Here is a 55,311-nt window from a genome sequence, read left to right on the forward strand (position 1 = left end):
GAAGGACGATGACGCCATGAACCCCCATGAGGTCGTCGTGCCCGGCGATCGCCATCACGAGCCCGCAGAAGGCGACAAGCGCTGATATCGTGATGGCACTCTGGCGTTCTGCGACAGTCAGCCCGGCAACCATTCGCTCTCCCCCCGGTCATCACACAGCGCGGCTCGCGGTGCTCGAGAGAGGGACCGGAAGGTCGAAATCCGGACCGCGTCAGCCAGTGAATACTTGTCGAGAGCCGCCAGATTGGTGGCCGGCATTGTCAAGAAGATACCCATTAATATGCAGGTCGGCGAGATAGGCAATGACCGCCCCGCCGCCGAACGCACTCGCTCCGCGCATGCGGGCCGGTTGAGTGACGGCCGGGCGTCTGCGCGGCATCAGAATACCACTTGGCGTACTAGGGCCTAACCCGCGCCCATGGCTCAGCACCAGTCACCTGCAGTCCGCCATCAGGCCGGTCGAATCGGCGTCGTCCATTGACGAAACTCAGCCGGAAAATGGTCTGGGCGCCCGCCGTTTGCCGTCGCGAACATCCGCCGGGTTCATGTCAGAAAGGCCAATCGACGCAGCGCTGATGCCGCGAGGGCCGCCATTGGCCAATATCCCCCGCCGATTGACCCGTCTTGCGCCTTCCTCACATTCTTGCCCAACCGGCGTGATCCGGTCTGGCGCGTTCAATGGAGGAACCAGATGCGATCGATGATGCTCGCCCTTGTCGCTCTTTCACTGCTGGGCTGCAGCGGCTCCCCGCAACCCCGGGGCGTCGCCCGCGACCTGACACAGGGGACGGCGCAGTGTTCCAAGCACAAATGGGGCACTTCGGAGATGGCCGAGTGCCTCGATCGCGCGACCGGCAACCAGTCCGCAACGGCCCCCGAGGCCAAGGCGGGCCGCAGCGGCTGAGATCGGGGCGTCGCAGGCTCAAGCCCGCGTTTCGCCCGCTGCCTTACGACGCCGGTCGTGGCGGCGGGCCGCCAGCGACGACAGGCTCTGCACCTGGAAAGCGCACGACGTTGGAGTGCGTGCTGCTGCGTTGAGCGCGGGCAACCGCTTCGAGGAGCAACTCGACGGCGCGCCGAAGTCGGTCATCCTCGGGGTTGTCCCCGTCCAGCGTCAGGAAGGCGTTGATCAGATAGGCCCGGGCCAGTGGGTAATTGGTGCTCATGGCCGCCTCCCTTGCAGCGAGAGGGTCGCGCCAAAGGACGAGCGTTTTGTAAATGGGACCGCTCGCATTTGAGCGATTGCCCGGCAAGGAACGCTCTCGATGCCGGGCCGCGCCGAACGGAGAATGCATGGCGCGACGGTCGGGACCTGACCCGGCGCGCCTCTCGCGGCGCGGGAGCGCTCAATCGACCTTGGTGACCGGTGCCGGCTGCCACGCGCCGCGCTTCACCACGTCCTTCGGGACATAGGTTCGGAAGGTCAGCGAGAACGGCTTGCTGTCGGGGGCCGGAAGCCAGTTCGAGTCCGGAACACCGGCGACGGGCTTGGGGCCGATCCCGATCTTCAGCGAACCGTCTGGCTCCTTCGCTAGGCTTGAATTGGTGTTGAAGTTGAAGCGATTGAGCGGGTTTGCCACCACGCGGTAATCCGGCACGCCGACCAGGATCACCGACCAATAGGCATCGACCACGGATTGCGGAAGCTTGTCGGCGGGGAAGTGCATGACATAACTGTTGCTGCCGTTGAGCGGCTTCTCGTCGGCATCGCGGGTGGCGATCAGGTAGACCGCTTCATCTGGTGTGTTGGCCCAGATGCCGGCAAAATTGACCGAGGTACGCAGCCAGAAATCCTTGCCGTAATTGCCCGCCTGGCCGGCGCCGATCCAGTGATTGCTATAGGGCGCGCTCCTGGTCAGGGCGTATTCCTGGAAGGCGGGAATGACCTTGCGCAGCTGCGTGTCGATGGCGGCGCGCGCCTCCTTGCCGGATGCGGCATAGGCTGCGACGACCCGGACCTTCTGCTGCATCTCGGCGGCGTTCGGCGCGACATCGAGCGCGCTTGCGAGCCTGGCATCGACATTGTCGAAGATCTCGACGCCGATCAGGTCCTTGTTCTCGAACAGGGGCATGGCCGGCGGCGGCTGGATCACCGGCTTGCCGAGGGACCTGACCTTGAACTGGCGCTGAAGCTTCACGGCCCCTTCGGGATCGCCCTTGAGCTCGACCCGCGCCAGCATCTTGGCCTTGCCGGAATGCAGCTCGATGCGCCCCGCACCGGCCGGAATCTTCGCCGTCGAGCCGGGTTTGACCAGCGCAAACGTGCCGAAGGGTTTTGAGGGGAAGGAGCGCTCGTTGATGTTGACGATCACCTCGCCCCATTCATCGAGAATCTCGGCGGTGTAGTAGCGTCCCTTGACCTCGGGCACCTCGAGCAGGACGGGCGTCTTGTCGTCGACGGCGAACCAGGCCTCGAGATAGGCGACGTCGAAATTGGGATTGACGAAATCGGCGGAGCCCAGCGGGTTATACTTGATCGCGTTATAGGCGAAGCCCGGCCCCTTCCGGTCGAGATGTTCCTGCCGGATCACGAAGGCCCGGCCGAGCAGATAGACATAGGCGTCCGCGATCGTCTTCTCGTCCGGCTCCGCCGTGCGCGCCGGGGCTTGCGCGAGGCCCGGCCCGTTCAGCAGGGGGCTGAACGCCAGGAAGGCGAGCAGCGTCGCCACATGTCTGCGGTGCAGGGTCATTGGCGCGCCCTTCGAGGCTTCGTGATCACTCAGGCCGTCCATCGCGCCAAACGATCGGCACGGGGCCGGCAGCGACGGTGACAGGACGGAGGATCGAGGGGATCGCGGACGGAGCCGGAAAGGTAAGGGCGCCACAAACGTGCGGCAAAAGTGCAGGTCTCAAAAATGCAACTCCGCCGGCCCGATCACCATCGGTCGATCCGACCGTCCTGCAATCGCGAGTTGCGGTCAAGCCGGCAACACGCAGGGCAATCGCATCGGCAGTGCAGGGCAGGGTCAGTGCTCCTGGGACTCAGGGAAGGAGGCTCTCGACGCCAACCTGGTCATCGGCTGACGCACAGCGGAAAGCGCGATGCCCAGAGCTCTTGGCGCCGGGTTCCGCTTATGGCAGCACTGCTTCATGCGCGAGACGACCAAGAGTAAGGCAAGGGCCCGCTTTGGATGGGCTTTGGCTATCCCGATCCTCGTCTCGTTTGTGTTCACGAGCGTCTTTGGAATCAAGGCGCGGCGAGCATTTGAGCAGCAGCGCTGCGGCCTCGGTTTGCCATGGGATCGTGCGACGAGCGAAAGCTGGTTGGAGGCTTATTTCCCCGCAGCGTGGCGCGATGTGCAGACCTTGCGACGGTTGTCTTCGGAGTGTTTCGCAGCCTTGCACACCGACCTCACGACGGCCGGCCTTGTTGCGTTCGCCGCCACGGCCGTGCTCGCAGTCCTTCTGGTCGCGCAATCCGGGATCTTGTCCGGAGATGTGCTGCGCCCAGGCAACAGCAACCGTCTGGAGATAGCGATCGGAAGTGCGGCTTGTGCTGTATTTACGATCTGGTGGATCGTATGGTCATTGAGCAACGATCAGTTCATCAACTTTGGTGAGAGGGCCATAAGATGGACTGTTATTTTCAATGGGGAGTATATAGCGCCGTTCAATTTTGCGTTCCTGCTGAATTCCGTCTCTCTCAGGATTGTGGTCGTTGTCCTGCTCGTCTTCGTGAGCTTGAGCTGGCGCGGCTCAGTTGGCGCGACCGGGCCGCGCCAAACCCGGAATGAAGCTCCGTTTGCGATGATGGACCGTCGCGCCAGATCTCGGCGGCGGACGCCAATGCCAATCTAGGAAGCGGCGCGGCGAACGTCCGCAGCGATATCGGATCGGTGCCGGTCGAGCCATGCGGTCGCCTCGGCGCCATCGACGCGGCACTCGAAGGTCGGCCAGGACGGGTCCTCTCGCGACTCGATCTCCAGCCGGTCTCGGGCATAGCGGATCAGCTCGCGGAGCGTTTCATATCCGGGCCGGCCCTCGAGGGCGTCGGCGATCCAGGGCGTCGACCAGCCCCGTTTGGCGAGAAGCGCAATGCTGGCCGGATCGGCCTCCTCGAACCAGGGGGTGGCGTCGAACTCCGCCCGCATCGCCTCATCGGCTGTGTGGCACGTCGCGTGGATCATGCTCCGCTCCTGCTGGTCGGACCCATCATCTGCATCATAGCCCAGCAGGAGGCGCTATGCGCGCGTTTGAACACCACTTAAGCGGCTGCGCGGCGCCTGAACTCCGGCCAACCAGCACAGGATGCTGGCCGGCCCCGCGATGATCCGGTATCATCCACGGGCATGCCGCTCTCTGGGGCGGGTCTTCGCCAAAGCCCTCTCCCAGACCATGCTTTCGGCGCGCGAAGCAGTATTCCCGCAAGCGTATTCGGCTGGTCGCAGCGCATTCCGGCGCGACAGGGAGACCACCAGGCAATCCCACGGCGAGTGACATGCCTCGGATCTGAAACCGCGCAGAGCAGGAGGTAGCCATGCTCGTTCGTGACGCTATGACCGCGCATGCGGAATGGATCTCTCCGGACATCTCGCTGACCGAGGTCGCGCGCAAGATGCGCGACGCGGATATCGGATGCCTCCCCGTGGGAGAAAATGATCGTCTCATCGGAATGATCACGGATAGAGACCTTGCCTGCCGTGGCTGCGCCGAAGGGGCCGATCCCAACACGACAAAAGCGAGAAAGGTCATGACGGCGGGTATCACCTGGTGCTTCGAGGACGATGACATCAGGGATGCGACGCGCCGCATGACGGACAAGGAGATCCATCACATGCCGGTGATGAACACGCAGAAGCGGATGACTGGCATTCTCTCTCTGTCCGATTTGGCGCTGAGAGCGCCGAAGGATTTGTTCGGCGAGGTCACACGGCTTGTTGCCCGCGACGCATCGCGGCACGCTTCCGAACCCATGGCCCACTAGCTGTCCAAGCCCGGACGGCTTTTCATCCGGGACTGGGCCGAGAGGCTGGGGTTGCAAAGCTCCGCTTCCTGGCCCGGAGACGCCGGGATGGCAGGGCCAGCATCCTGGCGTTGCCGGTTCGACGCCCATGCCAACCTAAGAACCGGACTCCATCAGCAGGTCGGCAAGCCGGCTTTGCCCAGTCCACAGAGCCGCGCTCCAGCCCCGCGCGATTGCGGCCTCAACATTCGCCGGGGCGTCGTCGATCAGGAACAGCTCGTGCGGCTCAAAACCTGTTCGCGCCTCGATGGCGGCGAAGAAGCCCTGAGCGGGCTTCGCCCAGCCCAGCGCCGCCGCATAGTGGATGGCGTCGAAATGGCGCTCGAAGCCGAGCGTGTGCCAGAGATATCGTGCGCGCTCATGCTCCTGGACTGTCGCGAGATGCAATTCCAGGCCGTGCGCTCGCAGCTCCGCCAATTGTCCCAGCAGGTCCCGATCGACGTGGGAATCCTGTTCGAACCAATATCGGACGAGGGTGCCCGCATTCACTGTCGCGCCCATTTTCGCCAATGCGGGCTCAAGTCGCGCATGGAGATCAGCACGGCCATGGATGATGTCGGGCCAATGCGGGGCGAAGAACTCCGCCTGCAAGGTCTCCCTGGAGAGACCGAGATCACGTTCGAGATGAGCCGCCCATCCCCTTGGATCGGGATGTACGATCAGCACGCCGTCGACATCGACCATCACCGCCTTGAAGCGCATCGCGTCAGGATAGGCGGGCATCCTGCTCGTGAGAAGAGCCGGAATCGCCCCTGGCGGGAGCAGCGTGCGGCGTCGCCACCACTCTAATACGCCGTCCAGCCGCCATCGGTCGCGTAGGTGCCGCCGGTGAGGTTTGAGGCTTCGTCCGAGAGCAGGAAGAGCATGATCGCGACCTGTTCCGCCGGCGTCGCGTCGCGCTTATGGGAATCGGCCGCCTGCAGCAGGCTGTCGGCCTTCAGCATGCTCATGCTCGGGCCGCCGCCTGTGTCCTGCAGCTTCCTGGTCACGAGCTCCAGCGCGCGCTCGACCATCGGGGTTGCGGTCTGGGCCATGTTCACCGAGTTGATGCGGATCCCATAGGCGGCATAGTCGATCGCGGCCGAGCGGGTGAGGCCGGTCACCGCGTGCTTGCTGGCGACATAGGCCGGATTTCCGCCGAACCCGGTTAGCCCGGTGACCGAGCCGACATTGACGATGGCGCCGCCGAGATTCTGTTTCACCATCTGCTTGAGCTCGGCGCGCATCGACTTGAACACGCCGGTCGCATTGGTGCGCAAGACATTGTCCCAGTAGGCGTCCGTGGCCTCATGGATCGGCGCGAAGAGCAGGTGTTTTTGCCGCTCGTATTCGATCGGCGCGCCGGAATAGACGCCGTCCATGACGCCGGCATTGTTGATGGCGTAATCGAGCCGGCCGAAGCGAGCGACCGCGACCTTCACCATCTGCTCGCAGGTCTCGGTGTCGGAGATATCGCCGAAGACGAACTCCGCCTTTCCGCCTGCCTTCGCGATGGCGTTCATGTGTTCGGAGCCCTGTTCCTGCAACCAGTCGGCACCGACGACATTGGCGCCCTCGCGGGCGGCACGCTGGGCCGCGAGCGCGCCCATGCCGCGCGCGCAGCCGGTGACGATGAGCGTCTTGCCCTTGAAGCGCTCGGGGATGAAGTAATCCGGGCTGAGCGGCGCGACGTCCCTGGTACCGATGCCGCGCTTGCCCGTCTGGGCCTGGGCTTCCGCGGCAAGCGAGAGCCCGCCGGCTGCGCCGGCGGAGGAGGCGAGCGCGATGGCCTTCAGCAGATCTCGGCGTTCCATCGATCGGTCCCTTCCGGTTCTGGGCGGCACGGCGGACAGTGGCAATGCGTCGGGACGAACGGCGGCCGCCTCGGGACTGCCGGGGGCGGCGACATGACCATGGGCAGCGACCTCCCGCAGCGGGAACAGGCTTTTGCTCAGATCGACGATTGTATCCGACGCAGCGCGACCTGGGAAAGGCGAGGCTGTACCGGCATGGACGCAACTTCTACTAGAGGCTTTGTCTCAGCAGCGCGACGACGGCGACCCCGGCGAGCGCTGCCGCAAGGTCGCTGCCGCTCGCTTTCATGACCAGGATGGCCGCGGCGAGACCTGCGCATTCCGGGACGCGTCCCTGGAGTACGACCGGCGCCATGATGCCCGTCATGACGCCGATGGGGAGGGCTCGCAGCGCCGCTTCGCGCCTGGGCGTCAAAGCAACGAAGCGCATGAAGAAGAACCCGCCGGCGCGGCAGAGATAGGAGGCCGTCGCCATCACCACGAGCGCGATCGCGAAGCGCTGGTCGAGGCTCACGGCAGGGCCTCGCTCGGGGCCGGATTGCGGAAGAGCAGGGCGCCGGCTGCGGCTGCGGCAAGTCCGCCGGCGACGATGATCCAGCCGCTGGAGACGAAGGGAGCGAGCATCACAGCCGCAAGGCCGGCAGCGAGCACCGGTCCGAGATCGGCCTTGCCCTTCCACATCCCGATGAGGAGCGCTGCTGAAAAGGCGATCAGCATGAAGTCCAGGCCGTAGCGCGCCGGGTCGCCGATCAGGCCGCCGCTGAGGCGGCCGATCAAGGTGCCGAAAATCCAGGGCGCGAACATCGCGATCCCCGAACCCAGCACGAAGGCCGCATCGTCCTGACCGTGTTCCCGCTCGGCCATCGCCAGCGCCCAGTTGCCATCGCCGAGGAAGAACAGGGTTCCGTAGCTTGCGAGCGGCGGCGCTCCCGCGAGCCAGGGGCGCAGTGCCGCGCCATAGAGCACGTAGCGCGCGTTCATCAGCACGATAGCGGCGAATAATGGCAGCAGCTGCGCCCCGTCCCGCCAGACCTGAAGAGCCGCCATCTGCGCCGAACCGGAATAGATGAAGATGCTGGTCAGGACGGATTCGAGCGCGGAAAGCCGTGCCTCCGTTGCCAGGATGCCGAACACGACGCCGTAGAGGAGCACGCCGGGAGCCAATGCCTGGGCGCGGACGAAGCCGTGCTTGAAGCCGGAGAGGGTGAAAGGCGATCGCGCACCCGATGCCATGTCAACTCTTTCTAACCTTTTACAAGGTTAGTATTGTCGAGCAGCCATCGCAGCTGTCAAGTACGTCCGGCAAGAAGGGAAATCTGGTTTGATCCAGCCGGCCACCGACCCGCGCTCCTATGCGACCCATCCCCCGCTAGCGTTGGGGGGAGCGCTTTGTCTCGACTTCATCAACACGACGGCCTGGCGGGGCGACCCGGCGCGAAGCGCAGAGCGGCTGCACGACTATGCCGAACTGGTGCATTGGGCCACCGGGCTGGAACTCATCGACACGCGCTCCGCCGCGCTGCTTTTGGATGAGGCCGAGGCGAAAGTCCGGGCAGCAGAGCAGGTCCACGGTTTGGCGCTGCGATTGCGGGGAGAGATCGAACAGGCCCTCGATCCGGCGCATGCCGGCCTGGCGCGACTTGTCGAGGTCGAAGCGTTGCTGCGCGACATCGAACGCGTGGGGCAGCTCGTCGACACTGGTGCCGCCCGCATCCATCACTGGCACCCCAGCGGATCACCGCCGGATCTGCGGCTGCCGCTGCTGCCGGTCGCGGTCTCGGTGCTGGAACTGGCGGCGTCGCGCAGGCGATATCATCTGCGCCGCTGCGCCGATCCGAGCTGCGGCTGGGTCTTCCTGGACGAAACGCGCAACCAGTCACGCCAATGGTGCTCGATGGAGGGCTGCGGCAACCGCGCGAAGGCGCGCGCCCACTACGCGCGCCGCAAGGCGCGCGGGTGAGGCTCGACGGACGATGGGCTTGTCAGTCCGATCCTTCCGGCGCGTCGTTCAAGCCATCGGGCCTGGAATTCCGACAGGATCGTCGGACTGAGGCCGGCGCTCGGGCGATAGCGCGGCAGTGGTCTGACCATTCGGCGCGCCATTCAAAGGCGAAGGCGCGCTGCCATTCCCGCTCTCGTCGACCGCGGTCGCCCTGTCGGGCGCCGCCGCATCCGGCGTCAGTGGCCGAGGAGGGATCGGTACAAGCTCAAGTACCGGTCGGCCATCCGCTCAACCGTGAAGCGCGCGGCGACTGACGCCCGGCAGGCTGCGCGATCGATCTCTCCGATACGGTCGACAGCCGCGACGGCTTCATCGACGCTGTCGACCAGGAAGCCCGTAACGCCATGCTCGATCAACTCCGGCATCGAGCCGCGGTTGAAGGCGATGACCGGCGTGCCGCAGGCAAGCGCTTCGACGACGGATAATCCGAAAGGCTCCTCGAAACTGATGAGGTGAAGCAGCGCGCGCGCCGAGCCCAGGGTTTTCGTGCGTAGCGCCCCGCCAACCGGGCCGAGATAGACGACCGAACGATCGTCGAGTGCGGGAACCACCTGCGCCGCGTGGTAGCCCTCATCCTGGACGATGCCGGCCATGACCAGCCGCCGACCCGCCCGCCGCGCCGTCGCGATCGCTTCCGCCGCGCCCTTATCGGGGTGGATGCGACCAAAGAAGAGCAGGTCCTGGCTGCCATCAGGGTCGAAGGGAAAGTCCTCGAGCCGGATGCCATGATGAATCACGGCAGCATAGCGCAGGTCCCGATGGCGATCGGCCTCGCTGATCGCGACATAATGGACGCGATCCTCATAGGTCTTGAAGACGGGCAGGATGCGGTCCGACGAGAAGCCGTGGATCGTCGTCACGACCGGCGTCTCGACCAGTCTGGAGAATGCGAGCGGCACGAAATCCGCCTGATTGTGGAGGAGGTCGAACTCGCCTGCGCGCTCGAAGACATGGGCAACATGCAGCATCTCCCAGACCTTGGCGTCGATGGCAGGGTTCTCGGAATAGGGCGCCGGGCAAAGACCCGCGAGCGTGCCGGAGGTCAGGCTGTCCCTGGTGGCAAAAAGCGTGACATCGACGCCGCGCTCCACCAGGGCCTCAGTCAGGAGGCTGGTCACCAGTTCCCATGGACCGTAATGGCGGGGCGGCGTCCGCCAGGATATCGGCGCCAGCATTGCGATGCGCAAGCGATCGGCCTTTCCTCGTTCAGGATCAAGCGGCAAGGATGACGCCTTCGTCTGGCCGGAGCAGCAGCACATCGTTCTCGATGAGGGGCGCCGCGGCGAGCGTCGAAAGCAGCAAACGGCAACCGGTTGTGTCCCTGGGTAACGCCAGGCGCTGCGGCTGTCCGCCGAGATTGAGCGCGATGATCAGCCGCTGAGCGCCCTCGCGCCGCTCATAGGCAAGGACGTCGCCGTCGGATTCCAGCAGCGCGAAGGCGCCGACCGCCAAGGCCGGATGGTCGCGCCTGAGTGCCAGCAGCTGGTGATAGAGCCGGAGGATCGAGGCAGGCTCCGGCATCATCCGCGCGACATTCCGCGTCGGCCAGTCCGCATTGAGTGGCAACCAGGACTGGGCCGTGCTGAAGCCCGCATGGGCGCTTCCATCCCACGGCATCGGCGTACGCACCGGATCGCGGCCCAGGCCGAGCCCGGGTTCACGCAGGCCGCGCGGGTCGTGCAGCTGTTCGGGCGGGATTGGGACATCGCTCAGACCGAGTTCGTCCCCGTAGTAAAGCGTCGGAGCGCCCCGCAGCGTCAGAAGCAGCATCGCCGCGACGCGGGCTTGAGCCTGTCCAAGCCTGGTGGCGACGCGGGGCCTGTCATGATTGCCAAGCACCCAGTTCGGCCAACCGCCCGGCGGAAGTGCCGCCTCGTAAGTGGCGATGAGCGCAGCCATCGCGCGCGCCTCCCAGACGGCCTCGATCAGTTGGAAGTTGAAAGGCAGATGCATTTCCGGCCGTTCACGTCCGTAATAGTGCATCAGGCGATCGACCGGCAGATAGATCTCGCCGATCAGCACGCGCTCACCGCGCCCGGCCGCGCCGTACCCGTCGGCAATCGCGCGCATCTCGGCAGCGATCACATGGACTTCCGCCTGGTCGGTCGAATGGAGCTGGAGCACGCGGTGCATCTCGGCGAGCGCGGGGTGATAGGCCGGGTTCGGCGGATTGTCCGGGAAGCTCCCTGCCTTGATCAGGTGCCAGAGTACGTCGATACGGAAACCGTCCACGCCACGGTCGAACCAGAAACGCATCACGTCGTACATCGCAGCCTGGACGGCGGGGCTGCGCCAGTTGAGGTCCGGCTGCTGCTTCAGGAAGGCGTGGTAGTAATATTGGCCGGTGGCTTCGTCCCATTCCCAGGCCGAACCGCCGAAATCGCTCACCCAGTTATTGGGCGGCCCGCCATCGGGAGCGGCATCGCGCCAGAGATACCAGTCGCGTTTCGGATTATCGTGCGAGGAGCGGCTCTCGACGAACCAGGGATGCCGGTCGGAGGTGTGGTTCGGGACGAAATCGAGCAGGATCTTGATCCCGCGCGCATGGGCCTGGGCGAGCAGATCGTCGAAATCGGCGAGCGCGCCGAAACGCGGATCGATGTCGCAGTAATCGGCAACGTCATACCCGAAATCGACCATCGGCGAGGGATAGATCGGGGAAATCCAGATCGCGTCGATCCCGAGGCCGGCGAGATAGTCGAGCCGTTGCCCGATACCCCTGAGATCGCCCATGCCATCGCCATTCCCATCCTGAAAGGAGCGGGGATAGATCTGGTAGATCACGCCGCTCTGCCACCAAGGCGCGGTCATGGGAGCGGGATGCCAGGAGCGGCCGCAGCGGCGGCGCGGTCGAGCGCTTCCTTGTTCAGCCGCTGATCCTTGAACCTGGCGGAGTTGGCGTCGCGGGCTTGAATGATGGCCTCAGTCTCTGAGCTGATCCGGTTGCGTGACAGGGATCGGGTTTGCGTCTTGAGGGATGCGGCTTCCGCCTGGGTGCGGGCTCTGGTTTTTTCGGACAGCGGCTTCTCCCGATCGGCGCTAAGCCAATACCACCGGCGGATATGAAAAAGGCCAGGCGTTGAACCTGGCCCTTCCTTCCAACCTCATGACCGACACCAGTACATCCGTGGCTATCGGTGAAGCTGAATAGCGATTACGCGGCTTGCAGCTGCTCGGCGGCCATCTTGCCGGATTTGGCGTCGCGGACCGCTTCATAGCCAAGCTTCTGGCCTTCGACGATCTCGCGCATACCAGCGCGTTCGATGGCGGAGATATGGACGAAGACGTCCTGGCTTCCGTCATCTGGCTGAATGAAGCCGAAGCCCTTGGTGGAATTGAACCATTTTACTGTGCCGGTGCTCATCACGAACTCTCCTTCTGGCAATACTTGTCGGCCACCGAGCGAATGCCCGATGGGTTCACCACGATTTTCGAAGGGGGTTCGTCAGGCGCGCATAAACACGCGGAGAAAACAGCCAAAAAATTATCGACAATCAGACAGTAAACGAATTATCGAAAAAGTAAACAACAAGTTTCATTACGGAAGAAATCAAAGAACAAGGTGCTTGGCTCGAGAAAGAATTGACCCTGTTCAGCGATGCCCGTTCGTCATGACGTGAAATATCGGTGCCGATGATGCCGAAATTGCCGAGGAAGCCCGGAAAGCTGAGAGTCCGCCTGAGGATGATCTGGGTTGGCGGAGCGCCCGCTTGAGCCGCTGCGCTCGCTGACGGGGAGCACGGGCTGACCCGTGAGTTGACGAGGCCTCAATGTAAATTTCAAAAAACAGCAGAGAATGGCACTGCGGTGAAAAGAAAATCTGTGATCGAAAAAGATGATACTGTTGGTCATCGGACAATTTTATTCCGATGAGGAAAGATAAAATCATGAAAATCCCAGCAGAACTGAAGCCGGCCGCCTGGGGCGCCGTCGGTGGAGCTGTCGCGCTTGCAATTATCGGCTTCAGCTGGGGCGGCTGGGTCACGCAGGGTAGGGCGGAGCGCGACGCCGCGGCGCGTTCCAGCACGGCGGTGATCTCCGCCCTCTCGCCGATCTGCGTGGTCAGGTTCCAGCAGCAGGCCAACGCGACCGAACAACTTGTCGAGCTGAAGAAGATCGGCTCATGGCAGCAGGGCGAGTTCATCGCGAAGGGGGGATGGGCGACAATGCCGGGTAGCTCGTCACCCGATTCCGATGTCGCCAAAGCCTGCGCCATCGCTCTCGGGCTGACCAAGACCTGAGGTCACTCCGGCGTCGGGTGGCCGCTTGCGCGTGGCCCCTTGTCTTCGTCCGCGGATGGGCGGCTTTCGATGCCCAGCCGCGCGCGATAGGGGATTGTCCCTTCAGGCCTTCGGAAACCAGATCAGCCCGGCCGGCTTCGGGATAAGGCCGATTGGCTTGCCGGGCTCCAATCCCCTGGCATCCTCAGGCGGAACGCTGGCGACGATCGCGCTGCCGTCGCCGAGCCGGGCATGGAGATTGGCGATCGCGCCCTGATAGGAGATCTGCTCGACGGTGGCCTTGAGGCTGCCCGGGGAGGCGTGATCGGCAAGCGCGATCGCCTCCGGCCGCAGAAGGGCTTCGCCCTGGGCACCGGGTACCGCGGCGGCGCCGGGATCGTGCAGGCGCATCTCCAGCCCGGCCGCAAGCTCCGCGACGGCGTCCTGTCCCTCACGGCGCAGGATCCGGCCGGCGAGGAAGTTCGCCCTGCCGATGAAATCCGCGACGAAGCGATTGGCCGGCCGTTCGTAGATCTCGCTGGCCGAGCCGATCTGCTGCAGCTGGCCGTCCTTCATCACCGCGATCGTGTCGGCGATGCTCATGGCTTCGGTCTGGTCATGCGTCACGAAGATCGAGGTCAGCCCGAACTCGCGCTGCAGACGCGACATTTCGAGGCCTGTGCTCTCGCGCAGCTTGGCATCGAGATTGGAGAAGGGCTCGTCGAGAAGCAGGATCGACGGGTTGATGACGAGCGCGCGGGCGACCGCCACACGCTGCTGCTGGCCGCCCGAAAGCTGGCGTGGAAGCCTGTCTGCGAGGCCCGACAGCTTCAGCTTGCCCAGCATCGCGGTGACGCGCTGTTCGCGCTCGGCGCGCGCCACGCCGCGTCGGCGCAATCCGAAGGCGATGTTCTCGGCGGCGCTCAGATGCGGGAACAGGGCGTAGTTCTGAAACACGAGGCCGGTGTCGCGCTTATGCGCCGGAAGGGTCGTGATGTCGCTGTCGCCGACGCGGATCGAGCCGGATGTCGGCGCGATGAAGCCCGCCACCATCCGCAGCGTCGTCGTCTTGCCGCAGCCGGAAGGGCCGAGCAGCGCGAGCATGCGGCCTTGCGGGATTTTTGCGCTCATGTCGGCGACGGCGACCGCCGAGCCATAGGTCTTGCGCAGGTTTTGAAGCTGGRTGTCCATGGTCAGTTCCGGCGGCCTCCGAAGGTGCCCAGCAGGTGATAGAGGATCATCAGGCCGAGCGTCGCCAGGACGAGCAGGCCAGAGACCGCTGCAACGGATGGCTCGAAGCCGAGCTGGACCGCCGAGTAGATCATAACCGGCAGCGTCGGAGCCCCGGGCTCCGCCAGGAACAGCGCCAGCACCACCTCGTCGAAGGAGGTGATGAAGGCGAGAACCGTGCCGGCGACGATGCCGGGTCGGACCACCGGCAGAACGACCAGGAAGAAGGCGGCGACCGGCGAGGCACCGAGATTGCGCGCGGCCTCCTCGAGGCTGCGGTCGAAGCGGCGCAGCACCGGCAGCGAGACGCGCAGCACATAGGGTGTGCAGACGATCACATGCGCGGCAACGAGCTTCCAGGAACCGGCAAGAAGCCCGGTGCGCGTGAAGAACAGCGTGAGCCCGACGGCGAGCACCAGGGTCGGCAGGATGAGCGGCGAGAGGAAGATGGCTTCGAGCAGCCGCCGGCCGGGAAAGCTGAAGCGGGTCAGCGCATAGGCCGCCGCGACGCCAATGGTGCAGGCGATCAGCGCGCTGACGAGCGCAATGCGCAGGCTGACGGCGAGCGCCGAGAGATAGCGCGTGTCATGCAGCGCGGCGGCGTACCATTTGAACGTCAGTCCCCGGGGCGGGAAGGCGAGGTAGCCGGTATCGCCGAGCGGTGCGGCGACGACGACGAGGATCGGCAGCAGCAGGTAGACGAAGGCGAGTACGGCCAGCAGCAGCAGCACGAAGCCGAGCGGTGAACGGAAGGAGATCGTCATCGCGCCGCCTCGCGTTCGCCACGGCCTTCGAGCAGGGCGCCATAGGCCAGGGACAGCGCGAGCACGGTGACCAGCAGGATGGTCGCCAGCGCCGCGGCAAAGGGCCAGTCGAGCAGCTCGATCGCCTGTTCGTAGATCGCCGTCGCCATCACATTGGCCCGCGCGCCGCCGACCAGGCTCGGGGTCGCAAACGCGCTGATCGCCAGCGAGAAGACCAGGAGCGAGCCGGCGACGATGCCGCCGCTCGCAAGCCGCAGCGTGACGAGGCCGAGCGCGACGCTTGGCCGGGCGCCGAGGCTCATCGCGGCATATTCCAGATCGCGGTCGATCGACTTGAAGACGCCGTGCAGCGTCAGGATCATCAGGGGCAGCAGCACCTGCGCCAGCGCGATGATGACGCCGGACATCGTATACATCGTCTGCACCGGCCGGTCGGCGAGCCCAAGCGCCATCAGGCCGTGGCTGAGGAGCCCGTCGCGGAAGAAGAGCACCATCCAGCCGAAGGAGCGCACCACGGCGCTGACCAGCAGGGGGAAGGTCGTGAGCAGCAGGAGAAAGCCCGCCCAGCGCGACTGTGCGCGGGCGAGCAGATAGGCGGTGGGCACGCCGAGCACCAGCGTGATCGCGGTCACGGCCGCACCGAGCCCGAGGGTGCGCCCCAGGATTTCCCAGTAATAGGAATCCCCGGCAAAGCGCTGATAATGCGCGAGCGTGATGCCGGTTGCGTCGCTCGCGCTGATCGCCAGCAGCGACGCCTGCGGCCAGATGAAGAAGACCGCGTAGACGAAGGCGCAGGGAGCAAACAGGAGGACGGGCGCGAAGAGCGCCCACCGCGGCCCGCTGCTGCGCGTCGCTGCCTTGGTCACCGTGCGATTTCCCGGTTCCAGCGCTCGATCCAGGAGGCGCGCTTGGCGTTGATCTTGTCGCGGTCGAGCTGCGCGAGCTTGTCCACCGAGGGAACCTCGCCGGTCAGATCGGCCGGGAGCTTGGTCTCGGGGTTCGAGGCGGTCCAGCGCATCGTGCGGGCGATTTCGATTTGTGCCTCAGGCTTCAGCATCGCGTCGATCGCGGCATTGGCGATGTCGGCATTCTTGGCGCCCTTGGCGACGCAGGCTGTGATGAAGACCGCCGGGCTGCCTTCCTTCGGCGTCGCAAAGGCGACCGGCAGGCCGGCCTGCTGCAGCTTGAACGTATTGCCGGTGTCGTAGGGCATGATCCAGATATCGCCCTGGCCGAACAGCGTCGGCAGGTCGGAAGCCGCCTTGAAGATCGTCTCACCCTTGATCTGCTTCATCGCCTCGAAGCCGGGCTCGATATTGTCCTCGCTGCCGCCAAAGGCCTTGGCGAGCATGACGAGGAAATCGACACCATAACCGTTGGTGATCGCCGGAAAGGCGATGTGACCCTTGTATTCCGGCTTCAGGAAGTCCTTGTAACTCGTTGGCGGAGTGGGAATCTTGTCCTTGCGGTAGACGATTCCTTCGGCGATCACTGCCCAGGTCACCCAATGGCCGTCCGGATCCTTCAGCCCCGCCGGGATCTGTCCAAGCCGGGAGACGCCCGAGAGCGGCTGGCTCAAGCCCTCGCTCTTGGCGAAGGCTTCCTGGCCGCCCGAGAACTGGAACAGGTCGATCTGCGGGTTGCCGGCCTCGGCCTTCATGCGGGCGAGCGCAGCCGCCGACTGCATCGGCACTTGCGTCGACGAGGCGCCGGTCGCCTTGTCGAAGGGGGTGAAGACGGCCGACTGGATGATGTCCATGGTCGAGCCGCCGAAGCCGGAGCTCACCAGCTTGCGGCCGGCGAAGGCTTGAGCCTGGGCCTGGCCCGAGGCAAACGGCAATGCCGTCGAGGCGGCGAGCGCTGCAAGAAGCTGGCGCCGGTCAAGAGAGCTGGTACCCATCACGATCCCCTGTTTGTTGGACCGGGCATCCGAACCCGGTCTGGAATTACCGAGTTCAAGTGCAAGGCTCAGGCCGCGTCATATCCCTTGGTCCCGACCAGCTCGAAAACCTGGTCGCCATTGTAGATCGGCATATGCGGGCGGCGGATCGAGCCGACCCAGGCCTTCTCAACCGGGCAGCGCACCTCCTCGACGACATCTCCGAAGAGATCGACGATATCGGCGAGATGCTGGTCCTTCACCACGTCGTCGCCAGGCCCGACCTTTGGAATGAACAGGCCGCCCTTGATCGCCTTGTGATGGATCGCGTCGCCGCCGAGGCGGAACTGCGCCGGCAGGACCGGCGCGCCCGGCAGCATGCCGCGCGCCTTGCAGACATTGAAGATCGCCAGGGTGAGGCGATCGAGATCCTCGGCGGTCACGCGGGCGCCGCCGCCGCTCTCGACGATGAGCGAGGGCTTGCCGCTCCTAGTGTAATGCGTGAAATGGCAGCCCGACAGGCCTTCTTCCAGCGAGTTCCAGACATTCGGCGCGCCGCAGGCGCGTCCCAGCCGCTCGGACTCGATGCCCTCGGGCGTGCCGTTATTGTGGAACAGCGTGTAATGGCAGGTGATCGTGAGATCGCCGCCCGAATGCAGGTCCAGCATCGCGTCGGAATGGGCCAGCGACAGATCGAGCAGCCGGTGGGCGAGCTGATAGGTGTGGTGGCCGCGCGGATCGCCGGGGAAGACGCGGTTGAGGTTGTAGCCGTCCTGTGGGGTGAGCCGGTTGTAGCCGCGGAAGCCGAGCGGATTGGCCAGCATCAGGCAGACCACCCGGCCGGAGAGCTCGTTCAGGTCCACCGTCTTCAGGAAGCGCTGGATCGCGAGCGGGCCAACCACTTCCGGGCCATGGATGCAGGCCTGGAGCCAGAGCGTCGGGCCGTCCTTGCGCCCTTCGGCGATCAGGACCGGCGAGTAGATCGCGCCATCCGGATAAGAGCCAAGCTCGACATGGCCGCGGGTGATCTCCCCCTTGGCCGGTTTGGCTGTCCCGATCATCATTGGCTCCGCTCTCTCGTTCGCGGCTGTGCAGTACGTGCTCGCTGTTGTTATGTATCCTGAGTCGTCCCATATATGTCAACACTGTTATCTCTAATGGAACAGCAATGAGCTCGCTCGAAAATGGACTGCGCATTCTCTCCCTCGTCAGAGAGGAGCGACCCGTGTTGCGTGTGGGCGAGGTCTGTCGCGAACTCGACATGCCGAAGGCCTCGGTCTCGCGGCTGCTCAAGACGCTCTCCGAGGCCGGCCTGCTGGAGCGCGAGGAGCGTGACCAGGGCTATGTGGTCGGTGGAAAGGCGCTGGATCTGGCCGCGCTCTATCTCGCGCGGCACAACCTGCTCGATCTCGTGCGGGTCGCTATCGACGATCTGGTTCGCGAATTCGGCTTCACCGGCCATGCCGGCATCGTCGCGGGTCACGAGCGCGTGCTGCTCGTCGCGCAGCAGGGCACCTATGCGCTGCAGCACACCGGCTCGGTCGCCGAGCGCAAGCCAGCCTTCGATTCGATCATCGGACGGGCGATCCTGGCTCGCCTCGATGACGCGCAGGCGATGGCGCAGCTCGATGCCCAGGGCAAGCTCGGCATCCGCGCCAGCATGAGCGACGACGATGTCAGGGCCGAGTTCGCCGCCATCCGCAAGGACCGGATCGCCCGCTCATCGAGCCTGATCACGCCGGGCATCTCCTCGATCGGCGCAGCCATTGCCGATCCCGGCCGCAACGAGATCATGGGCCTGTGCCTGTCGTTTCCGACGATTGCGGCCGATGCGGCGATCCAGGACCGCATCGCTTTGAGCGTCGCAAGGCATGCGCAGGCGATCGGCCTGCGCATGCGCGATCCGGTCTGGTTGCAGGGGGACTGACCGGAGCGGCCGGCGGGGCGTTTCAGCGAGCCCCGCCCTGGGCGCGAGGGGGCATGGTCCGGGCCGGATTGGGCGCGGCTGGTCTGCGCTTCGAGGCACCGCGACCGCGATGGCGGGGCGGATTGGGGGCGTCAGGCCCGCCAGGAAGCGGCCATGCCGCTCCACGCCGCGCGTGAGATGAGCGTCGAAGCGTTTGGCGAGGGAATGGAGCAGGGCCAGGAGTTTGAGGGTACGCTGCAACATTCATGACGGCACGCATTCTGTCGGTGCGCATCTCTTCACGGGATGTACCTGACAGATATTGCGCGTCATTCTGCTTGCGATGTGCTTCTGCAGAGCGCGCCATAAACGCTCCATAAGCCACCCGCCGGGCCGTTCTGCGCCCGGCATGTCAGCAGGGTTTGGGCTTGTCGATGCGAGCCCGGCCGGGCGTTCCCGGGCACGCGGCGCCCTTACGTGAGGCCCATGCCGATCCGCATCGAATCCTTATGCGGAACCAGCCGAGACTGTGACGGTGGTCGCGCCTGACCGTCCTCCCGAGCGGGACAGCCTGTCGGGACGATGGCCCGCAGCGACGTGCCACGATCGATGGTCTGACAGGGTGAGGTTTCCGATGGATCACTGGCTTCGCGGGATGTTCACCCCGTTGGTGACGCCCTTCAGCGGCAATAGCCTGGACGAACCAGCCTTCCTGCGACTGGTGGATTGGCAGATCCAGGAGGGCGCGGACGGCATCGTTCTCGGCTCTGCCAGCGGCGAAGGCTCGACGCTGACGGATGAGGAGCGCATGCGCTTGCTCAGGCTGGCGCGGGCCGCTGCGGGGCCGGTCTATCCCATCATCGCGGCGGCCGGGTCGAACGCGACGGCGCAGAGCATCGCCGATGTCCGCAACGCCACCGCGGCGGGAGCCAATGCGATCCTGCTGCGTCTGCCCTATTACAACAGGCCGACCCAGGCCGGTCTCGTCCAGCACATCCTGTCGGTTGCCGCCGCGACCCCCTTGCCGTTGATCATCGACAATGATCCCGAGCGCTGCGCGGTCGAGCTCGCGCCCGAAACCCTGGCCGAACTGGCGGCGACGCCGACCATCATGGGCGTGCTCGAGCGTCGCGGCGACGTCGCGCGCTGCGACCGGATCATGCGCAGCTGCAGCCGGCATTTCATGCGCCTGACCGGTGCCGGCGACACCATCCCCGCCTATCTTGCCTCCGGCGGCTGCGGTGCGATCACCAGCATCGGCAATCTTGCGCCGCGGCTGCTGGGCCGGATCAGGGAGGCCTGCCGCATCGGCTCCTTCGAGCAGGCGCAGATCCTGCAGCGCCGCCTGGTTCCGCTCCTCGGCCTCACCGCCCGGGAGCCGGACCCCGTCGCCATCAAACTGGCATTGTCGCTCCAGCATCCCGGCATCAGCCCCGCCTGTCGGCTGCCCCTTGTCACGGCGGCCGCGTCGCTCGTCGAGGACCTGACCTATGCGCTCGATGATCTGCCCCGGCCGATCAACGGCCGCGCGGTCCATCGGCTTTCCGCCGCCTAGATCATCGGACCGGAAATCGCTTCCGGACCGATGATCTAACCCTTTGTGTTTGCATCGGCTTTCCCGAAAACCGCAATCCACTTTTCGGGCCGATGCTTTAGGCGCGGAACCCAGCCCTGCCTCTGAAGGAACCACCGTGCCGGTGATGCCCCTTACGCCTGCCTTATGCCGCTGGATGAGAGCTCGCATAGCGAGCTTACGGGGAGAAGGCCGATCATCCGCTTTTCGCATGATGGAGGCGAACATGGTCACCTATGAGGCATCCCTGAGGCGGCGACGCGAAGCAGTCTATCGTGCCTCGCGCCGCCATCGGCCGTTCGGCGGGATCGCGCGCGACCTGTTGCAGTCCCTTGTCCTGCTGCTGCTCTTGGCCTGCATCCTGGCGGTCCGGATCAATTTTACGGCACCGCACTAGGCGCAGGCCGGAAGCGCGGCTGCCGATGCAGGATTGGCGCACCATATGGTGGGCATGCCCACCGGCATCAGGGAGATTGCCATGAGCACCCTCCGGTCTCCGGGTGAGTTCGAGCTTCTGCCGGACCCCGATACGCTGACGGCCTTGCAGCTCTTCAAGGCTCCGATGGTGGTTCGCTATGTCCTGGCGGTCGCGATGACCGTCATCGCAACCGTGGTGGCGGTCGGGCTCGACAACGCGGTGACGATCCCGAACCTGTCGCTCGTCTTTGTCGTCCCGGTGGTGATCGCGGCGGTTTTCTTCGGGCTGGGACCCTCGCTCTGCGCGGCTGTCCTCGGGGCGCTGTCCTATAATTTCTTCCTGACCGAGCCGCGTTTCACGCTGCGCGTCGACGAGCCCGCCAGCATCTGGGCGATCGGGCTGCTCTTTGTCGTCGGTCTGATCACAAGCGCCGTGGCCTCGACCGCCCGCCGCAGGGCAGACGATGCGGTGCTGGCGCGGCGGCAGGCCGGGATCGTGCGGTCCTACAGCCGGGACATCGTCGCGGCCGGCGAACCCAGGGCGGTCTTCTCCCGCACCGCCAATGCGCTCGAAACCCTGTTTCAGGTCCCGGTCATCGTGATGCTGATGTCCGAGCCCCTGGGCGATTTCGTCGAGAGACGCGGCGCCATCGAGCCTCGCGAGGTCGACATCGACGCGGCGCGCTCGTCGCTGACCACCGGCGCGGTTTCGGTGGCCGACGTCTACCCCTTCAATGGCTCGCGCTTCGATTTCTGGCCGGTGATGACGTCAGTGGGAAACCGCGCCGTCATCGGGCTGGCGTTCGATCCCGAAGAGCGCCCGCCGCAGCCCGGCACCCTTGTCGAAATCATCGCAAGCCTTCTCGCCCTGGCCCTCGATCGTCAGCATCTCCGGACCGGGTCGGACAGCGTCGCGGACGGGCAGGGGGCATCCTAGGCCTTCCCCTGCCGTTGTGGACGCCTACGAGGAACTCCGTCCGATCAGCAGCGCTGCCCGGTAGCTCGGTTCGCCATACCGGGCCATGCGCTCCAGGACTGAGATATGGATGGGAAGGTCGAGCACGTCGGCCTCCGTTTCCAGTGCGTCCGTCTCGATCCAGGGATCATTCAGCAGGAACAGGTCGTCATGGACGGCGTGGACGACAACCCAGTGGGGCGCTGTCCGGCCGTGCGTTTCCATCTGGTCGATCAGAACGACGGCAATGGCACCCTCGGCGATGGCGTCGCGCAGCTCCCAGCTCTCGAAGGCGCGATGTTCGACATCGATGCCGGAGGCGAGCACCCGGCTCTTGAAGTCGGCCTGGACGAAGGTCATCAGCTCGCGCTTGGCCTCCGTGTTGCCGCGGTCAAGCAGGACCGGCTCCGAAGCGCTCGTGAACAGCCGGAGCGCATAGCCGCGCGCGGCAACGGCCAGTGCGAGCCCATACGGGTCGCAGCCGCCCGGACCCGTCAGCCCGATGACCGTCGTGGCTTCGCGCCACAGGGCGATTTCGAGCTGGCGATCGGGAACGACCGCGGGCTCGAGGCCAGCAAAGGCCATGGCAAGTGAAGCGGGGCCGCAGGTGAAGCCGGTCGATTGCGGGTAGAGCGGTGCGACCGGCTTCGGCGGCCGCTGCGCGTTGCGCAGCTTGCGCTCGGTGTAGACGGAGCCCTGTTCGGCAGCCGCAATACCGGTCAGCCTCCGCAGGGCCGGCGGCAGCTCGTCATCTCCGGTCGCACTGGCAATCCGCCAGGTCAGGATATCGGCCTCGAGCGAGATCAGTTCAAGCGCGGCGACCAGCGCGCGGCCAATCTCCTCGCCGGCGCCATTCGCGTCCGCTGGATCGACCCAGAACCTGACGATGCGCAGCATCGCGGTCGTCCGGCGGCGAAGCCCGGCGAGAACTCCGACAATCACGGACCCTTGTCTTGCGACGAGAATGAGCTGCCCGGGTGCGGACAGAAGAGGGCCCAGGCGGCTGGTGACCTCCGCCGGCAAGCCGTGCGGCGCGTCCTGGCCGCCGGGAATGCGCGTGACCTCGATTGCTGGCATGGTCAGTTGGTCCCGATGCGAGAGCCGGAGGCGGCCGCAGCACTGCGATAGAGCGACAGCAGCTGGGCGGTGCGCGGCGCATGCCGCGGGGGTTGCGCCGCGGCCGGAGTCGATGCGAGCTCGCGCCAGCGGTGGCAGGCAACCGAGCGCCCGTCATCGCCCGGTGTGAGCGCAGGCACTTCGCGCTGACAAAGCGCGACGGCGAATGGGCAGCGCGGATGGAAGCGGCAGCCGGACGGCGGATTGAGCGGGCTCGGCATGTCTCCGGACAGCACGGCGCGGCTTCGGCGTGCGCCAGGTCGCGCAACCGGCGCGGCGGCCAGAAGCGCCTGCGTATAGGGATGCGCCGGGTGGGCGAAGATCGCGTCCTTCGGGCCGATCTCGACGATATTGCCGAGATACATCACGGCGACGCGGTGGCTCAGGTGCCGGACGACGGACAGCCCGTGCGAAATGAAGAGATAGCTCAGTCCGAGCCGTTCCTGCAGGCTCCGCAACAGATTGACGATCTGGGCCTGGACCGAGACGTCGAGCGCAGAGACCGGCTCGTCGCAGACGATCAGCCGCGGCTCGACGGCCAGCGCACGCGCGATCCCGATGCGCTGGCGCTGTCCGCCGGAGAACTCGTGCGGGTAGCGATCTGCATGTCTGTCGGCGAGGCCGACCAGGCCGAGCAGCTCGGAGACCCGGGCGGCAACGCTGTGCCTGTCGGCGAGGCCGAAGAGCAGGGCGGGCTCGGCAATCAGCTCGCCGACCGTCATGCGGGGATTGAGCGAGCCGTAAGGGTCCTGGAAGATCAGCTGAACATTGCGGTGCAGGGCGCGCCGCTCGCTTGACGACAGGGTCGCGATATCTCGCCCCTCGAACAGGATGCGTCCGCTGCTGGGGGCCGTCAGCCCGACCAGCATTCGCCCCGCCGTGGACTTTCCGCAGCCGCTTTCGCCGACGAGCGACAGGGTTTCGCCCGGCGCGATCGAGAAGCTGATGTCGTTGACGGCGCTCAGCCTGCGCCTTTGCCACGGCCATGTGCCTGCGACGCTGAACTGCTTGCTCAGCCCGTCGACGGTGAGAAGCGTGGTGGCGGCATCCGCAGCCGGCATCATGCCTGCCCTTCCTGCATGAGGGTTTCCAGAAGCGGTGTGCGCCAGCAGGCGGAGGAATGCCCCGGCCTGACTGTGCGGAGTGGTGGGACCTGCGTGCTGCACCGCGCAATGGCGAACGGGCAGCGGGGCTGGAACCCGCAGCCGGGAGGCAGGGCCAATGGATCGGGCGGGCCGCCCTCGATCGGCGTGAGGGGCTCCTCGTCGCCCTCGATCGCCGGCATCGAGCTGAGGAGGCCGACGGTATAGGGATGCTCGGGGCTGTCGAACAAAGCCCCGACCGGAGCGGTCTCGACGATGCGCCCCGCATACATCACCGCGACACGGTCGGCCATCTCCGCGACGACGCCGAGGTCATGGGTGATGAGGATGATGGCGGCTCCGGTCGTGGCCTTCAGCTCCCGCATCAGGTCGAGAATCTGGGCCTGCACGGTCACGTCGAGAGCCGTTGTCGGCTCGTCGGCGATGAGCAGCCTGGGACGGCAGGCCAGCGCCATTGCGATCATCGCCCGCTGGCGCATGCCGCCGCTGAGCTCGTGCGGATAGGCCTTGACCCGCGTCTCCGGCGACGGAATGCCGGTCAGCTGCAGTACTTCGATCGCCCTTGCATGCGCCTGGGCATGGCTCGTCGGCTCATGCAACTGGATCGCTTCGATGATCTGGTCGCCGATCGTCTGGACGGGATTGAGCGACGTGTTGGGCTCCTGGAAGATCATGCCGATCTGGCCGCCGCGAATGTCGCGCATGGCATGGGCGGGCTTGGCGACGAGGTCCTCGCCGCGAAACAGGATCTGCCCCGCCGTGATCTCGCCCGGCGCAGGCACGAGCCTCAGCAGCGAGAGCGACATGATGCTCTTGCCCGAGCCGGATTCTCCGACGATGGCGAGCGTCTCGCCGGCGCCGACGGCGAAGTCGACCGCGTCGACCGCCATCACCTTGCCGGCAGCGGTGTTGAAGCAGACGCGCAGTCCGCGGACCTCGATCACGGGTGTCTCAGTCGTCATCGGCGCAATTTCGGATCCGTGAGGTCGCGGAAGGCGTCCCCGAGAACGTTACAGGACAGCACGATCACGAAGATCAGCAGGCTGGCGGCGGTCGACACATGCGGCGCCAGGAAGATGAAGCTCCGCCCCTCGGCCGCGATGCTGCCGAGTTCCGCGGTCGGCGGCTGCAGGCCGAGGCCGAGAAAGCCGAGAGCCGCTGCGAGCAGGATCGTCTCGCCGAATTGCAGCGTGCAGTAGACGACGATCGAGGCCGCGCAATTGCGCAGGAGGTAGCGATGGATCAGCGTCGCGTCGGATAGCCCGATCACGCGGCCGGCCTCCATATATTCCGCCTGCATGACTGTCGCGGCCGTCGCGCGGGTGACGCGGGCAATCCGGGGCGAGGCCGATAGCCCCAGCGCGATCACGAGGCTGTCCATCCCGATGCCGAGCATCGCTGCGAGCGCGAGGCCGAACAGGATCGAGGGAAACGAGAGCAGGACATCGACGATGCGCATCAACGGCCCTTCGAGCCGGCGATAGAACGCCGCCAGGAGCCCGATGCTGCCACCGATCAAGGTGCCGATGGCGACCCCGGCAAAGCCGAGGATCAGGGTCGTCCTCGTGCCGTAGAGCAGGCGGGTCAACAGGTCGCGGCCTTGAGAATCCGTTCCGAGGAGGTGAGCGCCGCCGGGAGGACGCAGCCGGAGCCGGAGATTGGTATGATAGGGGTCGAACGGCGTCAGAAGTGGCGCAAACACGGCTGCCGCGACGATGACGAGAAGGAGGATCAGCGCAGCGAGCGCGACCTTGTCGCTCCTGAGGCGCTGGAACATGCCCGGCCGAGACGGGCGAGCAGCTGTTACGGTCGATGCGGGACCCTGGGCGCTCATCGCAGGGCACTCCGGATGCGCGGATCGAGCAGGCCGTAGAGCGTATCGACGATCAGGTTTACGACGATGAAGCCGCAGGCGATCACGAGAATGGCGCCCTGCGCCATCGGGAAATCGCTCGACACGATGGCGCCCACCGCGAGCCGGCCGACGCCCGGCCAGGAGAAGATCGTCTCGGCGATGACTGCGCCGCCGAGCAGCGATCCGATCTGGAGGCCGATGAGCGTCACGACCGGGATCAGCGCCGTCCGCAGCGCATGGCGCGTGACGACCTGGAACTCGGATGCGCCCTTGGCCCGCGCGGTACGGATGAAATCGGCACCCAGCACCTCGACCACCGCCGTCCGCGTCATCCGTGCGACCGGGCCGATGAAGATGACGCCGAGCATCAGCGCCGGCAGTGCGACGTGATGCAGGCCCTGCAATGTCCAGAGCGGTCCGCCACGGCCCTGGAGCGGAAACAGCTGCCAGCGATAGGCCGCAAATTGCAGCAGCAGCAGCCCGACCCAGAAGGCCGGCACCGACACGCCGGCCACCGACAGCGCCATGACCGCGCGATCGAACGCTTTTCCGCGCCGCGTGGCGGCAAGCGTGCCGAACAGGATGCCGAGCGGCACCGCCCAGCTCAGGCTCGCCACCATGAGCTCCACGGTGGGGCCCAGTGCAGAGGCCAGTTCGTCGAGCACCGGGGCGTTGTTGATGATCGAGCGGCCAAGATCGCCCTGGGCGACCCGCAGGATGTAGAGCCAGAACTGCACCAGGATCGGGGCGTCGAGACCCAGCTGGCGCCGGATGGCATCGATTTCGGCCGCCGTCCCCGTGGGGCCAGCGATGATGGTTGCCGGGTCGGTGGGAATGACCTGCAAGAGCAGGAACCCGGCGAAGAGCACCCCCAGCAGGATCGGTAGCGAGCTCAGGAGGCGCCAAAACAGCTGTCGCGTCACGTCAATTCGTCCCTGGGCGCACGGCTTCCGGGCATCCAGGTGCCCCTTGCCGTCGCCTGTTCCACATCCGGCGCGCCGAGCGGCGCAGGCGGCTTGCTCGCCGTTACTTCGCCGGCATGAGGTCCAACCCGTTGTAGAGCGCCGCTCCGCTGATGCCGTGCGGCTTGAACGGCTTGAGGGTGGTCCGCGAGACGACGGTCAGTTTCTCGTTCACCAGCGGTTTCCAGAGCACGGCCTCATGGACGATCGCCTCGGCCTGGGCGAAGGCGCTGTAGCGCGCTTCCGGCGAGGTCGCGCGGTTGCCCTCCTCGATCAGGCGATCGGTATCCGGGTCGTTCCAGTTCATCCGGTTGGGCGTCGGCATGTTGCTGGAGAGGAAGTAGAGGTTCATCGCCTCGCCGGCGCTCAGATAGGGGTAGTTCATCTGGTAGAGATCGAAATCCTGGGTCCGCAATTTGCCCCAGACGATTGTCGCGTCGTAGAGCTCGACCTTGAGATCGATGCCGATCTTGCGCAGATCCCCTTGGATGGCCTCGGCCATCTGGCGATTGGCGTCGCCCGTGAAACCGTAGAAATTCAGCGAGAGCGGCTTGCCGTCCTTCATGCGGACGCCCTTGGGACCCGCGACCCAGCCGGCCTCGTCGAGTAGTGCCTTGGCCCGGACCGGATCGTAGCGGAAGGCGCCGAGCTTCATCCCGGGATTGAAGTCGAGGGTCGCCTTGGAGAAATAGGCGTTCGCCGCCTCGGCTTCGCCGAAGAAGATGGCATCGGCGATCGCGCCTTCGTCGATGGCGAGGCTGATGGCTTCGCGGATGCGCTTGTCCGCCAGATGCGGGCGCGTGATCTTCATGCCGACATAATGGGTGCGGAAGGCCAGGGGATTGAGGAGCCGGATCTTCGGGTTCGCCTGCACCTCGGCAACGGCCCAGGCCGGTACCGAATAGGAGAGGTCGCCTTCGCCGGTCTGCAGGGCGGCGACGAGCGTCGCAGCCTCCGGCACGATCTTCCAGACAAAGCGGGCGACACCTGCCGGCCCCGCATTCTCCATGAAGGCCGGCCCCCAGCGATAGGCGTCGTGCCGGGTCAGCACGGTCTCCGTCCGCGGCTTCCAGGAACGGAAGCAGAAAGGGCCGGTCCCATTGAATGCGGAAATGCCGAAATTGTCCTTCAGCGCCGCTGCTTGCTCCGGGTCGATGATGACGAAGTTGAACTGCGTCATCTGATAGAGCAGTTCGGAGTAGGGTTCCTTGAGACGATACTCCACGGTGTAGTCGTCGAGCGCCTTGATGCTCTCGACCTTGCCCGCCTTCCATTTGCTGACGCCGGCGAAGTCCGGATTGAGCCAGCGCTCGACCGTGCCCACGACAGCCGCAGCGGTAAAGCGCTTGCCGTCGCAGAAGCTCACGTCGCGGCGGAGATGGAACGTATAGGTCCGGCCGTCCGGGCTGACCTCCCAGCGTTCCGCCAGGCCGGGGCGAACGGTCTTCAGGTCGCGGTCGAGCGTGACCAGCGTTTCGCCGACCATGTACAGCACTTCTGCTGCGGCGAGCGTCGTGGTGCGTTGGGGGTCGTAGCGATCGGCGTCGCTCGTTCGCAGGGCCGTCAACGTGCTCTCTTGCGCCAAAGCAGCAGCCGGCGCGGCGAGAAGAAGCGCGAAAGCAAGGCTCGCCGCGCGTGACCCGAAAGAATCCAACAAAACCCGCTCCCGTGCGATTGAGCCGCTCTCCCTGCCAGATCCCGCAAACCCGGTTCTGGTGGTCGCGAACGGCATAGTAAGGTGGCTGCCAGCGCCGGCCATAACGATAAGATCGCGTCACTTCATTCCTTCGGGGAATGAAGTTTCAGCCCTTCGGTGCGAGCCGGTTTTCGTCGCGCTGGCGCTGCCGGAACACGCTCACCTCATCGAGGACCCAGCGTCGGAACGCCTGGACTGCCGGCAGATCTCGTTTCCGCTCGGGGCAGACGAGGTAGTAGGATTCCGCGCTCTTCATCGCGCGGGCGAATGGTGCGACCAGCCTTCCGTCGGCCAGTTCGGCTTCGATCATGAAGCGCGGCACGATCGCCATTCCCATGCCGCTGATCGCAGCCTGGATGATCATTTCGAACTGCTCGAAGCGAACGCCGTGGAACGGGTTGACCTCGCTCGCGCCGGCCAGCTGCAGCCAGTCCTTCCAGGCTCGCGGCCGTGCGCGGTGATGGAGCAGGGCGAGCCGATCGAGATCCGCGACCGTGCTGACGGGCCCGTGGGGAGCCAGCAGCGACGGAGCGCAGACAGGAATGATCTCTTCCTCCATCAGCAGGTCGGATGGACCGCCGGGCCAGGGCTTCTCGCCGAAATAGACAGCGATATCGATGTTCTCCTCGACGAGGTCGAAGGGCCAGGCCCGAACGGTCAGGCTGAGGGCGAAACGCGGATGCAGAGCCCGGAAACCGCCGATCCTCGGGGCAAGCCAGCGCGCACCGAAGGTGGGAAGGGTGGCGATGTTGAGTATTCCGCCGCCGCCCTGGAAGGCGAGCGCTTCCATGGTTGCCGATTCCATGATCTCGAGGGCCTCGCGCACCCTGGCGAGATAGAGCTGTCCCGCTTCGGTCAGGACAATGCGCTGTCTCACGCGCTCGAACAGGCGCAGGCCCAGGAAGGCCTCCAGCGACTGAACCTGTTTGCTGACCGCGCTCTGCGAGAGATTCAGTTCCTCGGCCGCGCGGGTGAAGCTCGAATGGCGCGCCGACGCCTCAAAGATCGTCAACGAAGGCAGAGACGGCAGGACGCGGCGCACGATGGGTTCCGGGCGGATCGACAAGGACCGTTCAATAGCGATGGGCCGTTGGGTTGGATACGGCAATTCGCCCGCGGACAGAGCGCATTTGCCCTGCGTCTCCGGCAGTTCGAGCCTCCGTTCCGAAGGGCCAGCTGCTAGTGCCTCAGGATACAGGCCACGCGCGACCCTGCCGCCGTCTCCAGCAGGGGCGGACGGGCCGCGCTGCAGGGCTCGATCCGGATCGGGCAACGGCTGACGAAGGGACAGCCTGGCGGCGGCGAGAGCGGGCTCGGCAGGTCTCCGGTCAGGATGATCTTCTCGCGCCGGCGTTGCAGCAGCGGGTCCGGCAGCGGGATCGCCGAGAGCAGCGCCTGCGTATAGGGGTGCTGCGGCGCCTCGAACATCGTATCGATCGGCCCGCTTTCCATGACCGTGCCGAGATAGAGCACCATCGCCTCGTCGGCGATATGCCTGACGACCGACAGGTCATGCGAGATGAACAGATAGGCGAGGTTGAGATCGCGCTGCAGCTCGAGCAGCAGGTTCAGCACCTGCGAGCGGATCGAGACATCGAGCGCCGAGACCGGCTCGTCGAGAATGAGCAGGCGCGGCGACAGGGCCAGCGCGCGTGCGATCACCACGCGCTGGCGTTGCCCGCCCGAGAGCGCGCTCGGCAGACGCTCCGCGAAGGCGGCGGGAAGGCCGACCCGGTCGAGCAGCTCGGCCACCCGCTTTCGCCGGTCGCTGCGCGTCCAGCCGGCGATGGCGAGCGGCTCGCTGATGCTGGCTTCGATACTCATCTTCGGGTCGAGCGCGGCGCTCGGATCCTGGAAGACGATCTGGATTTCCTGGGCGAGTTGCGCCCGCTCGCGCCCCTTCAGCCCGGTGATGTCGCGGCCATCGAACGCGACCGTGCCACCCGTCGCCTGTTCGAGGCCGATCACGGCATAGGCGGTCGTCGATTTGCCGCAGCCGGATTCGCCGACCAGCGCCAATGTGCGGCCGGCCGCAACGTCGAAGGAGACGCCGTCCACTGCCTTGACCACGCCGCCCGGCGTACCGACGCCGCGACGCAGCTTGAAATGGACCTTGAGATCGCGGACCTGAAGCAGCGGCGATGCGGTCATACCAGCGCCTCGACATGGTCCGAATGCCAGCAGGCGGTGCGATGGCTTTCTCCGACGCAGGCGAGAGGCGGCGGCGCCAGGCAGGCCTCGTCCGCCAGCGGGCAGCGCGTCCGAAAGCGGCAGCCATCGGGCCAGGACCCGGCGCTCGGGACCATGCCCTCGATGGTGCGCAGCACGGCCTTGCGCTGGCCCTGCAGCGTCGGAATCGTGGCGAGCAGGAGCTTGGTATAGGGGTGGTGCGGTTCGGCGAAGATCGGTTCGACCGCGCCGCTCTCGACGATGCGCCCGCCATACATCACGCAGACATCGTCGGCGAGATCGGCAACGACGCCCATGTCATGGGTAATCAGCACGATCGCGGTGCCGACCTCTTCGCGCAGGCGGCGCATCAGGTCGAGGATCTGGGCCTGGATCGTCACGTCGAGCGCCGTCGTCGGCTCGTCGGCGATCAGCAGGGCCGGGCGACAGATCAGTGCCGAGGCGATCATGATGCGCTGGCACATCCCGCCCGAGAGCTCGAACGGATATTGGCGCGCGCGCCGCGTCGCATCGGGAATGCCGACGCGCGTCATCATCGCGGTCGCCTCCTCGCGCGCGGCGCTGGCCGAGAGGCCGCGATGCAGGATCAGCGCCTCCTCGACCTGCTCGCCGACACGCATCAGCGGGTTCAGCGAGGCGACCGGCTCCTGAAAGATGATCGTCGCCTCATTGCCCCTGACATCGGAGAGCGCGGCCTCGCCAAGCCCTGTCAGGTCGCGCCCGTTGAGCCGGATCGCGCCGCCCTTGAACCGTGCCGCCTTCGGCAGCAGGCCGAGCACCGAGAGCGCGGTCAGGCTCTTGCCGCAGCCGGATTCGCCGACGATGGCGAGGATCCGTCCGGCACCGACCGAAAGCGAGACCTGATCGATGATGCGGTTGCCGTCGATCTCGACGACGAGATCCTCGATCGCCAGGACGGGGGCCTCGGTCGTGCTCATGCGGTTGCCGCGACGACTGCCGCCCAGGCGCTGGTCGGATGGGCCATGCCGATGAAGCCGCCGGCGGAAGAGGTCATCACCGCCGAGGGAATCGAGAAATTTACGGGATAGAGCGTGTCCTCGACGATCTCGACCGGGAAGGCGGTGGCGACGGTCGCGGCGACGTCGGGTTCGGCGCGGGCGTCGATCTTGATGCGCGGCGTCGAGGCATCGATACGCGGGCGATGGAAGGCCTCCTCCAGGGACAGACCGAGATCGGCGATGCCGGAGATCAGCTGGAGCACGGTCGGGAAGATCGTGCGCCCGCCGGCCGCGCCGATGGCGAGCACCGGTCGCCCGTCCTGGCTCAGCACCAGCGGGCACATATTGGCGAGCGGCTTCTGGCCGGCTGCGATGCTGTTCGGCTGGCCGGGGCGTGGATCGAACCACATCATGCCGTTATTCATGATGATGCCGGCATTAGGCAGCGCGACCTTGGCACCGAAACGTGAGAGCAGGGTGTTGGTCAAGGAGACCATGGTCCCGTCGCGATCGACCACGCTGACATGGGAGGTGCAGCCCGCTTGCGGTGTCGCTGCATGGCCGAGCGTGGTCAGGCGCGTGGCATAGGCCTCGCGGATGGCGCTGGCATAGAGCAGGGCCCGTTGCGCAGGCGTCGTCTCGCGCGAGAGCGGGCCGGACGCCAGACGCACCGCCGCATCGAGGAAGCTCGGCCCGCCGCTGAGGCCGGGAATGGCGGCGATGTCGAAATCGCGATAACGCCCGGTCAGCGGCGGCGCCCAGGTGACGTCATAGGCTGCGAGATCGCCCGGCCGGATGGCCGAGCCGCCGGCGGCGAGATCGACTGCCAGCATGCGCGCCGTCTCGCCCTCGTAGAAGTCGCGCGCGCCGGACGTCGCCAACCGCCTGAGCAAGGCCGCCTTCTGCACCATCGGCTTGAAGCGCCGCGTATCGGCTCCGGCCTTGGGCGCATGGCCATTGTCGAGCAGCAGGGCGGCGAGCACCGGGTCGCGGGCGATGCCCGCCATTTCGATCGCGATGCAGAGCGCCGCGAACCAGTCGATCTCCAGCCCGCGCTCGGCATGCTCGATCGCCGGTTGCAGCGCTTCCTCCCAGGACAGGGTGCCATGACGCTCCAACGCCGCGGCGAAACCGGCGATCGCGCCGGGAACGCAGATCGCACCATAGCCGGAGACGTTCCGGTCCCCCACCACGGAGGGCCAGGCGAACCAGTTGCCGGTCTGAGCATCGGTGAGCGGATAATCCGCCGGGTCGATGCCGGCAGGCGCACGGACATTGAAATCGAGCGTTTCGGTCGCCCCCGTCCGACCATCGGCATGGACGAGGAAACCACCGCCGCCGATGCCGGAGAGCCAGGGCTCGACCGTGCTGAGCACCAATGCGGTGACGATGGCCGCATCCATCGCATTGCCGCCGCGAGAGAGCACGGCCGCGCCGGCCTCGGCTGCGTGCCGGTTCTGTGCGGCGACGAGGCCATGGGCCGAATGGACGGCAGGCCGGCGGACGGTGAAGGTCTGCATCAGCACGGCGTCTTGAAGCGTCGTGGCGCGCTTGGCTCGGCCAGGCGCAACGGCACGCTGAAGCGCTGGGCATTGGCGCTTGCGGCATGATGGGCCGCGAGTTCGCCTACGGTCGCGATCCAGACGCCGGGCGAAGAGGTCACCGCGTCGAGCAGCCGCTCCAGCATCCTGATCCGCCCGGCCCGGCCGGAAATCCAGTCATGGATCGTCAGCATCATCATCCGGCCCTCGCGATGCAGCATGTGCCACTCGTCGAGCCAGGCTTCGAGGATGCCGCCCTGCGGCGAGGGCGGGGCGCGGTCCGTCGGGCTGCCGGTGAAGCGGAAATAGATCGCGTCATCGACCGCCCAGAGCACCGGAACCTGGGTAATGCCGTCGATCGTGTAGGGATGGTCGAAGCCCATCAGCGAGCTGTCATAGAGGCCGCGCCGCTTCACCTCCGCCAGCATGGCCGGCGTCATCTCCCAGGCCGGCGAGCGGAACCCCTTCGGCACGATTCCGGCCTGGGCTTTGAACAGCGCCAGCGATTCATCGAGCGCGCGGGCGAATTCCTCGGGACCGGCTTCGGTCGCGATCTCGTGGAAATAGCCGTGCAGGCCGATCTCGTGGCCGCGCTCGACGAAGGCCGGCAGCAATTCCGGATGGTTCTTCGCCACCAGCCCCGGCACGAACATCGTCGCCTTGATGCCGTAGCGGTCGAGCAGGTCGAGGATGCGCCAGATGCCGATGCGCGGGCCGAACAGCCGCTGCTCGATCTGTCCGAGCGTGGCGGGCGCGCCCTCGGACAGGTTCCAGAGATAGGGGCTCTCGGCATCGACATCGACGCTGAAGCAGAAGGCGCTGCTCTTGCCGGCCGGCCATTCGTAATCCGAGACGGGAAAGCGCGCAGGCGCAAGGGAGGTTGTCATCGTGCCCTCCACTAGAGCGGGTTCTTCTTGTCCTGATGGACGGCGAGCGAGCCGATGGAGTTGCCTCCGTCGATCGTCAGGGTCGCGCCGGTGACATAGGCCGAGGCGCTGCTGGCGAGATAAAGCAGGCCATTGCCGACATCCTCGCGCGAGGAGGGGCGGCCGAGCGGGATCTGGGAGATCGTGCTCTGGATATGCGCCTCGGTCAGGTCGCTGACCTTGCTGCCGGCGGCAAAGCCGGGCTCGAGCGCATTCACGCGGATGCCGAATTCGGCGAGCTCGACGCCAAAGCCCTTGGTCAGCCGGTCGAGCGCCGTCTTGGAGGTGCAATAGGGCACGACGGTGCGCCGCATCTTGCGCGAGGCGCCCGACGAGATGTTGATGATCGAGCCCTTGACGCCCTGGCGCACCATCTGCGTCGCGATCTCCCGGGTCAGGATGAAGGGTGCGCGCAGGTTGACCGAGAAGATCCGGTCGAACTCTTCCGTCGAGGTGTCGAGCAGGAAGCCGCTGGGATAGATGCCGGCATTGTTGACGAGGATGTCGACCGCGCCCCAGCGCGTACCGATCTCGGCCGCAAGCGCCTTGATCGAGGTTTCGTCGGTCAGGTCGGCCGCCTTGGTGAAGCTCTCGCCGCCGAGCCCGAGCGAAGCCGCTAGGGCCGCAAGCTCGTCTTCGCGCGCATCGGTCAGCGCCAGCACCGCGCCGGCCTCGTGCAGCGTTTCCGCGATCCAGCGTCCGATCACGCCGCAGGCGCCGGTGACGAGCGCGCGTCTTCCCTTGATGTCGTCGAACATGGTCATGATCCCTAGCGGAAACGGGGGTCGAGGCGGTCGCGCACGGCATCGCCCGTCAGATTGACGGCCAGCACGAGCACAAAGAGGCAAAGCCCGGGGAGGGTCGCAGCCCACCAGGCGGTCGCGACATAGTTGCGGCCGGTCGAGAGCATCGCCCCCCAGCTCGCGGTCGGCGGCTGCACGCCGAGCCCCAGGAAGGAAAGGCCCGCCTCGAACAGCACCATCAGCCCGAATTCGAGCGTCGCGACGACGCTGACCGCGCCGATGATGTTGGGCAGGATATGGCGGAAGAGGATGCGCCCGGCGCCGGCGCCCATCAGCGCGGCCAGCCGGACATAGGGCATCGTCGCGACCGTGAGTGTCTGGCTATAGGCCACGCGGGCGTATCGCGGCCAGCGCGTCAGCGCGAGCACCATGATGACGTTGACGAGGCTCGGCCCCAGCACCGCGACGGTGATGATCGCGAGCAGCACGGCCGGGATCGAGAGGAAGACATCGACGACGCGCATCACCGCGACCTCGACGAACCCGCGCCGATAGCCGGCAATCATGCCCAGGACCGTGCCGACGGTCCCCGACAGGATGACCGAGGCGAAGGCGACGATCAGCGAGACCCGCGAACCATGGATGATCCGGCTGAGCAGGTCGCGGCCGAGCTCGTCACTGCCCAGCCAGTAATGGAAGCTGCGCGAGACGGTGCCTGGTGGCTTCAGCCGGCCGGCGAGGTTCTGGGCATTGGGGTCATAGGGCGCGAGCCAGGGCGCCAGGATCGCGACCAGCACCACGAGCGCGATGATCGCGACCGGCCACCAGCGGCCAAGCGCGAGGCGGCGGCGCGGGCCAGGGCTGGAGGCAGCGATCGCGCTCATCGCGCCCCGTCCAGCACGATGCGCGGATCGATGATGCTGTAGAGTACGTCGGAGAGCAGGTTGAGCAGCACGGTGACGAAGGCCCCCATCAGCACGACGCCCTGCACGATCATGAAATCGCGGGCCAGGATCGCCTGCACAGTCACCTGGCCGATGCCGGGCCAGGCGAACACCGTCTCGACGATCACCGCACCGGCGAGCAGGTTCGAGATTTCCAGCGCCGCGACTGTGATCAGCGGGATCGAGGCGTTGCGGGCGACATGGCGCAGCAGCAGCCGGCCGGTGCGGACCCCGCGCGAGCGGGCGGTGCGGGCATAGTCCTTCGAGAGCTCGTCGAGCAGGGCCGAGCGGGTGATCCGCGCAAAGGTCGCCATGCTGAGCAGGCCGAGCGCGAAGGAGGGCATGATGAGATGCGAAAAATCGCCGGTGGAGGAGGGTGGCAGCCAGCCGAGCAGCACCGAGAAGACCAGGATCATCAGGATGCCGCTCCAGAAGGTCGGCATGCTCTGGGCCGCCAGCACGATGCCGGAAGCAGCCTTGGCGATCGGCCTGTCGCGAAACACCGCGAGCAGGATGCCCATCGGCACGCCGATGCCGCAGGCGACGACGAGCGCGCCCGCCGCCAGCATCAGCGTGTAGGGCAGGCGCGAGGCGATGATCGTCAGCACCGGCACGCGCTGCACCACGGACTGGCCGAGATCGAAACGGGCGAGATCAGCCAGGAAGTCGAGATATTGCAGCAGAAGCGGCCGGTCGAAGCCGAGCGCATGGCGCAGCGCCTCGACATCGGCCTTGGTCGCGGTCTCCGGCACCAGCAGATAGGTCGGATCGCCGGTCAGGCGCTGGACGAAGAAGATCAGCGTCACCACCCCGAGGATGGTGACGAGCGCCTGTCCGGCACGCCTGAGAAGAAAGCCCTGCACGAAGCCTCAGTCCACCCAGCTCATGCGGTTCAGGAACATGCTTTCATTCGGCGTCGGCTTGAACTGCAGGTTCTTGGTCGCGCCGTAGAGCACGGCCGCCTGATAGAGCGGCACGAGCGGGGCTTCCGTCGCGATGATCTCGTGAACCTGCTTGTAGGCGGCAAGCCGCTTGTCCTTGTCGAGCGTCTGGCGCGCCTCCTCGAGCAGGCTGTCGGCCTTCGGGTTGCGATAGGCCGACCAGCCGCTGCTCTTGTGGACCAGCGGGAAGAGCACGCCATCGGCATCCTGGCAGGCGCAGGACCAGCGCCCGAAGCTCAGCGTCGAGGTGGCCTCGGGGCCGGCCTGCGAGCGCTTGAGATAGGTCGCCATGTCGGTCATCGCGATCTTGACGGTGAAGCCGGCATCGACGAGCTGCTGCTGGATCGCCTGGACGATGCGCTGATCGAAGACCGGTGCGGTCGCAAGCTCGATCTCGGCCTTTGCCGCCGGGCCGGCCTCCGCGACTAGGGCCTTGGCCTTGGCGAGGTCGAAGCCAGGGCCGCTCATGCCCTCGATCCAGCCAAAACTCGCAGGCGTCAGCAATTGCGAGACGGGCTTGTCGAAGCCACCGAGCAGGCCGTCGACCATGCCTTCCTTGTCGATGGCATGGGCCGCCGCCACGCGCAGCTTGACGTTGTCGAACGGCGGCTTGGTGGTGTTGAGGCGCAGATAGGCGACGCGCTCGGTCAGGCCGATCAGGGCCTTGGCCTTGGCCGACGACTTGAGCTGGGCCGCCTGATCGCTGTCGAGCGTCACGCCGAGATCGCTGGTGCCGGCCTGGAGATTGGCGACCCGGGTCGCTCCGTCCGGCACGGCGCGGAAGATCACCGCCGGAAACGGACCCTTGTCGCCCCAATAGGCATCGTTGCGGGTGAGCGAGACCTGGACGCCGCGCTGCCAGCCTTCGAATTTATAGGGGCCACTGCCGATGGGCTTCAGGTTGAACGCATCCTTGCCGACGGCCTCGACAACCGCCTTCGGCACGATCGAGAGCTTGACCAGCTGGGCCAGCAGGGCGGGATAGGCGCCGTTGGTGGTGAGCTTCACCTTGGTCGGCGAGAGCGCGACGGCATCGGTGATCTTGTCGAACTGGCCGAGCTGCGGGCTGCCGAATTTCGGGTCGGTGATGCGCTTGACGCTGTAGGCGACATCCTCGGCGGTCAGCTTCGAACCGTCGTGGAAGAGGATATCGGAGCGCAGTTCGAATTCGATCTCGGTGTCGGAGAGGTATTTCCAGCTCGTCGCGACCTGCGGGACGATCTCGCCCTTGTCGTCGCGGGTGACGAGATTGTCGAAGATGTTGCGGTAGACATAGTAGCTGTCGGGGTTCCACTGCACCTGCGGATCAAGCGAGGACGGCTCGTTGACGAGGTCGACGACGAAGCGCTCCTTCGATGCATGGGCGGGGGCGGCAGAGAAAGCGAGCGCTGCGGCCAGCGCAGCAAGACGAGCATTCCGTGAGAGAGGGGTCATCGCTGCTGCTCCTTCGAGAGGGGGCGGGGCTGGTCGGTGGTGATGGTCGTCGTCCGTCGCGAGCGCCTTGCCGAGCGGGCCGGTGGTGGCGCGGGCCGCGATGCCGCCAGCATCAGGCCCTGGGCGAGTGCCTCGGTGAAGCGCCGGTGCTCCGCGGCGATGGCGAGGCTCGCCGCCTCGGCATCGCCAGCGGCAAGTGCGCTCACGAGATCGCCGAGCTCAGCCGGCGCAATCGGATGGCCGGCGAGGTCGAGCATGCGCACGATCCGATCGGCATGGTCCCAGATGTCGCCGAGCCAGCGGCGGGCAAGCGTCCCGGTCGCCGCGGCCAGCAGGTTGCGCAGCTGCCGTTCGGCGGAGCGCGCGGTCGAAAGCGCCACCGGCTCGGTCCGGCCCCGGACAGAGTCCATCACGCCAAGCAGCGCGGCCAGTGCAGCCTGGGTCTGCCCGCTCGGCTGCAGCGTCGCCAGCGACGGCTCCAGCCTGCGGCGGCCGTCCAGTACGCTCGCGATCAGGGCGCCGTCGACGGGTGCGATCTGCCAACCCTGGCGGGCGTGCCGGTCGACGAAGCAGGCCGCGGTGAGCTCGGTCAGCGCGACGCGGATACCGGCGCGGCCCAGTGCGAAGCGTTCGGCCAGGGCGGCCTCATGGACGAATTCGCCCGGCGCAAGCTCGCAGGAGACGACCGCCTTGCGCAGCCGCCGGCTTGCGACATCGAGCTGCGTCTCCGCAACCGGGAGCGACGAGGATGGCGCGAACGCAGGCGAGGTATCGAGCATGGCAGGCATGCTGGATCAGATTCTGAGATTTCACAAGTGCTTTGTGACATCTCAAATAGAATGCCTTGGAGGCGTCGAACGCGCACGACGCGGTCGGCTGTTCGGGCCGGGCCGATAGCGCAGGGGCTACAGTCTCTTCGGAGGCGGTGAGGACCTGAAGCATGGGCCCGAAAAGTGGATTGCGGATTTCGGGAAAGCTGATGCCCATTAAGAAAGATTGGATCATCGGACCGGATCCGCATCCGGTCCGATGATCTGGCCCGGGCGTTCGGTCAACTGATGAGATCGATCTTCTGAAGCGCCATCTGGACCTCGCGCAGGAATTGAGTGAGCGAGGCGCCGAACAGTCCAACGGACAGGACGAAGAGAAACGCTACGCCGCGCTCGTGAGCTAAGCCCAGGAAGGCGAGGGCGAAGGCAACAACCATCAGCAGGATCGTCGTCACCCCGCTGGAAATCGCGAACACGATGGCGCTGTTGATCAAGCCTGCTCGCCGTTCGAGGCGGGGCAAGTCCGCCTTGAGATCCGGGGCGATCGAACGATCCAGCGCGTTCAATGTTCGCGACCGGTCGAGAATGCGCTCGAGGCGGTTGATCAAGACCGAGATGAGGCCGACCACCGCGCCAAGGAGGAAGGCGGGGGCCGCTGCCTGGGTTATGACCAGCGACAGGTGATTGACGGAGGGCAGCTCGGAAAGCACCGTTTCACCGTGCCCGCTGCGTCTGCTTGACGTGCGGGGCGTGACGGCCCTGCGGGGCCCTTAGGGGCGCGAGTGGGGCTGCAGCGTATTTGGGTTTCATGGCGCCCTTCCAGAAAGCGTCGCGATCTGCGGATAAGTCACGTCGGGCAGCTTTGATCCGCCTGCCGTGATATGGCTTTGGCCGTAGGCTTGGCCCTTACTTGACCATGTCGGTTCGGGCGACGTCGATTTTCGCCTTCACCGCATCGAGGTTGAAGCCCGCGCCCTTCTGCATCGGTGAAAATTCAAACGTCCTCGTGACAGGTTTCTCGACCTGCTGCTGAACGAAGACGAAGCGCCAGAATTCAGATATGAACCAAGAGAGGTATTGCCGCGCACCATACTTGGTTCCGCTGTCGGGCCAACCCGTACGCTCGAACGGGGCCGAGGCGAACGTGGACCTTGGCCTTCTCGCACAGCCAGCCACCGGGGTTGGTCAATGAAGCGGTTGCCATTCTCGGCTTTGCCCGCCTGCACTCTGTCCGGCCAGCGGATCATCACCGGGAGGCGGAACCCACCTTCCGTGACGCCCTTGCCCCGAGCGACAGCTCGAAATGCGAGCGGTCCATGTGCTTGTAGCCGCGGAAACGGCCGCCCCAGCGCAGCGATACGCCCAGTTCGGTGGCGGCACGCTTGAGTGCAACTGCGATCCGGTTCTGGGCATTCGGATCGAAGATCACCCGGCCCTCCGCATCGAGCGGCCACAGATCCACGGCATTACCCGAACGGTGTGAGCTCGCATGCACCCTGGACCAGCCCCAGGCGACCGCCTGGCGTTGCAGTGTGCGGTCGCGCCGGCCTGAGCCGATCACGAAGCGCAGATCGGGATTGTCGGCCCGGGCCCGGCGCACCACCCTGGCGAGCGCCGGCTGGATCGCCCGGAGATTGGCATCGTGATGTCCGACCGGATCGGGGTTCCAGGCGCGGAACATCGCCAGTTGATCCCGTCCGTATTCATCGACAGCCGGAATCCGCGCATAGACGCCGCCCGGTCCGTAGGGGGCAGCGACATCCGCAGTTGCCGGCACGCCCGTTCTGGCTTGACCATGGGCGCCGCTCCCCCAGCCGCTGCCGAGGAGCGCGATGGCGAGGAGACCCAGGCGCAGGGGGCGTGCGAGGAAGCGTGCAAGGGAGCGTATTGGTGCAGGCATGGCTGCACAGTCGCAGCCCGATGCAGTCAAGGGAAGGCGGGATCGTCCGGCCCTCGGGAATGGCAAGGCAGTGCGCGTCAGGGGCGCTGCCGCAGGCTGGCCGGGGTCATCTCGCCTGGAATTCCGCCGCGAGAAAGTCGATGAAGCCGCGCACAGCCGGTGACAGCCCGCGGCGCGAGGGAAAGACCGCATGCACGATTCCGCTCGGCAGCGTCCAATCCGGCAGGATGATTTCCAGCGCGCTGGAGGCGACCTTGTCCATGACGAGATAGTCCGCGAGCTGAGCGATGCCGACGCCGTCCTCGGCCGCCTGCCGCAGGGCGTCCATGTCGTCGGTGGCGTATCGCGGCTCGAACGCGATGCTGACAGGTTCGCCCGCAGCGTTGCGAAGCTCCCAGGCATGTCTGGGGGGGGACCGGATCAGATCCAGCCCTGGCAGCCGGCTCAACTGCGTAGGCGTTTCCGGCCGGCCGAACCGGTCGAGCAGAGCCGGGCTTCCGACCAGGAGCTGCCGGCTCTCTGCGAGCCGCTTCATCACCAGCCCCTCATTCTCGAGCGGAGGAAACCGGACGCGCAGGGCGATGTCGACCCCTTCCTCGATCACGTCGACGCGGCGGTTCGTTGCAGAGAGCTGCACGCGCACCTGCGGGTGGGCGATCAGGAAACGCGACATGACCGGGGAAACAAAGCTCAGCATCAGCGAGATCGGGCATGTCACGCGGATCATCCCGCGTGGTTCGGCGCTGGTGTTGTCGATCGCCTCCTGGGCGGCTTCTGCCTCGGCGATCATCGCCACGCAGTGCCGGTAATAGACTTCGCCGACTTCGGTCATCCCGAAATGCCGCGTCGAACGTTGCAGGAGCCGGCTCCCCAACCTGTCCTCGAGCAGCGCGATGCGGCGGCTCAGCGTCGATTTAGGCATGCCGAGCGCGCGCCCGGCTGGTGCGAATCCGCCATGCTCGACGACACGGGCGAAATAGAAGAGGTCATTGAGATCCTGCATCGCGTCGTTCCATTTTTGGAACGGACAGTACCGTTATGGCCGACTACAGGCAAATTCGTTCCACGAATATTTCTTGAGGCATCGGGGCCGCGGCCTCGATCGAACCCTACGGAGATATCGATATGGCCAAGAGTTCTCTGCTCACCCCCGATGATCACGCGCTCTTGCTGATCGATCACCAGTATCTGCAGCTGCTGGCGCTGCGCTCCCACACCAGCGAAGCGGTCGTCAACAACACGACCTTCCTCGCCAAGGCGGCGAAGCTGTTCAAGGTGCCGACCCTGCTCACCACGGCCTTCGCCGAGCGCCAGGCGCTGTTCGAGGAGGTCCAGGCCGTCTTCCCGGATCAGACGCCGGTCGACCGGACCGGGCTGAATTCCTGGGATGATCAGCGCGTCCTCGATTGGGTCAAGAAATCCGGCAAGAAGAAGCTGGTGATGGCGGGTCTGTGGACCGAAGTGTGCCTGAGCATGCCGGTGATCGACGCGCTTGCCGACGGCTACGAGGTCTACATCGTCACCGATGCATCCGGCGGAGGCAGCACCGAGGGCCATGAGCGCGGCGTGCAGCGCATGGTCCAGGCCGGCGCGCAGCCGCTCACCACCATTGCCTATGTCTCCGAGCTGCAGCGCGACTGGGCGCGCCCGACGGCTGACGAGGTCGCCAAGCTTTTCGCCGAACATGGCGGTGGCTTCGGACAGGGGCTGCGCTGGGAATGGCAGCTGCTCGGCCTGAAGGAAGGCACGCGCTGATAGGCCTGGGCCGGCCGTGGTTCTCGGCCACGGCCGGCCCAGCGCCCCAATGCGGAAAGGAGAGCGACGAAATGAAGGACATCGACAGGGCACTCAATGTCGAGGTGAGGGGCGGCCTGCCGGATGAGCTACTCGCATTGCTGCGCAAGTTCCCGCGCGACCAGTGGGCGAATGATCCGAGCCTGCACGGGCTGGCCGAAGGCTGGCTCCAGAGGCATGATCTGTTTCGGGAGCTCTCGGTGCTGATCGGCGGCATGACAACCGATCTCAGGGAAGGTCGCACGTCCCCAGCCGCGTTCTTACCGCTCTTCCAGCGCCGGATGGGCCTTTTGCTCGGCGAGCTCGATGGACATCACCGCGTCGAGGATGAGCACTACTTCCCGTCCTTTGCCGCAGCGGCACCGAGGCTGCAGAAGGGGTTCGATATCCTCGACAATGACCACGATGTGATCCATGGCGCGATCGACCGGCTCGGAAGCGCCAGCCGCGAGCTCATCGCAGCGCTGTCGGGCGAGGTCTCGGGGCGCGACGGGGACGCGTTGCGCGTGGCCGAGCGGATCGCCGGAGAGATCGAGGGCTTCGACCGAACCCTGCTGCGGCATCTCTGGGATGAAGAGGATCTGATTATCCCCCTCATCCTGGAACGCACCCGGGATGATCCGGAATTCGGGTGACCCTTCGCGGCAAGCGGCGTCGACCGCGCCGCGGCAGGTGTCGTGCCTGCGCTTTGGGAGGATGGCTTGAGTTCGCGCGCTTCCTGTCTCATGGCTTTGGGAATGAGCGCCGATCTCGAGCCTTCCGACCCGCCCGATACGACCGAGTCGTCCCCACTGAGGGGCGATGTCCGAGCCGTGATCAAGGTCGATATCATGGTCATCGGCGCCGGCCAGGCGGGGCTGTCCAGCGCCTATCACCTGCAGAATCTCGGTCTTCTGGCCGGCAGGAACTATCTCGTTCTCGACAAGTCCCCGGAAGCCGGCGGCGCCTGGCAATATCGCTGGCCGTCGCTGACGCTCAGCACGGTCAACCGGATCCATGACCTGCCGGGCATGCAGTTCTCCGATGTGATCGAACCCGGCCTGACCGAGGTGAGGGCGTCCGAGGCTGTTCCCCGGTATTTCGCGGCCTATGAACGCAAGTTTCAGCTGCCGGTCTATCGCCCGGTGGCGGTCAAGGTCGTCTGCGACCGCGGCGACCGCTTCAGGATCGAGACCGATCGCGAAACCTTCTCGGCCCGCAGCATCATCAATGCCACCGGCACCTGGGAGACACCCTATATTCCGAGTTATCCGGGAGCCGACCGCTTCCTGGGCCGGCAGCTTCACACCCGCGATTACCGCACAGCCGACGCGTTCGCCGGGAAGCATGTCATCGTGGTCGGCGGCGGCATCTCCGCTCTGCAATTGCTCGATGAGATTTCCCGCGTCACCTCGACCACCTGGGTCACCAGGCGGGAGCCGCAGTTTCGGGACCGTCCCTTCACGGCAGAAGATGGGCGCGCCGCCGTCGCCATGGTCGAAGACCGGGTCAGGCAGGGCCTGATCCCCGGCTCCGTCGTGGCGGTGACCGGGATTCCACTGACACCGGCCTTGCTTGCCGCCCGCGAGCGCGGCGTGCTGAAGCGTGTGCCGATGTTCAGCGAGATCACCGAACAGGGTGTGCGCTGGGCCGACGGAGCCGAGCAAAGGGCCGATGTCATTCTCTGGTGCACCGGTTTTCGCAGCTCGCTCGACCATCTGGCGCCGCTGCAGATCCGGGACGAGAAGGGCGGCATCGTCATGACAGGCCGGCTCGCGACCCAGGTCGCCAAGGACCCGCGCATCCATCTGGTCGGCTATGGCCCCTCGGCCTCGACGATCGGCGCCAACCGGGCGGGCGCTGCCGCGGCGCGCGAACTTGCGGGCTATCTCGGCCTCGTCAGCTAGCTGCTCGATTGCCGAAACCTGACCGTCGATCGGCTGTATCCTGGCCTTCAAGCCCTCGACCTCGCCGAGCAGCGCGGCGCGCTTCCGAGGGCTTCGCCATCATCCGCTATGAGCCGTCGTCATCGGCTCTGGGTGCGAGCCATCCGCCCCGCAAGCCAAAGCGGCGTGAACCACGTCAGAAATCATGGTTGAGCTTCAGCTTGGCGATGTGGTGGGAGAAATTGGTCAGATCGACATTGCCGCCAACACCGGTGGCGCGACCGGCCACCTGGATACTCCAGGCACCGGAGAGTGCCCAATCTTTCGTGAAGGCCCAATAGAAGTTCGGCCCCGCGAACGTCGCCTGACCGAGGACATGACCGAAGGCAAGGTTATCGTAACGCCGGAAATGGCTTGCCTCGGCACCGATGAAGAAACTGTCCGCAAGCTGATAGGTCAGCGCGCCGCCAATGCGAGCTATCGAGGTTCTGGCATAGCCGCCGCTTGGCGAGCCGAGGTCCTGATAGTTCCAGTCGTAGCTGACGTTGAGAGCCCCGTAGAGCTTGCCGGCGACCAGTTCCTTGTCGAGGAACACCGAGAAGACGCCGTCATAGACACTGCGCGATCGTCCGGTGAGCGTGTAGAACGCGCCATCGGTTGCCGCGCCCTGGAGCACGGCGTCGAAGGTCAGGCCGACGCCATTTGTATCGCGCCCGAGCAGCTTGTACTTCATCTCGATACCGCCGCCGACGGTGGAGCCGTTGGCCTTCGCACCGAACGTCTTCGAATTGGTCACCCCCGCAAAGGCGAAGGGATCGAGCTCGACACAGCGCCATGGCGAGTAGGTCGCCTGGACATTGAGGTTGTGCGACGCGAGTGGGCCGCTGCGCGCTCCGAACGAACCGCCATATGCTCCCGAGAGAGAAAACTGTCCGAGATCATTGACGTCACTTCCCGAATTGAAGCCGAAAACGTCGTTTGGCAGGCTGTTCTGCTCAAGGCAGGCGGCCGTTGCCGATGCAGGCGGAAGAGCCTTGCTCGGCTGCGGTTCGGCGGACAGGGCCGCACCGGCGAACGCAACGGCGATCGTGATCAGCACCGAGCGGGCCACAGGACCTCTCTTTCGATGGAGCCAGGTTCTTTGCGAGCGGCAGCTTGCTTCCGACATTCTGCAATCAAGACCAAGCTTCGTCATCACGCCGCCATGCCCCGGTAACCGGTCGTTCCTACCACTTGTTGACCGTAGCGGCTAAGACGCTTTGGCGCCTCTGTTTGCGTACCGAACGAACGTCAAACTGGATTGGGACCGAGGGGCAACGTCACGTGGGCCTGTGCCAACCGAGCTTGGACTGGGGGAGAGCACTGTTGTCGTCGGTGCGCCTGTTGGCCCATGCGGCCGTGCCTGCGACAGGGTGTGCCCCGGCGCATGATCACCGACAAGCTAGGCATCTGTCGTAAAGGCGGATGCCGGATTTCGGGAAGATTAATGGCGTTCAGCCCTGTTTCATTTGGATCAGCTGGATGAGATTGCCGCAGGTGTCGTCCAGGATCGCCATCCGCACAGGGCCTGCATCCGTCGGCTCCTGCGTGAACACGACCCCGCGCTCGCTAAGCCTTGCAAATTCTCCATTCAGATCCTGGACCTGGAACGAGGTTGCGGGAATGCCGTCCTTGACGAGAGCGTCCTTGTAGGGCTTGACCGCCGGATGCGCGCTGGGTTCCAGCAGCAGTTCGGTTCCTCCTGGTTCCTCCGGTGATACGACCGTCAGTCAACGGTAGTCGCCGACGGGAACATCGTTCTTCTCGATGAAGCCAAGCGTGCCGGTATAGAAGTCCAGGGCCTTGGCCTGGTCGTCGACGAAAACGCTGCTCACATAGATTCGCATGATGAGTGCCTTAGAGCTGTTTCCTGAGAAATGGGTTGTGGTCCACTCTCGCCCTGTTCCGCATGTCGAGCTTTGTCCGGACAGGGCCCCGATCCCTTGTTGTCTCCCGTGTCCATCCGCAATTTAGAGGAATACAACCTGGACGAGAAGGGCGGAGGCGTCTCCAAGCGGCCGGTCTGTGTCGATCACATTCGGGTAACCGACCGCTCAATCACCGTCGGGGCCTTGTGTCGATCAGGCCGGTTCATACCTTTTGAGAGAGCTATCCAGTTTCTGCCGGCCGGCGCACCGCCTCGATCTCAGCGCCGCGCCCTTTCAGGATGGAACGATGAGCATCGGCCCGATCTTGCAGTCCGTCGTGGGCGTTCGCTCGTCCATTCCTGCCGATGCCTTTACGGCCTCCGCGCTGGGTACAAGGCGGGAAGGCAGCGGTGTCGTCATTCGGGACAATGGGCTGGTGCTCACCATCGGCTATCTGATTACCGAAGCTGAGGACGTCTGGCTGACGACGTGGACTGGTCGCGTGGTGCCAGCGCATGCGCTGGCCTATGATCAGGAGACCGGCTTTGGCCTGGTCCAGGCGCTTGAGCGGCTCGACCTGCCGGCGGTCGCGTTCGGCGCCGCCACTGATGCCGAAATCGGCGAGTCCGTCCTGCTTGCAGACGGCATCGGGCAAGTCGTGGAGGCCAATATCGTGGCCAAGCAGGAATTCGCCGGCTACTGGGAATATCTGCTGGACGAAGCCATCTTCACCGCCCCGGCGCACCCGTCCTGGGGTGGTGCGGCGCTGTTCGGACCGGATGGAAAGCTCCTGGGCATCGGCTCGCTGCACCTGCGGATGGGCCGGGCCGGCGAGATCTTTGACGTCAATATGGTCGTGCCGATCGATCTGCTTCCGCCGATCCTCGACGATCTGCTCGCCCGGGGCCGGGTCGACAAGCCGCCACGCCCCTGGCTCGGCGCCTTCTCGGCCGAGAGCAATGGCAAGGTCGTGGTGATGAGCGTGGCCGAAGGCGGGCCGGCAGCCCAGGCGGGCCTGCGTCCCGGCGACATCATCTCGGATGTTCGCGATGGCGAGATCGACGGCCTGGCCGATTTCTATCGGAAGCTCTGGGCGAGCGGCCCGGCAGGCGCCGAGGTCCCGATCAGGGTCGTCCGCGACGGCCGCGAGACATGGCTTCGCATCCGGTCGGCCGACAGGGGCAGCTTTCTGAAGAAGCCGCATCTGCAGTGAGCGGCGAAGCGGGGCGGAGCAGACTCCGGGCCGCGCCGACGCGTACGGAATCCCGCCGCACTGCACCGTAAGGCTGGGAACCGGGCTGCGGCAGAGTTATACTTGAACGGCCGGAATAGGTTCCTGCCTGCCGGCCGAGGCCCCGGCATGATCCTGCCGGTTCTCAACTGATCCAGTTCGTCAGGCGGAGAGTCTTCGTATGGCAAATGGATTCCGGCCCCCGGCCTCGCCAGGCGAATTGGCGCCTGATTTTGTCCTCCCTACGGTCGACGGAAGCGGGATCGCGTCGCTCTCCGATTACCGCGAAAGGCATTCGGTGTTTCTTGCGCTGTTCGTGGGGCTGTGGTGCCCGTTCTGCCGGCGGGCGATCGCGCACATGGCGGCGACCGATCGCGAGCTCAAGGCCATCGGTGTGGAAACGCTTGGGATTGTGGCAACGCCGCTGGAGAACGCGCAGCTCTACTTCAAATTCCGCCCGAGCAACCTGCGCCTGGCGGTCGATCCGGAGCTCTCCACCCATCGCGCCTATGGTGTGCCGAAGCCGCCTGCGACCCCGGAGTTACTGGAGGCTTTTGCGACGCTGCGGATCAATCCGAATGATGAGTTCCCGCAGCCCGTGCCGATCAGGGAGGCCGCTGACAGTCTGACCAGGCTCGACGGCTATAGGGAGAGCCCGACCGACCACTCCGACATGGAGAAGCAATGGCCCCAGCTCAAGGGCCAGTTCCTGATCGATCCGCATGGAGTCATCCGCTGGGCGAACATCGAATGCGGCTCCGAAGGGCTCGCCGGTATCGGAAAATTCCCCTCGACGGCGGAAATCCTCGCTGCAGCGCGAGCCCTCTTTGCGTCCTGAACCAGGCAGCGGGCGGGCGCACTCGATGAAGAGCGGGAGGAGGAGCGGCGAACAGCGGTGATCACGCCTGTTCGCTCTGAACCGTAGCGGCCGGGCAGGCAACCTATCTCGGTAGCACCAGCGGGAACCGCTTCCTTTCGAGGCTTTTCTCACCAGGAGAGGATGACGAGCCGACAGAAGCGCCGTTATCAGCCCCGACGACGATCGGCTCCCCCTCCAATTCCTGCTTCCTTCCAGAAGCGCATGGCTGAGGCGATCATCGCCCCAGCCATGCATGTAGCTCCGGCGGCACCCCCTCGAAAAGCGTGGGCTGGCGGCCTGTCCTTGCCGGCGAACTGTGCTCTGATCGCATCCAGCCTGAGGACAGGGACGCAAGGACGACTGACGATGCATGGCCGCCGCCCCACGTTGTTTTCTCGCCACGGCATGGTTGCCGCGGCGCACCCGCTCGCCGCCCAGGCCGGCGCCAGGCTCCTGATCCAGGGAGGCAACGCTTTCGACGCGATTGCAGCAACCGCTGCCGCCCTGACCGTGGTCGAGCCCTTCATGTCGAGCCTGACCGGCATGGGCTCGGCGACGCTCTGGAGCGCCGCCGAGCAACGCGTCCGCGTGCTCGACTTCGTACCGCCGATCCAGGCGAGCTTCCTGGCCGAACGCTTCACCAAGCGGGCCGAACTGGAGCGCGGCCCGCATGCGGTCGCGGTTCCCGGCAATCTCGCGGGCTGGTGCGAGCTGGCGGCGCGCTATGGCAGGAAGCCCCTCAGTGAGATCCTGGCGCCGGCGATCGCGCTCGCCCGGGACGGATTCGCGCTCTCCGAATTCGGTGTGGAGGAGTTCAACGAGCAGGCGCCGCTCCTCGCGGCCTCGCCGGAGCTTTATCCCGCCTTCAGCGCCAATTACCTGCCGGATGGCGGACCGGTGAAGCTCGGCCAGGTACTGCGCCAGGCCGATCTCGCGGGCACATTCGCGGAGATCGCGGCCAAGGGACCGGACCATCTTTATCGCGGCGCGCTGGGCGAAAGGATCGTCGGACATCTGAGCGGGCTCGGCGGCAAGATGAACATGGCCGATCTCGCGGCCGTGCAACCGCGCTGGCGCGAGCCGCATGCCGTGAGCTATCGCGGCCTCGATATCCATGTTCCGCCGCCGCCCTGCGAGGCATTCCAGTTCCTGCTGAGCCTCAAGATCCTCGAAGGTTTCGATCTGGGAGGCCTGAGCAAGGATGGGCCGGAGCATCTCGACCTGGTCTATCGGGCCATCAGGCTCGCGGCCGGCCTCAGGATCGCCAGCAACAATCCCTCCGCCGAGATCCTGGCCGAGATCTTCTCCGATGCCGCGATCGCGGGCCTGCGCCAGCGCATCGGCGACGGGGAGCCGATCGAAGGCCCGACCGAGCAATGGACGCCGCAGGACAAGGAGGATCCCGCCCATACCACCTCGTTCTCGGCCGCTGATGCCGAGGGCAATCTGGTCTGCATCACCAACAGCCTCGGCAGCCCCTTCGGCAGCGGCATCGTCGTGCCGGGCACCGGGCTCTGCCTCAACAATTTCCTGTACTGGGCCGATGTCCAGCCCGGCAGTCCGAACCGCTCGAAGCCGGGCGACGAATTGCCGATGTGCATGTCGCCCAGCATCACGACGCGCGCCGGAAAGCCGGTGCTCGCGCTCGGCACGCCCGGCAGCTACGGCATCATGCAGACCCAGACCCAGGCTATGGTGCAGCATCTCGATTTCGGCCTGCCGCTGCAGGAGGCGATCGAGGCGCCGCGGGCACGGCTCTGGGACGGGCGCTTCATCCAGGCCGAGAACCGTATCGCAGCCGGGACGATTGAAGAGCTGCGGCGGCGCGGCCACGAGATCGAGGCCTTTGATGCCGGCTGGACGATGCGATGCGGCGGCATGCAGGCCGTGGCGATCGACCCCGCAACCGGCGTGATGACCGGCGCAGCCGACCCGCGCCGCGATGGATATGTTGTGGCGGTTTGAGGCCGCCGGATGACGCGTGCCGGCCTTCGGGCCGGCGCGTCAGTTCGGCTTGAGGCGGCACTCATCGGGGAGGGCCGCAGAAATCTCTTGCGATCCAGGGGCACTATGCCGGATGCCATGATCGCTGTGGCGGCTTTGGCGCCTGGGAAGACATGTGATGACCCATTCGAACGACCAGATCACCGAGCCTTCTGCGGCGGATGACGCCTTTCGCCCGCATACCTCGCATTGGGGCGTGTTCTCGGCCCGCATGCAGGATGGCCGGCTCGAAGTCCGGCCCCACCCGGGCGATCCCGATCCGAACGAAATCATCCAGAACTTCCCGGCCGCCTTGCGCCATCGCGCGCGGATCGCACAGCCCATGGTCCGCCGCGGCTGGCTCGAGCGCGGCCCGGGGCCGGACGATCGGCGCGGACGCGACGAGTACCTGCCGATGTCCTGGGGGGCCGTGCTCGATCTGCTCGGGGGCGAGCTCGCGCGCATCCGCGACGATCACGGCCCGGGTGCGATCTTCGGTGGCTCCTATGGCTGGGCAAGCGCAGGGCGCTTCCACCACGCCCAGAGCCAGATCCACCGTTTCCTGAATACCTCGGTCGGCGGCTATGTCCGCTCGGTCAATAGCTATTCCTCGGGCGCGTCCTCGGTCCTGGTGCCCCATGTCATCGGCGACTACGAGGACCTGGTGAAGCGCAACGTCTCCTGGGAGCAGATCGCCGATCACAGCGAGATCGTGCTCGCCTTTGGCGGCATGGCCCTGAAGAACAGCATGGTGGCCGGCGGCAGCATCAGCAAGCATGTCGAGCGCGGCGCCATGGACCGGGCGAGGGCACGCGGTTGCCAGTTCGTGCTGGTCGGGCCGCTCCGGGGCGACCTGCCGGAGGAGGCAGGTGCGGAGTGGGTCTCCTCCAATCCCGGCAGCGACACGGCGTTGATGATGGCGCTGGTCCACACCCTCGTCGTCAATGGCCTGCATGATCGCGAATTCCTCGCGCGTTGCACGGTCGGCTGGCCGATCTTCGAGCGCTATCTCCTGGGCGAGACCGACGGCCAGCCCAAGGATGCGGCCTGGGCCGCGGCGATTGCCGGCGTTCCGGCCGATGCGATCACGGCGCTGGCGACACGGCTGCATGGCCGGCGCGCGCTGATCGTCGTCGCCCATGCGCTGCAGCGCGCCGAGCACGGCGAGCAGCCGGTCTGGATGGGCATGGTGCTGGCGGCTGCGCTCGGCCAGATCGGCCTGCCGGGCGGCGGTTATGGCTATGGGCTGGGCGCAATCGCCTATTACGGGCGGCGCTACAATGCCGTGCCGGTGCCGACCTTCGCGCAGGGTCGGAATGGGGTGTCCGACTTCATTCCGGTCGCCCGCATCGCCGACATGCTGCTGAACCCGGGGACCAGCTATCGCTATAACGGCCAGACCCGAACCTATCCCGAGATCAAGCTGGTCTACTGGGCCGGCGGCAATCCGTTCCACCACCATCAGGACCTGAACCGCCTGCGCCAGGCCTTCGCCCGGCTCGACACACTGGTCGTGCACGAGCTGGCCTGGACGGCGACGGCGCGCCATGCCGACATCGTGCTGCCCTGCACGATGACGCTCGAGCGCGAGGATATCGGCGGCAGTTCCAACGACCCGCTGCTCGTCCCGATGCAGCCCGTCGTCGAGCCCTATGGGGAAGCGCGCGACGACTACGCGATCTTCGCCGATCTCGCCGAGCGGCTCGGCACACGCCAGGCCTTCACCGAGGGCCGTACGGTGCGGCAATGGCTGGAGCATCTCTACGAGCCGACGCGCGTCGAACTCGCGGCCCAGGGCCTGCCGGCACCGAGCTTCCAGGAATTCTGGGCGGGCGAGGGTTTTGAGCTGCCACAACTGCCCGATGATGGCGGCCGCCTGCGGAAATTCCGCGAGGACCCCGCGGGGCATCCGCTGCCGACGCCGACCGGCAAGCTGGAGATCTATTCGGAGACGATCGCGAGCTTTGGCGAGGCGGATTGCCCGGGCCACCCGACCTGGCTCGGGCCGACCAATGTGCCGGACAAGGCCTCGCCCTATGTGCTGGTCGCGAACCAGCCGCGCACGCGGCTGCACAGCCAGTTCGACTTCGGCGGCCATAGCAGCGAGGCCAAGCACCGCGGCCGCGAGGTCGCCAGCATGCATCCCGCGGACGCGGCCGCGCGCGGCATCGCCGATGGCGACATCATTCGGATCTCGAACGAGCGGGGCGCCTGCCTTGCCGGCATACGCGTCACCGGTGGCATCCGCCAGGGCGTGATCCAGCTCCCGACCGGTGCCTGGTATGATCCCGCCGACCCGAGCGAGGACAAATCGCTCTGCGTCCACGGCAACCCCAATGTCCTGACCCGGGATGTCGGAACCTCGGCGCTGGCGCAGGGCTGCACGGGGCAGCTGACGACCGTCCAGGTCGAGCGTTTCGACGGCAATCTGCCGCCGATCCAGGCCTATGACCCGCCCGCGCGCCAGGTGATACCGACCTAGCATCCGAAGCGGCACAATGACCATTCCGGCGTTTGCGCCGCTCTTTTCTGGCGAACTGGCGGCCTATGGCGACCGTTTCGTCCTGGCGGCGGATGCGCCGGCCCCTTCGCCGGGCAGCGATCTCGGCGATGCCGCGCGGCTGGCCGAGTTGCTCGCGCTCTATTCCCAGCAATGCCCTGGAGGCGACCGCCGCGCGATCGCCTCGCTCTGGTCGAAACAGCATTTCGCCACGCTGCTGCCGCCCTATCTGGCGCTCGCGCTGATGGCGCAAAGGGCGGTCGATATCGACCTGGCCGCCATTGGCTGCACCTTCGGTCCCGATGGCGCGACACGCCACATCCACCTGCGCGGCATCGGGAGCAATGCGGCCCCGGCTGATGAAGGCCCGCGCTTCATGCCGCTGATCCAGGGACATATCGAGCCCATGGTCCTGGCGCTGTCGGCGGCTGCCGGCGTCTCGCGAAAAGTGCTCTGGAGCAATGCCGGCAACATGTTCGAATTCGTCGTGCGGCGCATCGAACGCGCCATGGGCGTCAATGACGCCGTCGCCGAGGCCTTGAGCTTTCTGGAGAGCGCACGCTTGCCGAATGGCAAGCCCAACCCGCTCTTCAAGCCCGTGTCCTATACCGATCCGGATGAGGGAAGCGGCCGGCGGCGCCGGATCTGCTGCATCCGCTATCTCGTTCCCGAGCGCAGCTATTGCTCGACCTGCCCGTTGCCGGCCGCAAGGGCGGTGCCTGAATAGCCGGCGCTTCAGCGCGCCCAGGCAGCGAATGTCGGCGCCATTGGACGTGGAAGCGCGAGGCCGTCTGTCGAACGCCGAGGCAGGGCTATGATTCAGCCGGCACCGCCGCCGGCTCTTGATCGTCGCGGCGTTGCTGGAGACGAAGTCCAAGAGTCCAGCAGAGCGCGGCCCAGACACTGCCGATGCACCATCCTGCCAGGACATCGCTGGGATAATGCACGCCGAGATAGATGCGGCTGAGGCCGACCGCCAAAGTCAGGATGATCGCAAGGGACATCAGATAGACCCTGACCCGCTTGTCGGTCGCCAGCTGGGATAGCAAGGCGCCAAGCGTCAGGAATGTCATCGCGGACAGTGTCGCATGCTCGCTCGGAAAGCTCGCGGTGAAGACGATATAGGGCCCGTCGGGGCCCGGCCGGTCGAGCCAGAGCTGGAGCGCGGCGCTGACCACAGCTCCGCCCATCACGGTCACGCTCACGAGCTTCGCCGCATCCCGCCTGCCGATCAGGATGAGATAGCCGACCGTCGCAGCGAACAGAATGCCGAGAATGGCAAAGCTGCCCAATGCCGTGATATCGCGGCCCGCCTCCTTCAGCCATGCCGGGCCAAGCGGCTGCCCCAGATCACCGGCGCTTCTGAAAGCAGCCAGCACCGCCATGTCGAGGCGCGCGAGATCGCCTGCGATCATTTCGCCGGCAAGGAAGCACAGGCCAAGCACAGCGACGGCAAAGGCGGTCGGCGCCAGCCGCGAGGGCTGTACCCTGTTGCCGACCCGGCCAAAGGCGCGATGCGGGGCTTCCATCGGGCCAGAGTAACCCGGCGCTTTGCCGAGGAATAGCGGGATCTGCGCTCGGCCCCGCGCGGCGTATTCGTAGAACGGGATCGTCGTACCGGCCCTGCAAAAGGGGACCGCACGATCTATTGCGCTTCAAGCGCCCTGAGCAGCGTGCTGGCCATCGCTGGGGGCATCGCGACAATCTCCTGATAGAACGCGGTCGATATCGCGCAGTAATCGGCATGCTGCGCAGGCGCGACCGTCTCTGCAGCAAAAATCGCAATCCGGTCAGCGCCATAGCGACGGATCAGCGACTGCCGGACTTTGCTCAGCAAGACGTCCGAGACTGCTTCGGGAATCGGCGGATGCGGGCCGGAGGTCATGATCATGCGTTCCTGCAGCATCAGATCGCGCTGAGTGAGCTCATCGGAGAGCGCTCCCGCTGTGTTCACTTTGCCGCCACCAAAGGCAGCATATTGATAGCACAGCGTAGGATCCGAGCGCCCAAGCGCCCGATACTGATCGATCAGGAGATTCGCCTGATCGATCAGCACCTGATCGTCGGCCTTTGATCTGTGGACTGCCAACAATCGTGCCAGCACAGCCCTGTAGTCCGCGATGATCTGGCCCTCGGTGGCTCCGGCTGTGAACCCATCGGCGAAGACGCGCCTGATGCGCTCGTAGTCGTCAGGAAGGCGCGCCTGGATCGCTGCCAGAGCCGGCCAGCCCTTTCGGTACGGTGATAGCAGCTGGTCAGGCGTAGGGTTGGCACCATAGCCCGATATCGCAAACTCACTCCCAGTCGCTTGGTGCGTGACCGCGTTTGCGGCGACAAGCTCCTGGATGGTCGGCCGCCACATCTTGTCGCTGGGCACGGCGAGTCCGCGG

54 protein-coding genes and 1 pseudogene (1 of these 55 only partly in view) are annotated in these 55,311 nt (G+C 65.9%); 17 read left to right on the forward strand and 38 right to left on the reverse strand.

The window, feature by feature from the left end:
- Window positions 1-691: 691 nt before the first annotated feature.
- The gene (locus AC1DW9_RS23970; RefSeq protein ID WP_441492347.1) at window positions 692-904 is read left to right on the forward strand and encodes a hypothetical protein; all 213 of its coding nucleotides are present in this window, start codon (window positions 692-694) and stop codon (window positions 902-904) included.
- A gap of 43 nt (window positions 905-947) precedes the next feature.
- On the opposite strand, the gene AC1DW9_RS23975 is transcribed toward AC1DW9_RS23970, so the two are convergent.
- Both AC1DW9_RS23975 and AC1DW9_RS23980 read right to left on the reverse strand, forming a co-directional pair.
- Window positions 948-1,166 carry a hypothetical protein gene (locus AC1DW9_RS23975; RefSeq protein WP_441508151.1) on the reverse strand — a complete coding sequence of 73 codons (219 nt, stop codon included), beginning with the start codon at window positions 1,164-1,166 and terminating at the stop codon, window positions 948-950.
- Window positions 1,167-1,346: 180 nt separating this feature from the next.
- Complete coding sequence (locus AC1DW9_RS23980) at window positions 1,347-2,690, reverse strand: DUF1214 domain-containing protein (RefSeq protein WP_441508150.1); 1,344 nt, start codon at window positions 2,688-2,690, stop codon at window positions 1,347-1,349.
- Between the two features lie 400 nt (window positions 2,691-3,090).
- Between AC1DW9_RS23980 and AC1DW9_RS23985 the strand changes: the two genes are divergently transcribed.
- A complete protein-coding gene (locus AC1DW9_RS23985; protein WP_441508149.1) occupies window positions 3,091-3,798 on the forward strand; it encodes a hypothetical protein in 708 nt (235 codons plus the stop codon).
- Here the strand turns inward: AC1DW9_RS23985 and AC1DW9_RS23990 are convergent.
- Window positions 3,795-4,127 carry a hypothetical protein gene (locus AC1DW9_RS23990; RefSeq protein WP_441508148.1) on the reverse strand — a complete coding sequence of 111 codons (333 nt, stop codon included), beginning with the start codon at window positions 4,125-4,127 and terminating at the stop codon, window positions 3,795-3,797. The genes AC1DW9_RS23985 and AC1DW9_RS23990 overlap by 4 nt on opposite strands.
- Before the next feature lie 350 nt (window positions 4,128-4,477).
- Between AC1DW9_RS23990 and AC1DW9_RS23995 the strand changes: the two genes are divergently transcribed.
- Window positions 4,478-4,924, forward strand: coding sequence for a CBS domain-containing protein (locus tag AC1DW9_RS23995; RefSeq protein WP_441508147.1), 447 nt, complete (start codon window positions 4,478-4,480; stop codon window positions 4,922-4,924).
- Window positions 4,925-5,059: 135 nt separating this feature from the next.
- Here the strand turns inward: AC1DW9_RS23995 and AC1DW9_RS24000 are convergent, their stop codons facing one another.
- From AC1DW9_RS24000 to AC1DW9_RS24015, 4 genes are all read right to left on the reverse strand, one after another.
- On the reverse strand, window positions 5,060-5,686 hold the full coding sequence (locus AC1DW9_RS24000; protein WP_441492352.1) for an HAD family hydrolase: 627 nt from the start codon (window positions 5,684-5,686) through the stop codon (window positions 5,060-5,062).
- 62 nt (window positions 5,687-5,748) lie between these two features.
- The gene (locus AC1DW9_RS24005) at window positions 5,749-6,756 is read right to left on the reverse strand and encodes an SDR family NAD(P)-dependent oxidoreductase (RefSeq protein ID WP_441508146.1); all 1,008 of its coding nucleotides are present in this window, start codon (window positions 6,754-6,756) and stop codon (window positions 5,749-5,751) included.
- Window positions 6,757-6,967: 211 nt separating this feature from the next.
- Window positions 6,968-7,270 carry an AzlD family protein gene (locus AC1DW9_RS24010; RefSeq protein WP_441508145.1) on the reverse strand — a complete coding sequence of 101 codons (303 nt, stop codon included), beginning with the start codon at window positions 7,268-7,270 and terminating at the stop codon, window positions 6,968-6,970.
- Window positions 7,267-7,989: an AzlC family ABC transporter permease gene (locus AC1DW9_RS24015; RefSeq protein ID WP_441492355.1), complete on the reverse strand. Its 723-nt coding sequence runs from the start codon at window positions 7,987-7,989 to the stop codon at window positions 7,267-7,269. The genes AC1DW9_RS24010 and AC1DW9_RS24015 overlap by 4 nt, the downstream gene beginning before the upstream one ends.
- 88 nt (window positions 7,990-8,077) lie before the next feature.
- Between AC1DW9_RS24015 and AC1DW9_RS24020 the strand changes: the two genes are divergently transcribed.
- The gene (locus AC1DW9_RS24020; protein ID WP_441492356.1) at window positions 8,078-8,716 is read left to right on the forward strand and encodes a CGNR zinc finger domain-containing protein; all 639 of its coding nucleotides are present in this window, start codon (window positions 8,078-8,080) and stop codon (window positions 8,714-8,716) included.
- A 218-nt stretch (window positions 8,717-8,934) separates the two neighbouring features.
- Here the strand turns inward: AC1DW9_RS24020 and AC1DW9_RS24025 are convergent, their stop codons facing one another.
- From AC1DW9_RS24025 to AC1DW9_RS24035, 3 genes are all read right to left on the reverse strand, one after another.
- Entirely contained in the window at window positions 8,935-9,876 is a 942-nt protein-coding gene (locus tag AC1DW9_RS24025) for a glycosyltransferase family 4 protein (protein WP_476776863.1), read from the reverse strand.
- Between the two features lie 94 nt (window positions 9,877-9,970).
- On the reverse strand, window positions 9,971-11,569 hold the full coding sequence (locus AC1DW9_RS24030) for an alpha-amylase family glycosyl hydrolase (RefSeq protein ID WP_441508143.1): 1,599 nt from the start codon (window positions 11,567-11,569) through the stop codon (window positions 9,971-9,973).
- A 343-nt stretch (window positions 11,570-11,912) separates the two neighbouring features.
- Window positions 11,913-12,122, reverse strand: a complete 210-nt coding sequence (locus AC1DW9_RS24035; protein WP_113518820.1) for a cold-shock protein — start codon at window positions 12,120-12,122, stop codon at window positions 11,913-11,915.
- A gap of 523 nt (window positions 12,123-12,645) precedes the next feature.
- On the opposite strand from AC1DW9_RS24035, the gene AC1DW9_RS24040 reads away from it, so the two are divergent.
- On the forward strand, window positions 12,646-12,999 hold the full coding sequence (locus tag AC1DW9_RS24040; protein WP_441492359.1) for a hypothetical protein: 354 nt from the start codon (window positions 12,646-12,648) through the stop codon (window positions 12,997-12,999).
- Window positions 13,000-13,101: 102 nt separating this feature from the next.
- Here AC1DW9_RS24040 and AC1DW9_RS24045 read toward each other — a convergent pair whose 3' ends face one another.
- The 5 genes from AC1DW9_RS24045 to AC1DW9_RS24065 all read right to left on the reverse strand — a co-directional run bounded on the left by AC1DW9_RS24045 (window position 13,102) and on the right by AC1DW9_RS24065 (window position 17,912).
- Window positions 13,102-14,169 (reverse strand): ABC transporter ATP-binding protein, encoded by a 1,068-nt coding sequence (locus tag AC1DW9_RS24045; RefSeq protein ID WP_476855198.1) that lies wholly within the window; start codon window positions 14,167-14,169, stop codon window positions 13,102-13,104.
- 2 nt (window positions 14,170-14,171) lie between these two features.
- Window positions 14,172-14,972, reverse strand: coding sequence for an ABC transporter permease (locus AC1DW9_RS24050; RefSeq protein WP_441508141.1), 801 nt, complete (start codon window positions 14,970-14,972; stop codon window positions 14,172-14,174).
- Window positions 14,969-15,838, reverse strand: a complete 870-nt coding sequence (locus tag AC1DW9_RS24055) for an ABC transporter permease (RefSeq protein WP_441492362.1) — start codon at window positions 15,836-15,838, stop codon at window positions 14,969-14,971. The genes AC1DW9_RS24050 and AC1DW9_RS24055 overlap by 4 nt, the downstream gene beginning before the upstream one ends.
- A complete protein-coding gene (locus AC1DW9_RS24060; RefSeq protein WP_441508140.1) occupies window positions 15,835-16,872 on the reverse strand; it encodes an extracellular solute-binding protein in 1,038 nt (345 codons plus the stop codon). The genes AC1DW9_RS24055 and AC1DW9_RS24060 overlap by 4 nt, the downstream gene beginning before the upstream one ends.
- 68 nt (window positions 16,873-16,940) lie before the next feature.
- Entirely contained in the window at window positions 16,941-17,912 is a 972-nt protein-coding gene (locus tag AC1DW9_RS24065; protein ID WP_441508139.1) for a succinylglutamate desuccinylase/aspartoacylase family protein, read from the reverse strand.
- A 107-nt stretch (window positions 17,913-18,019) separates the two neighbouring features.
- Here AC1DW9_RS24065 and AC1DW9_RS24070 point away from each other — a divergent pair, with 107 nt between their 5' ends.
- The 4 genes from AC1DW9_RS24070 to AC1DW9_RS24085 all read left to right on the forward strand — a co-directional run bounded on the left by AC1DW9_RS24070 (window position 18,020) and on the right by AC1DW9_RS24085 (window position 21,684).
- Window positions 18,020-18,778: an IclR family transcriptional regulator gene (locus tag AC1DW9_RS24070; protein WP_441508138.1), complete on the forward strand. Its 759-nt coding sequence runs from the start codon at window positions 18,020-18,022 to the stop codon at window positions 18,776-18,778.
- 613 nt (window positions 18,779-19,391) lie between these two features.
- Complete coding sequence (locus AC1DW9_RS24075; protein WP_441492367.1) at window positions 19,392-20,312, forward strand: dihydrodipicolinate synthase family protein; 921 nt, start codon at window positions 19,392-19,394, stop codon at window positions 20,310-20,312.
- A 244-nt stretch (window positions 20,313-20,556) separates the two neighbouring features.
- The gene (locus AC1DW9_RS24080) at window positions 20,557-20,727 is read left to right on the forward strand and encodes a hypothetical protein (protein WP_441508137.1); all 171 of its coding nucleotides are present in this window, start codon (window positions 20,557-20,559) and stop codon (window positions 20,725-20,727) included.
- An 81-nt stretch (window positions 20,728-20,808) separates the two neighbouring features.
- On the forward strand, window positions 20,809-21,684 hold the full coding sequence (locus AC1DW9_RS24085) for a DUF4118 domain-containing protein (RefSeq protein ID WP_476776862.1): 876 nt from the start codon (window positions 20,809-20,811) through the stop codon (window positions 21,682-21,684).
- A gap of 24 nt (window positions 21,685-21,708) precedes the next feature.
- Here the strand turns inward: AC1DW9_RS24085 and AC1DW9_RS24090 are convergent, their stop codons facing one another.
- The 19 genes from AC1DW9_RS24090 to AC1DW9_RS24180 all read right to left on the reverse strand — a co-directional run bounded on the left by AC1DW9_RS24090 (window position 21,709) and on the right by AC1DW9_RS24180 (window position 41,785).
- Window positions 21,709-22,779 (reverse strand): peptidase C39 family protein, encoded by a 1,071-nt coding sequence (locus tag AC1DW9_RS24090; RefSeq protein ID WP_441508135.1) that lies wholly within the window; start codon window positions 22,777-22,779, stop codon window positions 21,709-21,711.
- A gap of 2 nt (window positions 22,780-22,781) precedes the next feature.
- Window positions 22,782-23,882, reverse strand: a complete 1,101-nt coding sequence (locus tag AC1DW9_RS24095; RefSeq protein WP_441508134.1) for an ABC transporter ATP-binding protein — start codon at window positions 23,880-23,882, stop codon at window positions 22,782-22,784.
- The gene (locus AC1DW9_RS24100; RefSeq protein WP_476768951.1) at window positions 23,879-24,883 is read right to left on the reverse strand and encodes an ABC transporter ATP-binding protein; all 1,005 of its coding nucleotides are present in this window, start codon (window positions 24,881-24,883) and stop codon (window positions 23,879-23,881) included. The genes AC1DW9_RS24095 and AC1DW9_RS24100 overlap by 4 nt, the downstream gene beginning before the upstream one ends.
- Entirely contained in the window at window positions 24,880-25,755 is an 876-nt protein-coding gene (locus AC1DW9_RS24105) for an ABC transporter permease (protein WP_441508132.1), read from the reverse strand. The genes AC1DW9_RS24100 and AC1DW9_RS24105 overlap by 4 nt, the downstream gene beginning before the upstream one ends.
- A complete protein-coding gene (locus AC1DW9_RS24110; RefSeq protein WP_441508131.1) occupies window positions 25,752-26,699 on the reverse strand; it encodes an ABC transporter permease in 948 nt (315 codons plus the stop codon). Before AC1DW9_RS24110 ends, AC1DW9_RS24105 begins: the two co-directional genes overlap by 4 nt.
- Window positions 26,700-26,802: 103 nt before the next feature.
- The gene (locus AC1DW9_RS24115; protein ID WP_476776861.1) at window positions 26,803-28,305 is read right to left on the reverse strand and encodes an ABC transporter substrate-binding protein; all 1,503 of its coding nucleotides are present in this window, start codon (window positions 28,303-28,305) and stop codon (window positions 26,803-26,805) included.
- A gap of 235 nt (window positions 28,306-28,540) precedes the next feature.
- On the reverse strand, window positions 28,541-29,476 hold the full coding sequence (gene gcvA / locus AC1DW9_RS24120; RefSeq protein WP_476770911.1) for a transcriptional regulator GcvA: 936 nt from the start codon (window positions 29,474-29,476) through the stop codon (window positions 28,541-28,543).
- 137 nt (window positions 29,477-29,613) lie between these two features.
- Window positions 29,614-30,585, reverse strand: a complete 972-nt coding sequence (locus AC1DW9_RS24125) for an ABC transporter ATP-binding protein (protein WP_441508128.1) — start codon at window positions 30,583-30,585, stop codon at window positions 29,614-29,616.
- Window positions 30,582-31,562 carry an ABC transporter ATP-binding protein gene (locus AC1DW9_RS24130; protein WP_476776860.1) on the reverse strand — a complete coding sequence of 327 codons (981 nt, stop codon included), beginning with the start codon at window positions 31,560-31,562 and terminating at the stop codon, window positions 30,582-30,584. Before AC1DW9_RS24130 ends, AC1DW9_RS24125 begins: the two co-directional genes overlap by 4 nt.
- Entirely contained in the window at window positions 31,559-33,103 is a 1,545-nt protein-coding gene (locus AC1DW9_RS24135) for a gamma-glutamyltransferase family protein (RefSeq protein ID WP_441508126.1), read from the reverse strand. The genes AC1DW9_RS24130 and AC1DW9_RS24135 overlap by 4 nt, the downstream gene beginning before the upstream one ends.
- Window positions 33,103-34,011 (reverse strand): polysaccharide deacetylase family protein, encoded by a 909-nt coding sequence (locus AC1DW9_RS24140; protein ID WP_476776859.1) that lies wholly within the window; start codon window positions 34,009-34,011, stop codon window positions 33,103-33,105. The genes AC1DW9_RS24135 and AC1DW9_RS24140 overlap by 1 nt, the downstream gene beginning before the upstream one ends.
- 11 nt (window positions 34,012-34,022) lie before the next feature.
- On the reverse strand, window positions 34,023-34,808 hold the full coding sequence (locus AC1DW9_RS24145) for an SDR family NAD(P)-dependent oxidoreductase (RefSeq protein WP_441508124.1): 786 nt from the start codon (window positions 34,806-34,808) through the stop codon (window positions 34,023-34,025).
- 11 nt (window positions 34,809-34,819) lie between these two features.
- A complete protein-coding gene (locus tag AC1DW9_RS24150; protein WP_441493723.1) occupies window positions 34,820-35,677 on the reverse strand; it encodes an ABC transporter permease in 858 nt (285 codons plus the stop codon).
- A complete protein-coding gene (locus AC1DW9_RS24155) occupies window positions 35,674-36,600 on the reverse strand; it encodes an ABC transporter permease (protein ID WP_441493722.1) in 927 nt (308 codons plus the stop codon). Before AC1DW9_RS24155 ends, AC1DW9_RS24150 begins: the two co-directional genes overlap by 4 nt.
- A gap of 6 nt (window positions 36,601-36,606) precedes the next feature.
- A complete protein-coding gene (locus AC1DW9_RS24160) occupies window positions 36,607-38,112 on the reverse strand; it encodes an ABC transporter substrate-binding protein (RefSeq protein ID WP_476776858.1) in 1,506 nt (501 codons plus the stop codon).
- A complete protein-coding gene (locus AC1DW9_RS24165) occupies window positions 38,109-38,891 on the reverse strand; it encodes a GntR family transcriptional regulator (protein ID WP_441493720.1) in 783 nt (260 codons plus the stop codon). The genes AC1DW9_RS24160 and AC1DW9_RS24165 overlap by 4 nt, the downstream gene beginning before the upstream one ends.
- Window positions 38,892-39,163: 272 nt before the next feature.
- Window positions 39,164-39,592: a DUF2721 domain-containing protein gene (locus tag AC1DW9_RS24170; protein ID WP_441493719.1), complete on the reverse strand. Its 429-nt coding sequence runs from the start codon at window positions 39,590-39,592 to the stop codon at window positions 39,164-39,166.
- Between the two features lie 536 nt (window positions 39,593-40,128).
- A complete protein-coding gene (locus AC1DW9_RS24175) occupies window positions 40,129-40,782 on the reverse strand; it encodes a M15 family metallopeptidase (protein WP_441508122.1) in 654 nt (217 codons plus the stop codon).
- Between the two features lie 106 nt (window positions 40,783-40,888).
- Window positions 40,889-41,785 (reverse strand): LysR substrate-binding domain-containing protein, encoded by an 897-nt coding sequence (locus AC1DW9_RS24180; protein ID WP_441508121.1) that lies wholly within the window; start codon window positions 41,783-41,785, stop codon window positions 40,889-40,891.
- 122 nt (window positions 41,786-41,907) lie between these two features.
- On the opposite strand from AC1DW9_RS24180, the gene AC1DW9_RS24185 reads away from it, so the two are divergent.
- The 3 genes from AC1DW9_RS24185 (at window position 41,908) to AC1DW9_RS24195 (ending at window position 44,462) form a co-directional block, all read left to right on the forward strand.
- Complete coding sequence (locus tag AC1DW9_RS24185) at window positions 41,908-42,537, forward strand: hydrolase (RefSeq protein ID WP_441508120.1); 630 nt, start codon at window positions 41,908-41,910, stop codon at window positions 42,535-42,537.
- A gap of 71 nt (window positions 42,538-42,608) precedes the next feature.
- Window positions 42,609-43,211: a hemerythrin domain-containing protein gene (locus tag AC1DW9_RS24190; RefSeq protein WP_441493716.1), complete on the forward strand. Its 603-nt coding sequence runs from the start codon at window positions 42,609-42,611 to the stop codon at window positions 43,209-43,211.
- A 102-nt stretch (window positions 43,212-43,313) separates the two neighbouring features.
- Complete coding sequence (locus tag AC1DW9_RS24195; protein ID WP_476776857.1) at window positions 43,314-44,462, forward strand: NAD(P)-binding domain-containing protein; 1,149 nt, start codon at window positions 43,314-43,316, stop codon at window positions 44,460-44,462.
- A gap of 175 nt (window positions 44,463-44,637) precedes the next feature.
- Here AC1DW9_RS24195 and AC1DW9_RS24200 read toward each other — a convergent pair whose 3' ends face one another.
- On the reverse strand, window positions 44,638-45,552 hold the full coding sequence (locus tag AC1DW9_RS24200; protein WP_441508119.1) for a hypothetical protein: 915 nt from the start codon (window positions 45,550-45,552) through the stop codon (window positions 44,638-44,640).
- A gap of 382 nt (window positions 45,553-45,934) precedes the next feature.
- Window positions 45,935-46,327: pseudogene (locus AC1DW9_RS24205) on the reverse strand (VOC family protein).
- 328 nt (window positions 46,328-46,655) lie between these two features.
- Here AC1DW9_RS24205 and AC1DW9_RS24210 point away from each other — a divergent pair.
- From AC1DW9_RS24210 to fhuF, 5 genes are all read left to right on the forward strand, one after another.
- On the forward strand, window positions 46,656-47,561 hold the full coding sequence (locus AC1DW9_RS24210; protein ID WP_476776856.1) for a S1C family serine protease: 906 nt from the start codon (window positions 46,656-46,658) through the stop codon (window positions 47,559-47,561).
- Window positions 47,562-47,760: 199 nt separating this feature from the next.
- A complete protein-coding gene (locus AC1DW9_RS24215; protein ID WP_441508117.1) occupies window positions 47,761-48,417 on the forward strand; it encodes a redoxin domain-containing protein in 657 nt (218 codons plus the stop codon).
- Between the two features lie 387 nt (window positions 48,418-48,804).
- Complete coding sequence (locus AC1DW9_RS24220) at window positions 48,805-50,403, forward strand: gamma-glutamyltransferase family protein (protein WP_441508116.1); 1,599 nt, start codon at window positions 48,805-48,807, stop codon at window positions 50,401-50,403.
- Window positions 50,404-50,560: 157 nt separating this feature from the next.
- Window positions 50,561-52,903, forward strand: coding sequence for a molybdopterin-dependent oxidoreductase (locus tag AC1DW9_RS24225; RefSeq protein ID WP_441508115.1), 2,343 nt, complete (start codon window positions 50,561-50,563; stop codon window positions 52,901-52,903).
- A gap of 16 nt (window positions 52,904-52,919) precedes the next feature.
- Entirely contained in the window at window positions 52,920-53,648 is a 729-nt protein-coding gene (fhuF, locus tag AC1DW9_RS24230) for a siderophore-iron reductase FhuF (protein WP_441508114.1), read from the forward strand.
- 85 nt (window positions 53,649-53,733) lie between these two features.
- On the opposite strand, the gene AC1DW9_RS24235 is transcribed toward fhuF, so the two are convergent.
- Both AC1DW9_RS24235 and AC1DW9_RS24240 read right to left on the reverse strand, forming a co-directional pair.
- A complete protein-coding gene (locus tag AC1DW9_RS24235; RefSeq protein ID WP_441508113.1) occupies window positions 53,734-54,450 on the reverse strand; it encodes a phosphatase PAP2 family protein in 717 nt (238 codons plus the stop codon).
- A 116-nt stretch (window positions 54,451-54,566) separates the two neighbouring features.
- On the reverse strand, window positions 54,567-55,311 hold the 3' portion of the coding sequence (locus AC1DW9_RS24240) for a hypothetical protein (RefSeq protein WP_476776855.1). The gene runs 134 nt beyond the window's last position; the window shows 745 of its 879 coding nt (coding positions 135-879); its start codon lies beyond the right edge, outside the window; it ends in the stop codon at window positions 54,567-54,569.

The organism is Allobosea sp. P4_E12, assembly GCF_056401655.1.

What these genes read in the sequence shown, in the direction of transcription:
- AC1DW9_RS23970 (WP_441492347.1), top strand. Translation starts at nt 692, where the DNA reads ATGCGATCGATGATGCTCGCCCTTGTCGCTCTTTCACTGCTGGGCTGC.
- AC1DW9_RS23975 (WP_441508151.1), bottom strand. Translation starts at nt 1,166, where the DNA reads ATGAGCACCAATTACCCACTGGCCCGGGCCTATCTGATCAACGCCTTC.
- AC1DW9_RS23980 (WP_441508150.1), bottom strand. Translation starts at nt 2,690, where the DNA reads ATGACCCTGCACCGCAGACATGTGGCGACGCTGCTCGCCTTCCTGGCG.
- AC1DW9_RS23985 (WP_441508149.1), top strand. Translation starts at nt 3,091, where the DNA reads ATGCGCGAGACGACCAAGAGTAAGGCAAGGGCCCGCTTTGGATGGGCT.
- AC1DW9_RS23990 (WP_441508148.1), bottom strand. Translation starts at nt 4,127, where the DNA reads ATGATCCACGCGACGTGCCACACAGCCGATGAGGCGATGCGGGCGGAG.
- AC1DW9_RS23995 (WP_441508147.1), top strand. Translation starts at nt 4,478, where the DNA reads ATGCTCGTTCGTGACGCTATGACCGCGCATGCGGAATGGATCTCTCCG.
- AC1DW9_RS24000 (WP_441492352.1), bottom strand. Translation starts at nt 5,686, where the DNA reads ATGCCCGCCTATCCTGACGCGATGCGCTTCAAGGCGGTGATGGTCGAT.
- AC1DW9_RS24005 (WP_441508146.1), bottom strand. Translation starts at nt 6,756, where the DNA reads ATGGAACGCCGAGATCTGCTGAAGGCCATCGCGCTCGCCTCCTCCGCC.
- AC1DW9_RS24015 (WP_441492355.1), bottom strand. Translation starts at nt 7,989, where the DNA reads ATGGCATCGGGTGCGCGATCGCCTTTCACCCTCTCCGGCTTCAAGCAC.
- AC1DW9_RS24030 (WP_441508143.1), bottom strand. Translation starts at nt 11,569, where the DNA reads ATGACCGCGCCTTGGTGGCAGAGCGGCGTGATCTACCAGATCTATCCC.
- AC1DW9_RS24035 (WP_113518820.1), bottom strand. Translation starts at nt 12,122, where the DNA reads ATGAGCACCGGCACAGTAAAATGGTTCAATTCCACCAAGGGCTTCGGC.
- AC1DW9_RS24040 (WP_441492359.1), top strand. Translation starts at nt 12,646, where the DNA reads ATGAAAATCCCAGCAGAACTGAAGCCGGCCGCCTGGGGCGCCGTCGGT.
- AC1DW9_RS24050 (WP_441508141.1), bottom strand. Translation starts at nt 14,972, where the DNA reads ATGACGATCTCCTTCCGTTCACCGCTCGGCTTCGTGCTGCTGCTGCTG.
- AC1DW9_RS24060 (WP_441508140.1), bottom strand. Translation starts at nt 16,872, where the DNA reads ATGGGTACCAGCTCTCTTGACCGGCGCCAGCTTCTTGCAGCGCTCGCC.
- AC1DW9_RS24065 (WP_441508139.1), bottom strand. Translation starts at nt 17,912, where the DNA reads ATGATCGGGACAGCCAAACCGGCCAAGGGGGAGATCACCCGCGGCCAT.
- AC1DW9_RS24070 (WP_441508138.1), top strand. Translation starts at nt 18,020, where the DNA reads ATGAGCTCGCTCGAAAATGGACTGCGCATTCTCTCCCTCGTCAGAGAG.
- AC1DW9_RS24075 (WP_441492367.1), top strand. Translation starts at nt 19,392, where the DNA reads ATGGATCACTGGCTTCGCGGGATGTTCACCCCGTTGGTGACGCCCTTC.
- AC1DW9_RS24080 (WP_441508137.1), top strand. Translation starts at nt 20,557, where the DNA reads ATGGTCACCTATGAGGCATCCCTGAGGCGGCGACGCGAAGCAGTCTAT.
- AC1DW9_RS24085 (WP_476776862.1), top strand. Translation starts at nt 20,809, where the DNA reads ATGAGCACCCTCCGGTCTCCGGGTGAGTTCGAGCTTCTGCCGGACCCC.
- AC1DW9_RS24090 (WP_441508135.1), bottom strand. Translation starts at nt 22,779, where the DNA reads ATGCCAGCAATCGAGGTCACGCGCATTCCCGGCGGCCAGGACGCGCCG.
- AC1DW9_RS24095 (WP_441508134.1), bottom strand. Translation starts at nt 23,882, where the DNA reads ATGATGCCGGCTGCGGATGCCGCCACCACGCTTCTCACCGTCGACGGG.
- AC1DW9_RS24100 (WP_476768951.1), bottom strand. Translation starts at nt 24,883, where the DNA reads ATGACGACTGAGACACCCGTGATCGAGGTCCGCGGACTGCGCGTCTGC.
- AC1DW9_RS24105 (WP_441508132.1), bottom strand. Translation starts at nt 25,755, where the DNA reads ATGAGCGCCCAGGGTCCCGCATCGACCGTAACAGCTGCTCGCCCGTCT.
- AC1DW9_RS24125 (WP_441508128.1), bottom strand. Translation starts at nt 30,585, where the DNA reads ATGACCGCATCGCCGCTGCTTCAGGTCCGCGATCTCAAGGTCCATTTC.
- AC1DW9_RS24130 (WP_476776860.1), bottom strand. Translation starts at nt 31,562, where the DNA reads ATGAGCACGACCGAGGCCCCCGTCCTGGCGATCGAGGATCTCGTCGTC.
- AC1DW9_RS24135 (WP_441508126.1), bottom strand. Translation starts at nt 33,103, where the DNA reads ATGCAGACCTTCACCGTCCGCCGGCCTGCCGTCCATTCGGCCCATGGC.
- AC1DW9_RS24140 (WP_476776859.1), bottom strand. Translation starts at nt 34,011, where the DNA reads ATGACAACCTCCCTTGCGCCTGCGCGCTTTCCCGTCTCGGATTACGAA.
- AC1DW9_RS24145 (WP_441508124.1), bottom strand. Translation starts at nt 34,808, where the DNA reads ATGTTCGACGACATCAAGGGAAGACGCGCGCTCGTCACCGGCGCCTGC.
- AC1DW9_RS24150 (WP_441493723.1), bottom strand. Translation starts at nt 35,677, where the DNA reads ATGAGCGCGATCGCTGCCTCCAGCCCTGGCCCGCGCCGCCGCCTCGCG.
- AC1DW9_RS24160 (WP_476776858.1), bottom strand. Translation starts at nt 38,112, where the DNA reads ATGACCCCTCTCTCACGGAATGCTCGTCTTGCTGCGCTGGCCGCAGCG.
- AC1DW9_RS24165 (WP_441493720.1), bottom strand. Translation starts at nt 38,891, where the DNA reads ATGCTCGATACCTCGCCTGCGTTCGCGCCATCCTCGTCGCTCCCGGTT.
- AC1DW9_RS24175 (WP_441508122.1), bottom strand. Translation starts at nt 40,782, where the DNA reads ATGCCTGCACCAATACGCTCCCTTGCACGCTTCCTCGCACGCCCCCTG.
- AC1DW9_RS24180 (WP_441508121.1), bottom strand. Translation starts at nt 41,785, where the DNA reads ATGCAGGATCTCAATGACCTCTTCTATTTCGCCCGTGTCGTCGAGCAT.
- AC1DW9_RS24185 (WP_441508120.1), top strand. Translation starts at nt 41,908, where the DNA reads ATGGCCAAGAGTTCTCTGCTCACCCCCGATGATCACGCGCTCTTGCTG.
- AC1DW9_RS24190 (WP_441493716.1), top strand. Translation starts at nt 42,609, where the DNA reads ATGAAGGACATCGACAGGGCACTCAATGTCGAGGTGAGGGGCGGCCTG.
- AC1DW9_RS24195 (WP_476776857.1), top strand. Translation starts at nt 43,314, where the DNA reads ATGAGCGCCGATCTCGAGCCTTCCGACCCGCCCGATACGACCGAGTCG.
- AC1DW9_RS24210 (WP_476776856.1), top strand. Translation starts at nt 46,656, where the DNA reads ATGAGCATCGGCCCGATCTTGCAGTCCGTCGTGGGCGTTCGCTCGTCC.
- AC1DW9_RS24215 (WP_441508117.1), top strand. Translation starts at nt 47,761, where the DNA reads ATGGCAAATGGATTCCGGCCCCCGGCCTCGCCAGGCGAATTGGCGCCT.
- AC1DW9_RS24220 (WP_441508116.1), top strand. Translation starts at nt 48,805, where the DNA reads ATGCATGGCCGCCGCCCCACGTTGTTTTCTCGCCACGGCATGGTTGCC.
- AC1DW9_RS24225 (WP_441508115.1), top strand. Translation starts at nt 50,561, where the DNA reads ATGACCCATTCGAACGACCAGATCACCGAGCCTTCTGCGGCGGATGAC.
- fhuF (WP_441508114.1), top strand. Translation starts at nt 52,920, where the DNA reads ATGACCATTCCGGCGTTTGCGCCGCTCTTTTCTGGCGAACTGGCGGCC.
- AC1DW9_RS24235 (WP_441508113.1), bottom strand. Translation starts at nt 54,450, where the DNA reads ATGGAAGCCCCGCATCGCGCCTTTGGCCGGGTCGGCAACAGGGTACAG.